This window comes from Planococcus salinus (genome assembly GCF_003719725.1).
GTDB lineage: Bacteria > Bacillota > Bacilli > Bacillales_A > Planococcaceae > Planococcus > Planococcus salinus.
Map to the genome: position 1 here is coordinate 461373 of NZ_RIAX01000001.1, position 57671 is coordinate 519043.

Annotated in this window: 61 protein-coding genes, 2 pseudogenes and 1 riboswitch (1 of these 64 only partly in view); of the genes and pseudogenes, 19 read left to right on the plus strand and 44 right to left on the minus strand. The window is 44.3% G+C overall.

The annotated features are described in order from the left end of the window. Nucleotides 1-123 precede the first annotated feature (123 nt). From EEX84_RS02285 to EEX84_RS02355, 14 genes are all read right to left on the minus strand, one after another. Nucleotides 124-537, minus strand: coding sequence for a hypothetical protein (locus EEX84_RS02285; protein ID WP_123163946.1), 414 nt, complete (start codon nt 535-537; stop codon nt 124-126). Nucleotides 538-799: 262 nt separating this feature from the next. After that, complete coding sequence (locus EEX84_RS02290; RefSeq protein WP_420812544.1) at nt 800-1396, minus strand: NADPH-dependent FMN reductase; 597 nt, start codon at nt 1394-1396, stop codon at nt 800-802. Nucleotides 1397-1410: 14 nt separating this feature from the next. Next, entirely contained in the window at nt 1411-2394 is a 984-nt protein-coding gene (locus tag EEX84_RS02295) for a ring-cleaving dioxygenase (RefSeq protein ID WP_123163948.1), read from the minus strand. A 66-nt stretch (nt 2395-2460) separates the two neighbouring features. Next, nucleotides 2461-2895, minus strand: coding sequence for a MarR family winged helix-turn-helix transcriptional regulator (locus tag EEX84_RS02300; RefSeq protein ID WP_123163949.1), 435 nt, complete (start codon nt 2893-2895; stop codon nt 2461-2463). Nucleotides 2896-3081: 186 nt separating this feature from the next. Next, nucleotides 3082-4275 (minus strand): chromate efflux transporter, encoded by a 1194-nt coding sequence (gene chrA / locus EEX84_RS02305; RefSeq protein WP_123163950.1) that lies wholly within the window; start codon nt 4273-4275, stop codon nt 3082-3084. A gap of 16 nt (nt 4276-4291) precedes the next feature. Beyond that, complete coding sequence (locus EEX84_RS02310; RefSeq protein ID WP_123163951.1) at nt 4292-4600, minus strand: PadR family transcriptional regulator; 309 nt, start codon at nt 4598-4600, stop codon at nt 4292-4294. Between the two features lie 257 nt (nt 4601-4857). After that, the gene (locus tag EEX84_RS02315; RefSeq protein ID WP_338048362.1) at nt 4858-5547 is read right to left on the minus strand and encodes a hypothetical protein; all 690 of its coding nucleotides are present in this window, start codon (nt 5545-5547) and stop codon (nt 4858-4860) included. Between the two features lie 775 nt (nt 5548-6322). Next, on the minus strand, nt 6323-7345 hold the full coding sequence (locus EEX84_RS02325; RefSeq protein ID WP_240033898.1) for an alpha/beta hydrolase: 1023 nt from the start codon (nt 7343-7345) through the stop codon (nt 6323-6325). 117 nt (nt 7346-7462) lie between these two features. Next, entirely contained in the window at nt 7463-8701 is a 1239-nt protein-coding gene (locus tag EEX84_RS02330) for a sensor histidine kinase (RefSeq protein ID WP_123163952.1), read from the minus strand. Further along, nucleotides 8698-9387, minus strand: coding sequence for a response regulator transcription factor (locus EEX84_RS02335; RefSeq protein WP_123163953.1), 690 nt, complete (start codon nt 9385-9387; stop codon nt 8698-8700). Before EEX84_RS02335 ends, EEX84_RS02330 begins: the two co-directional genes overlap by 4 nt. Nucleotides 9388-9676: 289 nt before the next feature. Next, nucleotides 9677-9883: a hypothetical protein gene (locus EEX84_RS02340; RefSeq protein ID WP_123163954.1), complete on the minus strand. Its 207-nt coding sequence runs from the start codon at nt 9881-9883 to the stop codon at nt 9677-9679. A 125-nt stretch (nt 9884-10008) separates the two neighbouring features. Then, complete coding sequence (locus EEX84_RS02345; protein ID WP_123163955.1) at nt 10009-11118, minus strand: RNA-guided endonuclease TnpB family protein; 1110 nt, start codon at nt 11116-11118, stop codon at nt 10009-10011. Nucleotides 11119-11496: 378 nt separating this feature from the next. Then, nucleotides 11497-11946, minus strand: a complete 450-nt coding sequence (locus tag EEX84_RS02350; protein WP_123163956.1) for a GNAT family N-acetyltransferase — start codon at nt 11944-11946, stop codon at nt 11497-11499. Between the two features lie 142 nt (nt 11947-12088). Continuing rightward, nucleotides 12089-12340, minus strand: coding sequence for a sigma factor-like helix-turn-helix DNA-binding protein (locus tag EEX84_RS02355; protein WP_123163957.1), 252 nt, complete (start codon nt 12338-12340; stop codon nt 12089-12091). 550 nt (nt 12341-12890) lie between these two features. On the opposite strand from EEX84_RS02355, the pseudogene EEX84_RS02365 reads away from it, so the two are divergent. The 4 genes and pseudogenes from EEX84_RS02365 (at nt 12891) to EEX84_RS02380 (ending at nt 16126) form a co-directional block, all read left to right on the plus strand. Beyond that, nucleotides 12891-14012, plus strand: a pseudogene (locus EEX84_RS02365) (serpin family protein). 219 nt (nt 14013-14231) lie between these two features. Continuing rightward, on the plus strand, nt 14232-15494 hold the full coding sequence (locus EEX84_RS02370) for a serpin family protein (protein WP_123163960.1): 1263 nt from the start codon (nt 14232-14234) through the stop codon (nt 15492-15494). A gap of 149 nt (nt 15495-15643) precedes the next feature. Next, a complete protein-coding gene (gene relB, locus EEX84_RS02375) occupies nt 15644-15856 on the plus strand; it encodes a type II toxin-antitoxin system RelB family antitoxin (RefSeq protein ID WP_123163961.1) in 213 nt (70 codons plus the stop codon). 6 nt (nt 15857-15862) lie between these two features. Continuing rightward, the gene (locus tag EEX84_RS02380) at nt 15863-16126 is read left to right on the plus strand and encodes a type II toxin-antitoxin system RelE family toxin (protein WP_123163962.1); all 264 of its coding nucleotides are present in this window, start codon (nt 15863-15865) and stop codon (nt 16124-16126) included. A gap of 258 nt (nt 16127-16384) precedes the next feature. Here EEX84_RS02380 and EEX84_RS16470 read toward each other — a convergent pair whose 3' ends face one another. From EEX84_RS16470 to EEX84_RS02410, 7 genes are all read right to left on the minus strand, one after another. Beyond that, nucleotides 16385-16555: a hypothetical protein gene (locus EEX84_RS16470; RefSeq protein WP_158599061.1), complete on the minus strand. Its 171-nt coding sequence runs from the start codon at nt 16553-16555 to the stop codon at nt 16385-16387. A gap of 516 nt (nt 16556-17071) precedes the next feature. Further along, nucleotides 17072-17569, minus strand: coding sequence for a kinase (locus EEX84_RS02385; RefSeq protein ID WP_192892908.1), 498 nt, complete (start codon nt 17567-17569; stop codon nt 17072-17074). Between the two features lie 143 nt (nt 17570-17712). Then, nucleotides 17713-18216, minus strand: coding sequence for a DNA topology modulation protein (locus tag EEX84_RS02390; RefSeq protein ID WP_123163964.1), 504 nt, complete (start codon nt 18214-18216; stop codon nt 17713-17715). 118 nt (nt 18217-18334) lie between these two features. Beyond that, complete coding sequence (locus tag EEX84_RS02395; RefSeq protein WP_123164045.1) at nt 18335-19198, minus strand: aminoglycoside phosphotransferase family protein; 864 nt, start codon at nt 19196-19198, stop codon at nt 18335-18337. A gap of 212 nt (nt 19199-19410) precedes the next feature. After that, entirely contained in the window at nt 19411-19977 is a 567-nt protein-coding gene (locus EEX84_RS02400; protein ID WP_123163965.1) for a hypothetical protein, read from the minus strand. A 514-nt stretch (nt 19978-20491) separates the two neighbouring features. Then, entirely contained in the window at nt 20492-20800 is a 309-nt protein-coding gene (locus EEX84_RS02405) for a hypothetical protein (RefSeq protein WP_123163966.1), read from the minus strand. A gap of 165 nt (nt 20801-20965) precedes the next feature. Beyond that, nucleotides 20966-22024, minus strand: a complete 1059-nt coding sequence (locus EEX84_RS02410; protein WP_123163967.1) for a tetratricopeptide repeat protein — start codon at nt 22022-22024, stop codon at nt 20966-20968. A gap of 440 nt (nt 22025-22464) precedes the next feature. On the opposite strand from EEX84_RS02410, the gene EEX84_RS02415 reads away from it, so the two are divergent. The 4 genes from EEX84_RS02415 (at nt 22465) to EEX84_RS16570 (ending at nt 25065) form a co-directional block, all read left to right on the plus strand. Beyond that, entirely contained in the window at nt 22465-23412 is a 948-nt protein-coding gene (locus EEX84_RS02415; RefSeq protein WP_123163968.1) for a hypothetical protein, read from the plus strand. Nucleotides 23413-23436: 24 nt separating this feature from the next. Further along, nucleotides 23437-23757 (plus strand): DUF3784 domain-containing protein, encoded by a 321-nt coding sequence (locus tag EEX84_RS02420; RefSeq protein ID WP_123163969.1) that lies wholly within the window; start codon nt 23437-23439, stop codon nt 23755-23757. Between the two features lie 117 nt (nt 23758-23874). Beyond that, the gene (locus EEX84_RS02425; RefSeq protein ID WP_123163970.1) at nt 23875-24309 is read left to right on the plus strand and encodes an immunoglobulin-like domain-containing protein; all 435 of its coding nucleotides are present in this window, start codon (nt 23875-23877) and stop codon (nt 24307-24309) included. Nucleotides 24310-24591: 282 nt separating this feature from the next. Then, nucleotides 24592-25065 carry a hypothetical protein gene (locus EEX84_RS16570; RefSeq protein WP_192892899.1) on the plus strand — a complete coding sequence of 158 codons (474 nt, stop codon included), beginning with the start codon at nt 24592-24594 and terminating at the stop codon, nt 25063-25065. 45 nt (nt 25066-25110) lie between these two features. Here the strand turns inward: EEX84_RS16570 and EEX84_RS02435 are convergent, their stop codons facing one another. The 6 genes from EEX84_RS02435 to EEX84_RS02460 all read right to left on the minus strand — a co-directional run bounded on the left by EEX84_RS02435 (nt 25111) and on the right by EEX84_RS02460 (nt 29797). Further along, complete coding sequence (locus tag EEX84_RS02435; protein ID WP_123163971.1) at nt 25111-25551, minus strand: immunoglobulin-like domain-containing protein; 441 nt, start codon at nt 25549-25551, stop codon at nt 25111-25113. Nucleotides 25552-25585: 34 nt separating this feature from the next. Continuing rightward, nucleotides 25586-25954: a DUF3221 domain-containing protein gene (locus EEX84_RS02440; RefSeq protein WP_123163972.1), complete on the minus strand. Its 369-nt coding sequence runs from the start codon at nt 25952-25954 to the stop codon at nt 25586-25588. Between the two features lie 30 nt (nt 25955-25984). After that, on the minus strand, nt 25985-26386 hold the full coding sequence (locus EEX84_RS02445) for a DUF3221 domain-containing protein (protein ID WP_123163973.1): 402 nt from the start codon (nt 26384-26386) through the stop codon (nt 25985-25987). A gap of 202 nt (nt 26387-26588) precedes the next feature. Beyond that, a complete protein-coding gene (locus tag EEX84_RS02450) occupies nt 26589-26819 on the minus strand; it encodes a DUF456 domain-containing protein (protein ID WP_123163974.1) in 231 nt (76 codons plus the stop codon). 16 nt (nt 26820-26835) lie between these two features. Next, complete coding sequence (locus EEX84_RS02455) at nt 26836-27948, minus strand: DUF1835 domain-containing protein (RefSeq protein WP_123163975.1); 1113 nt, start codon at nt 27946-27948, stop codon at nt 26836-26838. A 367-nt stretch (nt 27949-28315) separates the two neighbouring features. Beyond that, entirely contained in the window at nt 28316-29797 is a 1482-nt protein-coding gene (locus tag EEX84_RS02460; protein ID WP_123163976.1) for a BCCT family transporter, read from the minus strand. A gap of 180 nt (nt 29798-29977) precedes the next feature. Between EEX84_RS02460 and EEX84_RS02465 the strand changes: the two genes are divergently transcribed. From EEX84_RS02465 to EEX84_RS02485, 5 genes are all read left to right on the plus strand, one after another. Continuing rightward, nucleotides 29978-30913 carry an acetamidase/formamidase family protein gene (locus EEX84_RS02465; protein WP_123163977.1) on the plus strand — a complete coding sequence of 312 codons (936 nt, stop codon included), beginning with the start codon at nt 29978-29980 and terminating at the stop codon, nt 30911-30913. 167 nt (nt 30914-31080) lie between these two features. Beyond that, entirely contained in the window at nt 31081-32832 is a 1752-nt protein-coding gene (locus EEX84_RS02470; protein WP_123163978.1) for a SulP family inorganic anion transporter, read from the plus strand. After that, nucleotides 32829-33167: an ArsR/SmtB family transcription factor gene (locus EEX84_RS02475; protein ID WP_123163979.1), complete on the plus strand. Its 339-nt coding sequence runs from the start codon at nt 32829-32831 to the stop codon at nt 33165-33167. The genes EEX84_RS02470 and EEX84_RS02475 overlap by 4 nt, the downstream gene beginning before the upstream one ends. A 173-nt stretch (nt 33168-33340) precedes the next feature. Further along, nucleotides 33341-34108, plus strand: a complete 768-nt coding sequence (locus EEX84_RS02480) for an arylamine N-acetyltransferase family protein (RefSeq protein WP_123163980.1) — start codon at nt 33341-33343, stop codon at nt 34106-34108. Further along, on the plus strand, nt 34074-34421 hold the full coding sequence (locus tag EEX84_RS02485) for a hypothetical protein (protein ID WP_123163981.1): 348 nt from the start codon (nt 34074-34076) through the stop codon (nt 34419-34421). Before EEX84_RS02480 ends, EEX84_RS02485 begins: the two co-directional genes overlap by 35 nt. A 281-nt stretch (nt 34422-34702) precedes the next feature. Here EEX84_RS02485 and EEX84_RS02490 read toward each other — a convergent pair whose 3' ends face one another. Beyond that, the gene (locus EEX84_RS02490) at nt 34703-36070 is read right to left on the minus strand and encodes a PQQ-dependent sugar dehydrogenase (RefSeq protein ID WP_123163982.1); all 1368 of its coding nucleotides are present in this window, start codon (nt 36068-36070) and stop codon (nt 34703-34705) included. A gap of 762 nt (nt 36071-36832) precedes the next feature. Between EEX84_RS02490 and EEX84_RS02495 the strand changes: the two are divergent. Beyond that, nucleotides 36833-37045 (plus strand): annotated as a pseudogene (locus EEX84_RS02495) (RNA polymerase sigma factor); the annotation flags it as partial. Between the two features lie 172 nt (nt 37046-37217). On the opposite strand, the gene EEX84_RS02500 reads toward EEX84_RS02495, so the two are convergent. The 4 genes from EEX84_RS02500 to nhaC form a co-directional block, all read right to left on the minus strand. After that, nucleotides 37218-37556 carry a hypothetical protein gene (locus tag EEX84_RS02500; protein ID WP_123163984.1) on the minus strand — a complete coding sequence of 113 codons (339 nt, stop codon included), beginning with the start codon at nt 37554-37556 and terminating at the stop codon, nt 37218-37220. Between the two features lie 281 nt (nt 37557-37837). Beyond that, on the minus strand, nt 37838-37999 hold the full coding sequence (locus EEX84_RS16475; RefSeq protein ID WP_158599062.1) for a hypothetical protein: 162 nt from the start codon (nt 37997-37999) through the stop codon (nt 37838-37840). Between the two features lie 610 nt (nt 38000-38609). Then, complete coding sequence (locus EEX84_RS02505) at nt 38610-39176, minus strand: C40 family peptidase (protein WP_123163985.1); 567 nt, start codon at nt 39174-39176, stop codon at nt 38610-38612. Between the two features lie 316 nt (nt 39177-39492). Continuing rightward, nucleotides 39493-40878 carry a Na+/H+ antiporter NhaC gene (gene nhaC / locus EEX84_RS02510; RefSeq protein WP_123163986.1) on the minus strand — a complete coding sequence of 462 codons (1386 nt, stop codon included), beginning with the start codon at nt 40876-40878 and terminating at the stop codon, nt 39493-39495. A 330-nt stretch (nt 40879-41208) separates the two neighbouring features. Here nhaC and EEX84_RS02515 point away from each other — a divergent pair, with 330 nt between their 5' ends. Continuing rightward, nucleotides 41209-41757 (plus strand): DUF6640 family protein, encoded by a 549-nt coding sequence (locus EEX84_RS02515; protein ID WP_123163987.1) that lies wholly within the window; start codon nt 41209-41211, stop codon nt 41755-41757. Nucleotides 41758-42044: 287 nt separating this feature from the next. After that, nucleotides 42045-43865 (plus strand): gamma-glutamyltransferase, encoded by a 1821-nt coding sequence (ggt, locus tag EEX84_RS02520; RefSeq protein ID WP_123163988.1) that lies wholly within the window; start codon nt 42045-42047, stop codon nt 43863-43865. 357 nt (nt 43866-44222) lie between these two features. On the opposite strand, the gene EEX84_RS02525 is transcribed toward ggt, so the two are convergent. From EEX84_RS02525 to EEX84_RS02550, 6 genes are all read right to left on the minus strand, one after another. Beyond that, nucleotides 44223-45272, minus strand: a complete 1050-nt coding sequence (locus EEX84_RS02525; RefSeq protein ID WP_123163989.1) for an acyl-CoA dehydrogenase family protein — start codon at nt 45270-45272, stop codon at nt 44223-44225. Between the two features lie 15 nt (nt 45273-45287). Then, nucleotides 45288-46031, minus strand: coding sequence for an ABC transporter ATP-binding protein (locus EEX84_RS02530; protein WP_123163990.1), 744 nt, complete (start codon nt 46029-46031; stop codon nt 45288-45290). Then, nucleotides 46012-46794: an ABC transporter permease gene (locus EEX84_RS02535; RefSeq protein ID WP_123163991.1), complete on the minus strand. Its 783-nt coding sequence runs from the start codon at nt 46792-46794 to the stop codon at nt 46012-46014. The genes EEX84_RS02530 and EEX84_RS02535 overlap by 20 nt, the downstream gene beginning before the upstream one ends. Continuing rightward, nucleotides 46791-47084 carry a thiamine-binding protein gene (locus EEX84_RS02540; RefSeq protein WP_123163992.1) on the minus strand — a complete coding sequence of 98 codons (294 nt, stop codon included), beginning with the start codon at nt 47082-47084 and terminating at the stop codon, nt 46791-46793. Before EEX84_RS02540 ends, EEX84_RS02535 begins: the two co-directional genes overlap by 4 nt. Continuing rightward, complete coding sequence (locus tag EEX84_RS02545) at nt 47084-48097, minus strand: ABC transporter substrate-binding protein (RefSeq protein WP_123163993.1); 1014 nt, start codon at nt 48095-48097, stop codon at nt 47084-47086. Before EEX84_RS02545 ends, EEX84_RS02540 begins: the two co-directional genes overlap by 1 nt. Nucleotides 48098-48224: 127 nt before the next feature. Next, nucleotides 48225-48334, minus strand: a riboswitch (TPP riboswitch). Nucleotides 48335-48438: 104 nt separating this feature from the next. Beyond that, the gene (locus tag EEX84_RS02550; protein ID WP_123164046.1) at nt 48439-49569 is read right to left on the minus strand and encodes an IscS subfamily cysteine desulfurase; all 1131 of its coding nucleotides are present in this window, start codon (nt 49567-49569) and stop codon (nt 48439-48441) included. Nucleotides 49570-49672: 103 nt separating this feature from the next. Between EEX84_RS02550 and nadB the strand changes: the two genes are divergently transcribed. From nadB to nadA, 3 genes are read left to right on the plus strand one after another with little or no spacing between them, the layout of a single operon-like run. Next, a complete protein-coding gene (gene nadB / locus EEX84_RS02555; protein WP_123163994.1) occupies nt 49673-51211 on the plus strand; it encodes an L-aspartate oxidase in 1539 nt (512 codons plus the stop codon). Beyond that, nucleotides 51208-52062 carry a carboxylating nicotinate-nucleotide diphosphorylase gene (nadC, locus tag EEX84_RS02560; protein WP_123163995.1) on the plus strand — a complete coding sequence of 285 codons (855 nt, stop codon included), beginning with the start codon at nt 51208-51210 and terminating at the stop codon, nt 52060-52062. Before nadB ends, nadC begins: the two co-directional genes overlap by 4 nt. After that, nucleotides 52059-53153: a quinolinate synthase NadA gene (gene nadA, locus EEX84_RS02565; RefSeq protein ID WP_123163996.1), complete on the plus strand. Its 1095-nt coding sequence runs from the start codon at nt 52059-52061 to the stop codon at nt 53151-53153. The genes nadC and nadA overlap by 4 nt, the downstream gene beginning before the upstream one ends. Nucleotides 53154-53248: 95 nt before the next feature. Here the strand turns inward: nadA and EEX84_RS02570 are convergent, their stop codons facing one another. From EEX84_RS02570 to EEX84_RS02595, 6 genes are all read right to left on the minus strand, one after another. After that, complete coding sequence (locus EEX84_RS02570) at nt 53249-53452, minus strand: hypothetical protein (protein ID WP_123163997.1); 204 nt, start codon at nt 53450-53452, stop codon at nt 53249-53251. A gap of 248 nt (nt 53453-53700) precedes the next feature. Continuing rightward, nucleotides 53701-54303, minus strand: a complete 603-nt coding sequence (locus EEX84_RS02575; RefSeq protein ID WP_123163998.1) for a TetR/AcrR family transcriptional regulator — start codon at nt 54301-54303, stop codon at nt 53701-53703. 277 nt (nt 54304-54580) lie between these two features. Next, nucleotides 54581-54871 (minus strand): thiamine-binding protein, encoded by a 291-nt coding sequence (locus EEX84_RS02580; RefSeq protein WP_123163999.1) that lies wholly within the window; start codon nt 54869-54871, stop codon nt 54581-54583. A gap of 159 nt (nt 54872-55030) precedes the next feature. Further along, nucleotides 55031-55882, minus strand: coding sequence for a DUF2382 domain-containing protein (locus EEX84_RS02585; RefSeq protein ID WP_123164000.1), 852 nt, complete (start codon nt 55880-55882; stop codon nt 55031-55033). Nucleotides 55883-56040: 158 nt separating this feature from the next. Further along, a complete protein-coding gene (locus EEX84_RS02590; protein WP_123164001.1) occupies nt 56041-56685 on the minus strand; it encodes a vWA domain-containing protein in 645 nt (214 codons plus the stop codon). 104 nt (nt 56686-56789) lie between these two features. After that, nucleotides 56790-57671 carry the 3' portion of a macro domain-containing protein gene (locus EEX84_RS02595; protein ID WP_123164002.1) on the minus strand. The gene runs 117 nt beyond the window's last position, so the window shows 882 of its 999 coding nt (coding positions 118-999); the start codon falls outside the window, past its right edge; it ends in the stop codon at nt 56790-56792.

The window sequence follows — 57671 nt, forward strand, 5'->3', positions numbered from 1 at the left end:
AATTTCTTAGTGCATTTTGTTTAAGTCGTCCTTTATTAAATAAGATATTTTAATAATTGATATTTTATTATCTAACTGCTTGTGATCGAGATATATAATCATCTATTCTTGAACAATGAAACTCTATTTCTCAAGTATGCTTTTCAAATCGTTCGTTTGTTCCTTTGGTAAGGCAAAAAAATCTTGACCTCTTTCTACCAAAACCGCACTTTCTTCATTTGATAGAAAGGCACTGCCATCATCTTGATACCATACATACCGCCAAATTTCAGAAACACTTTCTTCAGGTCTGTTCAGTGTAAAGACAACGTCTGGTTCTCTTGTTAAATCTTTCGGCTTTTCTACTTTCTTTTCTGTTTCGATGACTCTTCGTAAAGCTGTTATAGCTTCAGAATCTGTAATATCAGTATGGAACTCTGCGCCAGTGGTCCCCTCGTCATTAAAAGGGGTGCCGACGCGAATTACTTCATCTGAAGCACACCCCGCCATCGCTATTGAGATAATGAAGGTTGTAATTAATAAAATAGGCTTTCTCAAATGAGTCCCCTTCCTTCCTGTGGTTTTAAACTTAATCTGTCTAAAGAAAGAATTTTCTGACTAAAATAAGTTTAACATAATTTCCCTTACCTTGATTTCCTAAGAAAAAAATTGAGGTTCTTTATAACTGTTCGCAAAAGTAAATCTTTACGAACACCTTATATACAGCTGTAAAAACAAAAAGAACGTCCGTAAAAGTGCCGAAGCACTTTACGAACGTTCTTTTTTCCCTGTACTTTCCGAACAATTTCCGACCTTCTTCTTAGTTGCGGATGGTTTTCATCGCTTGTGACCAAGGAATGACCTGGTCCAGCATTTGGTTCACCGAATCCGCCTGGACAGGAGCCGCTTTCAGTTCCGCTCCGTTTTCAAAGTCTGTGAACAATGACAATGCCGGATGCACGCGAACATCGGCAATCGACAATTCGCCTAAAATGCCACGCAAATGCTCTGCGGCACGCGCGCCGCCGACCGAACCGTAGGATACGATGCCGGCCGCTTTGTTGTTCCATTCCTCGCGCAGGTAATCCAACGCATTCTTAAGTGATCCGGTAATTGAGTGATTGTATTCCTGTGCAACGAAGACAAATCCATCCTGTTTCGCTACTGCTTCGGACCATGCTGCTGCGCCTGTTGCATCTCCACCATTCTCTCCCAATAGCGGCAATTTGTAATCAGCGATATCAATGATGGTATAATTCGCATCTCCGCGCTTGTCTGCCAATTCTTTTACCCAGTTCCCCACCTGCGGGCTTAAGCGTCCTTCACGAGTTGATCCTAGAATAATTCCAATGTTCAATTTTGTCATTGTCGATTCCTCCTGCTGTTTTGATCCAAATAGTTTTGTCAGTATACTCATTGTGTTTGATCTCCTTACAAATATTCTTTTTCGATTGTGCGTGTACTGCGCACCGTATCGATCGGCCGCACCATTTTTTCAATCTGCTCACGCTTTGGTTCCAAAAACGGCGGCAGGGATAATTTTTCGCCAACGGTTTCGTAAGGCTCATCACCCATGAAGCCGGGTCCGTCTGTGGCCCATTCGAACAAGATTCCCTGTGCGACCCGTGCGTAAAGCGATTCAAAGAAGAAACGGTCGACATAGCCCGATGTGCTGAAGCCGAATTGCGTCATCCGGTCAGTCCACTCGTCCAATACGCTTCTGTCCGCTACACGGAAAGCAGCGTGGTGAACCGTTCCGAATCCTTGGCGTCCCTGCGGAAGCAATTTATTGTGCTCCACAATCACTTGCGCCCCGTTTCCGCCTTCTCCCACTTCAAACAGATGAAAAGAACCGTCTTTTGCGATTTCGCGCATGAGCATCGCCTTTTCCAACACTTCCTTGAAATAGTCGAACTCGGCAATCCGGATATGGATGGGACCCAAGCCCGTGATGGCAAATTCCAATGGCACCGGGCCGTTCTGCCAAGGCGTGCCGGAAGCTACCCCTTCATTGAATTCATCGGAAACCAGCATGTACTGCTGATCGTCAAAGTCGACGAACGACAGGGTTTTCTTGCCGAACACTTCCTGGATCCCTTTGTGTTTCACTTCGTATTTATCAAAGCGCTTGATCCAGTAGTCCAGTGCGGCATCTGTCGGCACACGGAAAGCCGTTTTGTAGATTTCATTCGTGCCGTGCGTCCCTTTCGGAATGCCGGGAAAATCGAAAAACGTCATATCGGTACCGGCTGATCCTTTGTCATCTGCGAAGAATAAATGATACGTCTGGATATCATCCTGGTTCACCGTTTTCTTCACTAGCCGCATGCCCAGCACATACGTGAAAAATTCATAGTTTTTCTCAGCACTGCTCGTAATGGCAGTGACGTGGTGGATTCCTTTTATTTCATTCATAGTTCCCGCTCCTTTAATTACCATATTTTGTTCTATCTTGATTTCAAGATAATGGAGTAAAAAAATTTACACTTCCTGTGCCTGATAGCCGATTTTTTTCAGGCTATCAATCATAGCTTTTGTTTCGGCTTCGTTTAACCCTCCGAATACACGGTTGATGGTTTCTTCGTGTTCCGGGAAAATACGCGCCATTAACGTTCTGCCTTCATCCGTTAATTCAGCGTAAGTCACGCGCCGGTCTTCCGGACAATCCACACGAACGACGAGCTTCTTCTTCTCAAGTTTATCAATGACATACGTGATGCTGCTGCTGTTGATCAGAACTTTTTTTCCGATTATTTGAATCGGCTGTCTTCCCTGGTGGTAAAGCAGTTCCAATGCCGAAAATTCCGTCGGGTTCAGCCCATGTGCAGCGGCGTCTTTTTTGATGACGGCGTGTATGGCATCAGCCGCTTTCACGAGAACCATTACAGCTTTCAGGTTTTGATTCGACAATTCCAAGACAATCACCTCTTTATCTCGAATTGATTTATATTTAATTCGAGATAATAATATCATGTAAATAATATGGCGTCAACTCCCTGCTTTTCATCAGCTCAAAAGTCGCCCCAAGTTATTTGCTTTTCACAAGAAAAAAAATGAAAAAACTGCCGCCAAGACGTTTCCGGCAGCAGTTTCTCTGATGTTTCACAATAAAGTCAGCAGCGAGCCTCCGACAGCACCCGTAATGACGATCACCCATGGCGGCAATTTCCAGTAAACCAGCATGCTGAACAGGATGGCAGCCAATGCAAAATCCATCGGCGCCTGAATCGAACTGGTCCAGATCGGTGTATAAAACGCTGAAATGAGAATCCCCAAAACCGCCGCATTCACACCCATCACGGCTCCTTTGATTTTTTGGTTCGTCCGCAAACTGTCCCAAAAAGGCAAAGCGCCGAGAATCAGCAAAAACGCAGGCAAGAAAATGGCGAATGTCGCAAACAGTCCTCCCTGCCAGCCGTTCATGACAGCTCCCAAATAAGCCGCAAACGTAAACAGCGGTCCGGGAACGGCTTGCGTGGCGCCGTATCCCGCGAGAAACGCTTCTTCAGTCAGCCAGCCGGTCGGCACAAATTCCTGCTCCAGTAATGGGAGCACCACATGGCCCCCACCGAATACCAGTGAGCCGGCGCGGTAAAAGCTGTCGAACATGGCCACCCAATATGAACCTGTGGCTTCCCGGAGAAACGGCAGCAAAAACAACAGACCGAAAAACAATGCCAGACAAATGCCCGCAAAACGCTTGGTGACCGGAAACAACAAACGGCCTTCAGTTGTTTCTGCGCTGTTCCTGTATAAGAGGTAACCAATTCCAGCTGCCACCAGAATAACTCCAACTTGCGTAAATGTAGATTGCCAATACAGTGTGCCCACCAAAGCAAGCAAGGTGATGGCTTTCCGATTCAAGTCCGGCGCCAGGTTTTTCGCCATTCCCATAATGGCGTGTGCCACGACTGCCACTGCGACAATTTTCAAACCGCGGATCCAGCCGGCATCTCCCACGTCAAAATTCTCAAGCAATAGCGCAAACAAAATCAGCGCAATGACAGATGGAAGCGTAAAGCCGATAAAGGAGACGATGCCTCCTAACACACCGGCCCGCATGGTGCCAATTCCGATGCCCACCTGGCTGCTTGCCGGACCGGGCAGAAATTGAGCGAGCGCCACCAGGTCAGCATAACTTTTTTCATCCATCCATTTTCTTCTCCGGATATATTCTTCGTGGAAATATCCCAGATGGGCAATCGGTCCGCCGAAAGAAGTCAGCCCCAGTCGAGTCGAGACCAGCAGGATTTCCAGCAGAGATTTAAAGCTTGTGTTTTGTTTTTGTTGAGTCATCGTTGTCTCCTTTTTATCAGTCTTTGATTTCTTTGAACAGTTCATATGCCTTCTTTTGTGCTTCGAGAAGAACATATTCCCCTTTTTCGGTAATGCTGTAGTATTTTCTGATCTTTCCTTCCACATTCCGCTCTTCCCTGATCAGCAACCCGTCAGATTCCATCGAATGCAGAATCGGATAAAGGGTTCCCGGGCCGATCGTGTAGCCATGTCTTTTCAATTCCTCGATCATCCAAGAACCAAAGATCGGCTGTTCTTTTGCATGGTGCAACACATGAATATGGATAAATCCCAAAAACAGTTTGCGGAGCACTTTATCCTCCATTTCCTCCCTCCCAACTTATTGAAATCCATCACTATTGGTTATTGATATTGTGTTCCGATAACAGGAAGATACCACATCATCGTTCCTGGGAGTAAAGGATTCTGCAAAATTTACAAAAGTTTAATAATCAAAACTTGCAGGATCTTTTTGTATGCAATTAAAAAAGAGAAGATGGCTATATAAGCCTCTCCTCTTCCATGTTCGTTCTATATTAATACCTTGTATTCCGTATGGGGTCATTTTAAAGTGACAGAAACTTAATTCACCTGTTTTTCCTTGGCTAACTCCTGCGCCACTCCAATGATCCAATCTTCCTGACCACCGACAGCACCCATCTCTGAAATTTTGGTCAGTATATCTCTAGCGTCTACACCATACTCTTTCCCGGCTCTTTCTGCAAAGAGCAGGAAACTGGAGTAAACGCCTGTATAGCCCAATGTCAGGGATAAACGATCGATTTGAATGGGCCGTTCCATCATCGGCTTCATCACATTTTCAGCTGCATCCATTGCTTTATACAGATCAAGGTTATGCGGAATATCCATCCTGTTCATCACGGCGATAAGTTGCTCAGTGGCCGTGTTGCCTGCACCAGCGCCCATACCGGCCAGGCTGGCATCAATTCGATCGGCGCCTTCTTCAATTGCCACAATGGAATTCGCCACACCCAGTGAAAGATTGTTGTGGCCATGGAAACCAATGATTGTTTGTGCACTCAGCTTCTCTTTGAATAAAGAAATTCTGTGCCTTGTATCGTCCATCGTCAATGCGCCTGCAGAATCCACCACATAGATGGTACCTGCGCCATAAGATTCCATCTGGCAAAAATGCAGGCCATATTTCGTGAATGATGGCAAAATAAGTAATCCACGCTGCTGGCACACTGTAATTCGCAACCGTCCGTATAATATCTCCAAAAGTATGGAAATCCAATTCCTGGCCACCATAAGCTTTGGGACGGAGTAACTTATGGAATTCGGATTCTTTCATCTTTTCAATCACAACATCAGGCAATTGGGCATCAAGATCTGCTTGAAGCGCATGTTCTTCGGCAAGTTCCCCGAGCTCTTTGGCTTTTTTCAAAAGCTCTTCTCTGTTCTGCGTTTTTTGAAGTACATTTAAACTTTTCATTGTTTAAAATCTCCCTTCATTTTGAAAGCGCTATCAAAATGTTTTCGAATATTTTGATAGGTTATGAAATGAGTATAGTTGCAGCTGGAATACTTAGATACCTACTAATTGTATGAAAATTCAATCTTTTTTAAACGATTTCTACTAATTGAATTGACTGAGCGCATCCATACATAGAATCGAATAATAAAAAGAAATGTAAGCATGCAAATAGACCAATCCTAATGATTGGTCCCTGTTGAATTCGCTACCCCTGAGTCATCGTGATTCAGGAAAAGCAATTGTTTTCATGCAGTAAGTTAAAAGCTGGCGAATCTATTCTTTCCAGTCATGGCGTTTCCACCAGAAGGAAATTAAAATTTAAAAACCCGCAACGCTTCCGGTAACGAAAATCAAAAATATTCTGCAGTACTATACAGAAGACCCTCTTGCGTGAATAGCCACTTGGTTCTTCTTTATGATGCCGACAACCAATGATATGTAAACTAAAGAGTAATTATAGCTACATAACTTCTATGGTTTATTATATTACAGAAGCCAACAACTGCTAATCAAGAAAAGACGGGCAGCAAAATTGCCACCCGCATGAGTTTATTTTAATATACGATCAAGAAAGTCAAATACCTCTTCAAGGTTTTCCACTGAGTTAAACGGTTCCCCGCCGTGGACAGCGCCTTCAAAAAGCGTAAGTTCCACTTTTTCTTCCCCTAAAACATCTTTTAATTTTTCGGCGAAATCAACCGATTGCTGCACCGGCACGTTTGGATCAGCCGTTCCATGCTGGATCAAAAAGGCTGGATCATTTTCGGTAATGTACGTCTCTGGATTCGCTTTTTTCACTTCCTCCACTTTCTCAGTAATGTTCCGGCCCAAATACTTGCTTTCCGGAGAGTCATCTGTGCTTCGCTCACCCAATTTCGGGGTAATTCCCGATTCGGCAAACTGTGCATCAATTTCCAGGAAGTCGATCTGACCGTACCAATCCACAACCGCTTGCACTTCAGAAGAGTGATGGATGTTTTCGGTATATTCACCGTTCAACGAATCATCATCTCCACTTGTTCCAGCCAATGCCGCTAAATGACCGCCTGCACTACCTCCCCAAACCGCTATTTTTTCAGCATCCAAGTTGTATTCTTCCGCATTTGCTTTCACATGGCGGATCGCCGCTTTTACATCACTGATCGCTGCAGGAAAAAGCGCTTCGTTCGACAGCCGGTAATTGACCGACACGACCGCATATCCACGATTGACTCCTTCGATCATAGGCGCGATATCGGCCCCTGTTTTATCTCCCTGCATAAACCCGCCACCATGGATCGCGACAATAACCGGGAAGGGCCCTTCTCCTTCATTCGGCAAATAAATATCGAGCTTTTGCGTTTCCCATGGACCGCCGTACTTTACATCCAAATGCTTATTGGCGATGAATGAGGTATCAATTGCCTCTGACTCAGCAGACTGCTGCTTCGTTTCTGCTGCCTGGGCTGTTTCAGTCGTTTCTATTGTATCGCCAGCTTCTGATGTTGCTTCTTCGATATCATCTGCTGAACAGCCTGCCAATAAGATGGACGCGAGAGACATAGACAAAATGGTTGATGTTGATTTTTTCATTTTGAATCACTCCTATTTTTTTTGTTTGTTCTTTACTATGAACTGATCATAGCAAAACAATGTGGCACAAAAATGGCAGAAAAACGATGCAAAACGCACGTTTTTCTGCCGGAAAGTTTATGCTCTTTTAAGAGTGATCGTAAATGTGGTTCCTGAATCTGTTTGGCTTTCAACACTGATATTCTCCCCAAGCTGTTCCATGATTTCAAACGCAATGGAAAGCCCAAGGCCGCTGCCGACACTTGTATGCGAAAGATCCTCTTTGTTGAAACGGCCGAAAATTTTCGGAAGAATCTCTTTGGAAATTCCAGGGCCATCATCGGATACTATAATTCCCGCTTTTCTCCCCGTCACTTTGGCATCAATCGTCACATTGCCTTGTACCGGCGTAAATTTAAACGCATTGTCCAATAAAATCGTCAGGACTTGGATGATCCGGTCTTTGTTTGAATAGGTGGCCGGAAGATTTTTCGCCTGGTCGGTAATATGAAATTGGAGATCCATCTCATCCGCCAAAATGGCAAAAGGCTCTGTCACTTCTTTGATGACTTCGTTTGTATCAACCTTCGTTTTTGTAAAAGCTGTTTTTTTATGCTGCAGCCTGGATAACTCCAGCAAATCAGCAATCAGCTTTTCAAGCCGGGCACTTTCCCTCAAAATGATGCTGTAGTATTGATCGATTTTCTGCGGATCCGTCACCACATGGTCAGACAAGGTTTCCGTCAAAGCTTTGATGGACGCAAGCGGTGATTTCAGCTCATGGCTGATATTGGCAACATAGTCTTTGCGCATTTGCTCAAGCTGGTTTTTTTCCTTGATGAATGTCCACAGAAAAACCAAGATGATGAGAGTTCCGACCGCCAATGTCACAAAGAAAACCAGATAAAAACCATTCAGTGCCGCCTGATAGGCACGGGCCTCTTTCAGCAGATAAATGCCGCCAGTCACTTTATTGTCTTGGATAAGCGGCTGGCCGATGATGATAGCTTGGGACGAATAACCCGGCACTTCCCTGATTTCCGCATCGGTTTTGCCGCTGATGATTTTTGGCAAATGCGAAGTTAGTTTTTCGTTTACTTTTGCGTCATCAGAAGACGACCGGGCAAGATCATCGGAATAGACATCGATTTCCTGCCCATGAACATCATAGGCTTTTATTAGAAAATCATTGGTTCTACTTATTTTTTCACCGTCCGCCACCTCTTCTCCGATCAGCGAGAGAGACGGTTGAAGTTCTTCAATTTTGGATTCGATAAAGTAATGTTTAATTGCAAAAGCCCCCAGCAACTGGCCGGATATAAAGATGGCCAAGATGACAAACGCAATCCACAGTTTGCTTGAAAATAACCGCTTCATACATTTACCTCAAATTTGTAGCCTACTCCGTATATGGACTTTATGGAAAAGTCAGGGGCGGATTTACTAATTTTTTGACGGATTCGTTTAATTATCGTATCGACGGTGCGGGTGTCACCGGTATAATCATATCCCCAAACTTTATACAGCAACTCTTCACGATTGACGACTTTTCCGGCATTTCTGATCAGAAACACCAAAAGCTCCAACTCTTTTGCGGTCAACTCGATTTCCTGACCATCGATGCGTGCCTCATATCCGTCCACATCAATGGAAAGGTTGCCGGCTTTCAAGTAATTGGAGATTTCTTTTTTCGGCTGTACCCTTTTCAAAATGGTTTTGATTCTTACCACGACCTCTCGGGGAGAAAAAGGCTTGGTGATGTAATCATCGGCCCCAATTTCCAGCCCGACAATCCGGTCCACTTCTTCACTTCTTGCACTGAGCATAAGAATCGGAATATCACTGGTTTTACGTATTTCCCTGCAGACTTCGGTGCCGAAAATTCCAGGCATCATGATATCAAGTACCACTAAGTCGAAGTGGTTTTCTTTTAGGAGCTGGAGTGCTAGCTCTCCATCGTAAGCAGATACACTATTCATGCCTTCAGATTGGAGATAAGCATCAATACTTTCGTGGACGGCAATATTATCATCACATATTAAAATGGTTACGTTATGGTCCATTTTGACATATCCCTTCAATTTCTAAAATTCAATTTCTTAGTTTAATGTACAAAAAGCCTTTTCGAATTCTATATTTTCATACATTGAATAATAAAGCAATTTGTATAGATTTTTCGACGCGTTTTCAGTGCATACGCAGGAAATTATTAAGATCGACTTTTATACGGTAAATTAAATTGCAAAAAAAAGATTTAACTAAACAACAGCCGCTACCCCTGAGTCATCGTAATTCAGGAAAAGCGGCTGTTTTCATACACTAAATTAAAATCCGTGAGATCTACTTTTCCAGTCATGGCGTTTCCACCAGAAGAAAATCACCTGGCTCATATAATTTCGCCGGATCTCCGCTGTCTTCCCAGACTGAAGTCTCTGTCCACTTCAAGCTTTCCGGTGGATTGTGAACGGCGTTCGGGCCGGACGTAATATTCACGCTGTGACCGGAACGGAGGATAAACTCATCAGGAAATTCGTAGACTTCGTCGCCATTGACGCTCACAAGTGTGAACTACCCACCACTTAAATCTTTCAGATTTTGAAGTGGGGGCTTCTCGACTTATCGCCACTTTTACCAGCTGACGAAAACGGACCGAGCTATCCCTCGTGTTCCACGAGTTCTTGTTTTCAGGATAACCCCAACAGCAAGCGGCCTTCGTTCTTGATGTTGATGGCGGCGTTCCAGTCCCTGTCGGAAACAAATCCACACACGCAAGAGAAGGTGCGTTCCGACAATGGCATGTCTCTTCTTTGACCACAACTCGAACAGGTCTTTGTCGAAGGGAACCATTTGTTGATTTTGACCAGTTTCTTCCCTTGTTCGCCTAATTTGTAGTGGAGGAAAGCCGAGAACATTCCCCATCCATTATCGGCCACGCTTTTTCCGTAGTTGAGTGCTTGCGACATGCCTTTCATGTCAAGGTCTTCGATCACGACTGCGTCATACTTTTGGGCCAACTGAAACGACTTCTTATGCAGAAAATCCTTCCGTTGGTTGGCGGTTTTCTCATGCAGTTTGGCGACTTTGATCCGCTGCTTTTCATAACGGGCAGAACCTTTCGTTTTGCGTGAAAGAACGTTCTGCTCCTTTGCCAGCTTCTGCTGTGTCTGCCGGTAGAAACGGGGGTAATTGGCTTTCTCACCCTGTTCGCTTTCGACATACAGACCATTCATCGCAAAGTCGAGCCCGACCATTTCCTTGATTTCTTTTGGTACGGGTTCGCAGTTATATTCAGTCAGGATGGAAATGTGATACTTTCCGGTGGCGGAGCGGGAAACGGTACACGACTTGATGGTGTGGTGCGAAGGAACTTCCCGATGCTGATTCAGCTTGACAAGTCCAAGTTTCGGCAATTTGATGTGGCGGTCCGAAAGCTGAATGTTTCCATTGACCCGATTTGTGGTGAAGGTCTGCTTCGCTTTTCGGCTTTTGAACTTCGGGAATTTCGCACGGCCCGCAAAGAAGTTCGTATACGCTTTTTGGAGGTTCAGTTGAGCGTTGGCGAGTGCCAGGCTGTCTACTTCTTTGAGCCATTCAAACTCCGTTTTGTATTTGGCGGGGGTCGGGAATTTCTGCTGTTTCAGCAACTCCTTGTTGTCCTTGAACTTCTCGTAGGTCTCCTTTCGTTCAGCAAGCATTTTGTTGTACACGAAACGGACGCACCCGAATGTTTTCAGCAGAAGCTGTTCCTGCTCGTTTGTCGGGTACAGACGGAATTTGTACGCTCTGTTCGCCATATCAAATCACCTCACTTTCTTTATTTAATTATATCCGGAAAGAGAACGAAAAACCATGTTGGCTACCACCAACCGAAATTCATCTCCCCCTTATCGCTGGGCTTCGCCCGTTACACGCTTGAAGAGGGAGACTTCTTTCGGAAAATGTTAAATTGGTCTCTTTATGTACATTTTCTTCTGAAACAACGATAGCTAGTCGGTAACCTTGCTGTTCGTATTCTTTAGCCGGAGATCAATGCGTTACAAAAATTTACAGTCCAGCCAAACAGAAGAACTGCTTTAAGATCTAAGCAATCAGCTGACAGCAAACGAACCACCGACATGCTCAAACTACTGACAAAAAATATTTTCAGAAATTCAACATCCTACATTTGAACCTCATATATCATTCGCCCAGTATTTTGAGTAATGAAGCATCTCTTCTTGCTCCATGCCCATCTGTTCATACAATTTCTGTGCTTTTTTATTGTCCTTCGCTGTTTCGAGTGTGAGATAACGGGCTTCTTTTTCTTTGCAATACTCATAGCACCGCTCTATTAGTCTTCTCCCGATGCCTTGCTGTCGAAAATTTTGATCGACATATAAATCATTCAGAATGTAAGCTCTTTGCAACGCGACTGATGAAAATGTTGGGTAGAGCTGCACAAATCCGGCCGGCTCCTCATTGATCAAAGCGATGAAAATAATCGACTCCTCTTTTGAGACCCGCTCTTCCAAAAACTCTTTTACAGCCTGTACATCTGTCGGCTGTTCAGTAAATTGTCTATACGCATCGAATAACGGAACGACTGAATGGATGGTAGCCATTGTGACTTGTTCAATATGCATGTCTTCGCCCTCTTTTCTTTTCATTTTTTGTTTTGCAACATTCAGCACGATAATAGATGTCATTCAAAAAGAGACCGAAATGAAAATAAGCTGTGATATTTTCCAATATCACAGCTTCCTGAATAAAATCCTTCCATTTACCTTATGAGACCACCCAGTCATTCCGCAAACCAATTGCGTAGGCAATCCGTTCAGCGACAGCCGCTTCCTTCAAGCCCATATGCCTGGCAATCTCTTCGTTCTCCATCCCCTGGAAAAATCTTCTTACGAGTATATCGCGGTCCAATATCTCTAAATCACACATCAAATACAAAAGTTCATTTCTATTATCCTTGGCAAACTTCTCCGGCGAATCTGGCAACAATTCTCCTGATTCTACATCATTCTTCTTCATTTCAGCCGCCTCCCATAATCTATAGCCGGTTCTCCATTCTTTATCCGACAATTGTTACATTAATTCCCATCGCATATACTTTTATTGTACTATAGATAACATTTTATAAAACCCATATTAATGGAATAAATAAGAAAAGTTTGAAAGTTCAAAGGGAAATTAACCTTGCGTTCAAATAATAACGAGTTGAGCAGGAAGAAAGAATTGGATTTACATCTCTTTTAAATTACATAAGTTAAATCAACATGCGGCAGAGAAATGGGAACAATCTCCTCTGCGGCTGGATTGCCTTTCTAAGGATTTTACGAACAATTCTTTCTGCCATGTCCTGCCCTATCATTAATAAACCTGTAACTTTTCCATCTCTTTTCCAGTCTGATGCAGTAAAGGAGGGCTACAGATGCAAAAAACCTTACAGTCATTCATTATCTTCGGACTGATGGCAGGAGTTGCGGGCTGCGGTACGACACAAGATGCAGCCAACTCCACCGGAACGGACAAAACAGAAACCCCCAGCATGGAAATTGGAAATGACATTGAGTACGGGGAGATGGATTATGAATTGATTGCGGACGCAAGCAACAAACTTGGCATGAAGATGCTGAAAGATTTATCCAGCGTGGAAGACGAAAATATCTTCGTGTCGCCAACAAGTTTATACATGGCGCTCGCGATGGTCTATAACGGAGCGGCCGGCGTGACGAAAGATGAAATTGCGGACGTGCTGGAAGCGGAAGGGCTTTCCCCTGAAGAAATGAACAAAGCAAATGCCTCACTCATCTCGATGCTGTCCAGTGATTCAGAGGACATTGAATTGAATATCGCCAATTCCATCTGGGTGAAAGACAATTATGAGTTTCTGGGGGATTTTACGAAAAGCAGCCAGGATTAATACAATGCGAAAATCGAAGCGATTGATGTAATGGATCCGGCTTCAGCGGATTTGATCAATGCTTGGGTCAGTGATGCAACCAATGGCAAAATTGAAGAAATGGCTTCCAAGCCGCTGCCCGGCAGTTTGGTGACCATGCTGCTGAATGCGATTTACTTTAATGGAAGCTGGCAGTTTCCTTTTTCCGAGGAATTAACAGAAGAACAGCCTTTCTACTTGTCTGACGGTTCAACAGCAGACGTGCCGCTCATGACATTACGCAGTGAGCTTTCTTACCTGGAAACAAAAAACTTTCAGGCAGTGTCGCTTCCGTATGGAGAAGGCGAAATGAACATGCATGTATTTCTGCCGGCTGAAGATTCTTCTCTCGACAAATTCAAAGCATCGATGAGTGAAGAAAAATGGGCCGCGTGGCTAACAGAATTCAAGGCGAAGGAAGGTACTGTGATGCTGCCGAAATTCGAATTGGAGTATGAAGTGAATTTAAATAATACTTTGCAGCGACTCGGCATGGAGACAGCCTTCAGCAGTGTTGACTTATCAAATATGTTTGAGGAAAGCAGCGGTTTGTTCATCAGTGAAGTGAAACAGAAAAGCTATATCGACGTGAACGAAAAAGGAACGGAAGCAGCAGCGGCCACTTCAATAATGGTCGAAGAATCTGGACCCGCAGAACCACCGTTTGAAATGAACGTAAACCGGCCGTTCTTCTTTGCGATTACCGATGAAGAAACCGGTGTGATTTTGTTCATGGGGTCGATTGAGAATCCGGTAAAATAGAACATCAAGTAGAGTGAACAAAACCCGTACGGTACGGGATCGGTTCACTCTTCTTTTTACCACTTTTTTAATTGTATATTAAGATTTATATATTAGGTCTGTGACTGTATTCATGTTTTTCTTTACTCAATAAAATCATTCACCCTAAAACGATTTCATCTATTTTGAAACTTTTCCACTTGTGCCCAGTCTAATGTGGTAAACGGGGAGGGCTGCCATATGAATCAAACATTGAAAATTTTGATGATGGCCGGACTGGTTTTTGGCCTGACTGCCTGTAATACGGCAACACAGCAGGCAAATCCTGAAACTGGCGGAGACGTGAAGAGTTTGGTGATTGCAGAAGATGTCGAGTATGGACAAGAGGATTACAAGAAAATCGTCAATGCGAATAATCAGCTGGGAATGGATCTGATAGCGCAAGTGCCGGCGGATGATTACGGCAATATGTTCGTATCTCCATTGAGCCTGTATATGGCACTGTCCATGCTGTACAACGGCGCAGCTGGCGACACAAAAGCGGAAATTGCGGATGTGCTTCATGCTACGATTTCACCCGATGAAATGAACAAAGCGAACGCATCGCTTTCGATGATGCTGGCCGGAAATTCCGACAGCGTTCAGCTCGCTATTTCAAATTCCATCTGGTTGAATCAGTCATACGACTTCCAACCGGAATTTGCCCAAAATACGCAGGATTACTTCAATGCCAAGACTGAAAAGATCGATGTGAGTGATCCTGAATCTGCCGACTTGATCAATGGCTGGGTGAAGGATTCAACAAACGGCATGATCGAGAAAATGGTGGAGAAACCGCTGCCCAAAAATCTGAAGACGATTCTATTGAATGCGGTTTATTTCAATGGTAAGTGGCACACACCGTTCGAGGAAAAAAACACCGAAGAGCAACCATTCCATCTGGCAGATGGGACAACTGTCGACATGCCGTTCATGAAGATGGAGCAACACTGGAGCTATATGGAGAATGACCAGTTCCAGGCAGTGGCTCTCCCTTATGGCGACTGGGAAGCCAGCATGTATGTATTTCTTCCGAAAGAACATTCTTCACTTGAAGAATTTAAAACTGCCTTGACGCCTGATAACTGGAACAACTGGCGCCGGTCCTTCAACACGGGAGAAGGATTGGTATCGCTGCCAAAATTTGAGATGGAATATGAGATACAGCTAAACGACGCGTTGATGGCGCTTGGCATGGAAACCGCATTCGGCGCTTCCGACTTGTCGAATATGTACGAGCAAGGCAGCGGCCAGATCAGTCACGTCAAGCAGAAAACGGCACTCAAAGTGGATGAAAAAGGTACGGAAGCGGCAGCCGTGACAGAAGTTGCAATCGCAGTATCCAGCGAACAGCCAGAACACTTCACTTTGGAAGTCAACCGACCGTTTTTCGTTGCCATCGAAGACACAGAAACAAGCACTATTCTCTTCCTGGGAGCTGTCTCGAATCCAGCAGTGGAATAAGGAAAAAATGATTTATATATATATCATTCCTGACTGCTTTCATTTGAACTGCTCCTACTTTGCTGTGTTCCAGCAAAAAATGTATTTAATTTTACAAAACCAAAATTATGTATTACAATGTATTACAAAGAATCTGAGGAGGTTTTTACATGGCGACTATATCATTACGGGTTGATGAGCGCGACAGCAAGCTGATTCGTGATTATGCTAAACTCAAAAAGACGTCTGTTTCCGATTTAATGAGAAATGCTATTATTGAAAAAATTGAGGATGAAATTGATTTAGAGAACTTTGACCGTGTACTCGATAGTATGGAGAAAACCCATTCTCTTGAAGACGTCAAAAAAGAATTGGGTTTATAAGCAAACATGTATACCGTTCGTTTTTCAGATGTGGCATTAAAGAAGTTGAAGAAGATGGATCGATACCAAGCGTCTTTATTGATCGGTTGGATCGAGAAGAACTTAGTGAACAGCTCAGATCCCCGTTCTCAAGGGAAACCGTTGGTCGCTAACCATAAAGGAAAGTGGCGTTACCGTGTTGGCGATTATCGGATCCTTGCGCTGATTGAGGACGAAGAGATTGTCATCACCGTTATTGATGTTGGCCACCGCAAAGACATTTACGATTAAAAAGAAGCCGCGTTTCTATTCAGGACCGCGGCTTCTTTTTATTCAGAATTACTTATAGGAAGAATCCATTCCTGTTTTCGCTGTACACCGATTTTTCTAACATCTTTTTACCTTGAAATTGTGATTTCTTTCGGATAGTTTTGTACTTAGCACTCTCCAAAATGATATTCACCTAAGTCTAGCAATATGTTAACTGAATAGCTATTTGAATCCTCTTGTAAAACGTCGGAACCAACGAGTTGCATGGTAAGATTCAAATCAATTCTCTTTCTCACGCTTGAGCTTTTCCTGTTCTTCGCGAAGTTGGCGCACTTCTTCTTTCAGTTTCCTTACTTCCTCTTTATCATCTTCTCTATGTCTCGTTGTCCCAAAAAATATTGCCATTCCAACTATAAGCAGGATAAATAAGACGTCAAATAAAAATACCAAAGTCTACCCCCTCCTCGAACTTTTGTCTGCTTGTTACAAGTACTTTGGGTATGCTCTCTGTCTGAGATGGCAATTTCGAGAAAAATTAACCGGATTAGTATGTTATGTACCAATCTCTTTTCCTTCTCAACTTCCAATGAAAATTAATTGAATTTATAATACTTTCATTTGCAGAAACCCTTTTGTGTCCCCCTTCACATATTACCGATTTTGGTATTCCACCAGAGAAGTCGTTCTCTTAGCCGACGACTCGATCTTTGTCCATTTCTTTACCCTTCGCTTTTAGAACAAAAAACCCTTCAAAAAGTTACTCCAATCATTCAGCAAAGAGACCAGATGGGGCAGTATCTGCGTAGTATTCGCCTCTTCTCTCCCTCTGTCTTCAATCAGCTTCTGATAATCTGAGGATATGTAAACTTAAATTTCTTCCTATGTAGGTGAATAAATCCGATTCAATAGTAAGTTCTAAAAGACAACTTCATGATTCTAGGAAAAATAAATAACAAACGGTCGAGATTACACTTCTACTTGAGTACAAATCAAGTCGAGTATATCTTTTTGAGTCATCTCTTCAGTTAGCATCTTTTCGCATTCTACGCCAAGCTGATCGTTGGGGCTCCACCAGGAACGCAACGACTCTTCCCCAAATTCCTCTGCTTGAGGGCGCGAATTATGGCGTTCGACTGTACTCTTAAAAGATAAATCAAAATAATAGATATAGGCATTTCCCTCATAAAAACGAATCAAGCCTTCCAGCATCTCTTTATAACGCTGTTTTACAAAAATTCCTTCCAAAATGACAAAATTACATTTTCCTTTGCCGTATTCGGTAATTTGCCTGATTAACTCTTGCGAAATGTTTCCTTCTCGATCACGAACCATCAACATTTCTCGTCGGACCATGTCTTGCGAAACCAAAAGAGTCCCTTCTCCAAAATGATGTTGCAGCCTTTTCGCTATGGTTGTTTTGCCACTCCCCGAATTTCCACGCAAGATAATGAGTGTTGTTTCTATTTGACCCACCCCTTTCCAAAGAGTTAATTGCTTACTTATCCAGCTATCCTAGTTCTTTTATTGTCGCTTCTTCATATCTTTCCTTCCTACTAAAAGCTAACAGTTAAATTTTATTTAAATTCTTGCACTTTTTCAGTCTAGACTTAGATAGTGTCTAAAAAATGCTGAGCTTCTTTCGGCGACTTTAAAATAATGATTGCTTTATCTTTTGGCAGTTTCTCTAGTCTCTGCAGAACGATAGGTCTTATTGTTTTAGGGTAATTCCAGATCCATTTAATAAAATTTAAATCGAACCTTTCTTCTACACCTTCTGCCATATCAGGTCTTTTTCTGTTACGGTATTGTACCATCCGTTTCAATGCCCGATATGTACAAAGGGTACGATTAAAATCTAGGAATATTACAGTGTCTGCCGCATTTAATCGAATATCCATGGTTCCGTTATAATTCCCGTCAATAATCCATTCTGCTTTCTTTACTAACTGGTGTTGAACTTTTCTTTGTTCTTCTTTCGAAGTTGGTTGCCAGTTCGGTTTCCAAAAAAGGGCATCCAAGTGATATACCTCTATATTCAACTTCGAACCCATCTCACGAGCAAGAGTTGACTTACCAGATCCTCCTGAGCCAATCAAAGCAATCCTTTTCATGGAATCCCCCATCCTTAAGCATGGTTTTTATAGTTATTGCCACTTTTTAATTTTTACATGCTTTTAATCAGCGTGCAGTCAGATGGCAGAAAACGATACCGATGATTCAAAAGCCGTTTTACCCTAAGATTTTTTTCAAGATAGTTAAATTCTCGTTGAGAAATGAGGCGTTTTTTTCAGCACCACGACGCTTGCACCAGCCAATACTATTGAAGGCATCAGTAAATTGATAAAATGGCAACACAGCGTCCATGTCGATTAAGGGTCTGATACTTTTATAGCCATCTTGATAGGACTGGTATAAATTCGTATCAAAGCATAGAAAATCACGATACAGTTTGGTGAAATCAACTTCTGTTGAACCAAATTGCACACTTTCAAAGTCGATTATGCCCGAAACGTTATCCTTATCCACAATGATATTGGCCGGACGAAAATCCATATGGAGAAAGCTTGGACCATCTGGAGAAGGAAGCCGTTGTTTCATTTCATTAAATTTCGCTATGCTTCGATCATACAAATGTGCGTCTATAATCTCTCTTACATCTTCAGCAAAATTGTAAAATTGGGTTTCAACAAAATTTAACCAGTTAGAAAATTCATTCTCTATACTCTTTGACTCGTTCTTAGCTGTTGGCTGAATGTTGTGCAGCGTAGCATGTAATACTCCGACTTGAAAGGCTACTGCTGATGAAGCTTGTAGTGTTAACGGCTTTCCTTTTAATTCAGATAGCAAAAATGCGCCTGGACATTCCTCATTACCAGACCAGTGAGCTAACATTTCCGGAATTGAAACTTTCCCCTTTAAGATTTCATACGCTTCCAATTCTCGCTGGTATTTCTCTTTTGTATAAGGGATTTTCACATAGACATTCTTACCATTAAGTAATTTACATTTATACACGTTTGAACTATAGGAATCTTCGACCTCATTTATTGCTAGTGTTTGTACTCCCAACTGCTCGAGAACTTCATCCAACATGAAACTCTCCGCCTTTCCCTTCAATTTGTTTCCTTTTCTAAAAGTAGTTCTGCTACTCATACCTGATTGTATTTGTCGGTTTAAATTTTGTGAATCACCTTACCGCGAAGGATATATGGAATTACAGATTTATCCTCTTTTAAACCTTCAGCTTCAGTCGGTATACTTGACAGTTTTTTGCGGGAGACTTTTAGTACGCTCGCTCACCGATACTACTGTATAGCCCCTTCAGCTGAAATTACTTCTTCATAATAGTCATGCAATAAACCATCAACGTCATAAGCCGGATTCAGATCATTTTCCAACGTTACTCCTTGGGCTACTATCATATGTAGTTTTCCTATTCTGGTTTCGAACTCCCTAAAGAAATTCAAAAGTTCTTCATGATCGCCTAATCGGATTTGTTCTCCTGTATATAATTCTTCTGAATTGGCAGTTCTAAGAACTTCTTCCCTGTATACTTCGAATTGGAACTTAAACTCGGGTACATCAGACATTCTCTTAAAGTTCAAATAGCCATTCAGTTCCCTCGTTTTCCCATTCAAACTTTCCAAGCTTTGGGCAATATCTTCTAACGTGTCTTGCTCCACTCTTTTCTCTTCAATAATTTGGAAGAGATCCTCCTGTAGAGCAGCCGTCTCCTCCTCCAAAACAGCAACACTGATTTTGGCGTAAGGTTCTGTAAAATTATTTAGTTCTTTCAATTTAAAATTTATAAATGATCCAATTACTAAACAGATCAATATAATAGATACGATGATGCTCTTCTTATATTTCAATACGTTCCCTCCTCCATAGTTGTCTTAAATAAAAATCGAATGTAATTCAATTCCTCTGCTTTTACATTCGAATTGTAAAAATAATTGTTAAGATGCTTCTCTTTATCCTAAGCACTTTATTATTCAGAATGGAGATTATTGGATACCTTAGAGGGATTGAAACATGAAAGAAGTAAATCAATGTCACTGATCCAGCCACTGTTACTTGATTAAATACCCGAAAGAAGTTTTATCCTGGGAAAACTAGTAAAACCACAAAGAAGACATTCACAAAATTAATTAGATTTTAAACATTCTTTACACTCCATAAAAATATGCTGATAATTTTATATTATTAAAATTACCAGAAATGTTGAATAATGTAATTTTAACATAGTGCTGAATTATTTTTCCCTAATTAAATGGAAAAAATAGAACCTCCAATTAGATGGAAGTTCTGTTTTTTGATTATTGTCTACTTTACCTACCAGCCAATTTAATAATACCTGCTAATCGAAAGGAATGTTCTCTAAATTTAAATAGGCTCGATCTTTTCGAGAAAGTGGTGTCCTGCAAAATTTTGTGGGACACTAAAAGTAACTTTTACTTTTTCTCCTTTTTCTAGCTCTTTGATTTCTCCCCAAATCATAGAAGTAGTATCAAATTTAATAATTTCGCCTTCTAATTTTATTTCAACCATAAAGGACTCACTTTCAATTATTCCAACGAATTCGCCTAATTCGGTATACACTTTTACCTCTCCAACATCGTTTGTGGGTTGGTCACAGCCATATAAAACGAGTGTAAATAGAAGTAACATTAAAACTAACCTCATTATTTTCATTGTTTGCCCCCTGAATATTTTTACTGTAACAAATTAGACGAAAACTTTCTTTGTTTGTTACAAAGGGCCTCCTTAATTCTTTATTAAATCCTTATCCTCAACCCCTATAAATCTCCAGCATTCCCGCTCCGTCAAGTTTAGCTTTCTTGTACTATTGAAAAAGACTTACCAACATCTGTATGAAAGATTCCATCCAATTTCCTCAAGAAAATCTTCCAGTGGAGGAAGCCTTTTCTTCGGTTGCCGGTTCGGCAGAAGAACCTCTTTCCGGAACTCCTTGAATAGCGATGGATCCATTTCCGGGAATTTCAGTTCCAGCCCAATTTTACTCCTTACATCAATCGCATCCAAGGAATCAATAATATATGCCGTCATGACTGGAAACTCCTGCTGAATAGAGGGGAGATTTGCATAAAAAGCACTGATAAAGTTATGGAGTTCAAAGTAAGATTTGTTCGGATCAAAGGCCCCATCAAACTTCCGCTCATGCTGCGGCGTGAACGAATGGGCACTTCCAGTCTCCCATATCCCGACCATCATCGCGAAAGCAGCCACTGCCGCCCGCCGGGTTTCATCGTCCGGATCCGTGAAGTGCAGATCATAGCGGTCAAACTCGAATACCCACGCGCCGTGAAAATACGTCGGCTCAAAAACTTTCAGTACATCTTCCACTTTCTCCACAATGGTCTTTTCATCTTCTGCAGTTTTAATTTCAGTACAGTTAGATGGAGCAGGATTTTTCTTGTTCTGAGGAAACTCCAGTCTGTTTCCGTGGTAATTGATTGCTTGACGGTTCAGCCAAATGTCTGGGTTCATCGTGGAATCGAAAAGAGCCTCTTTCATCCAACGCATCGCCTCTCCCGGGTTTCCCAAGTCGTATATGGTGAACGCATAGAATGCTTTCAGCAGACCGGCCTGCTCATACCGATTCATCCCTTTCTTCAATACTTCCCTGGATTCTGTAAGCCGTCCTTGCAGCCGGTGCAACGAGCCGATTTGAGCATAGGCATTTATCGCTTCCTTATGGGGCAGTCCAAGTTCAAGCGCTCGCTCGTAATAACGAATTGCTTCTTCATCAGCTAAAATATCGCAGCCCCACGCGCACTCATAATGCAGCATCGCATGTTTCGGATACTGCTTGACAAGCTCTGCGAGAAGACGGTTCGATTCCACCACTTCGCCTTCGCGGCGCAACTTCAATGCCGCTTTCAGCTCTTCCTCCATTTTGATCAACCCCTTCGTTGCAGCGGAGAACTTTTGTATGTACACTTATTCGATGCCCTTATAATCGGTAAAAACACGTCTCGTTGTCCTCGTACAACAAGGATATAGGATTCCGAAAAGTTGAACAAGAAAGGTATCCGTAACACTACTAAGGTTACCGTATGTTAGCTCGAAGGTAAAAAATCATAGGAATAAGTAAATTCTTCTTTTCACTTCTTTTATAGAATTTCTATGAGCGATCCTTGAGTGGTTTACGAATATATAACCTGAAACATCTCTTTAACGAAAACGTTCTAATTCTTATGGATAACGAGCTTCTTAAAAAAGCCTGAATACCATCAATCTAGTGATACCTTATGGATGAAAGAACATATTTCATTTCGATACTACAGGAGAAACAATAAGTTCATTCCTTCCGGAACAAAAAGGAGCTGGAAATGATGACAAGACACGAAACGATCACACTTGAACCACAGGCGGTTTTGCAGGATGAACTGACCGGCTATGCACTTCGGAACGCATCACTCGGTCCGGGTGACGAGATCTGCCTGCTGCTGGCAACTTCGGATCCCGAACTGATTGATGGAATGTTTCCGCAAAGCAAAACCGCAGAATTCATCGATTACAAAGTCGTTCTGCTCGCTAACGGGGAAAAGACGGTCATTCCCATCCGTCAGCAACCTTGGAATTATCGCTATATCCAACCTCTGGGCAATGATCAGCTCCTTCTTGTGTGTGCGAGAGCCACGAAATATGAAAATGGAGAAGCAGACGAAAACGCGAGAATCTTCGATACAAAAGGAAATTTCGTCCGCTCATTTTGCCTGGGAGACGGAATTGAACAGCTTTCTGCAACAGCAAACAAAAAGATTTGGACCGGGTATTTTGATGAAGGCGTGTTCGGTGGTCGCGGATGGGATGACCCCATTGGTAAACACGGACTGATCAATTGGAATGAATTCGGGGAAATCATCGACACATACGAACAGCCAGACAAGCATTTTGTCATGGACTGCCTGGGACTGAATGTACCTTCAGATGAAGAAGTATGGTTTAGTTGCGGGGTATGGGATTCCCAGATAGGAATCAGAAAAAACGGGAAAACGACTTATTACATGAATGAAGAAGTCCCCCTCTACCTTTCCGCTTTTGCCATGGATGATGATTCCCTGCTGTCCGATGATACAAGCCACCACAATGGAGTTTTTCATTTAGCTAAGCGGACAGGTGCAGCGTATCATAAAGTGAAAGAACTCAGTTTCACGAATACTGAGGGGAACAAAATAATCCCAATCCGTGTCAGTGGACGCGGATCTAAACTCTTGCTGCAGTGTGAAAAGGAAAGTTACTTGTTCGATTTGGCAGAGAAGAAATCGGTTTTTGAGTAAAGTTTACGAAAGGAGTTTTTCTTGTTGTTGGGATTTCTAAGTTTTGTACTAATCGTTCTTTCTGTTTTATTTTTTCTAATGGGATATGCCTATTTAACCGACAAAGCTGAAAGACTGATGATGTGGAGTTTTACAGGAAAAGTTGACAAGGTGACTGACAAAGAAGGATACAAAAAACAGCAGGGAAAGAATTCGATTCTAATGGGAATAATTTTCTTTCTGGTTCCAGTTTCTTTGTTACTCGTGAACAATTTTGAAACAAACCCAAAACTACTTTATCTATGGCTTTTTGTGTTAGCTGGTGTGACTATTACAAATGCCGTTCAGATTAGAAAGTATTTTTAGACTGGTTATTATGTAAATATCTTGAGTCATATTTTTACGAAAAATTACGGTGTAACTTTCAATCCGCAAAACATGCTAACACCTAAGGAATATAAGAAATATACAGGAGGTCATTCTTTGAAGAAAAATTATTTATTTTACTTCTATATAGTTGCTTTCATTCTTTTCTTAGTAGCTTGTCAAAGTTCCAGTCTTACCGAAAAAGCCCGTGATCAGGAAATCCCCATTTCACATGGTGGCATTACTGCCGAAACAGAAAAGGAACAATATTCAACTTCGGCTGAAAGAATTACTCTATTGATTCATAACGAAAGCGAAGAAGATCTAACTAGTGGAATCCGTCTTCATATACAAAAAAAAGTAGATGACATTTGGTATGAAGTTCCTTACCGTGAAGGTCCGGTTACGGAACAAGGAATCATTCATTCTGCTGGACAGACTTCTGCGCTAAGTTGTCCAACTAGTGAGTTAAAGCATGACCTGGCTCCAGGCGAATATCGGGCGGTCTTCGGACCAGTCGCTGCACCGTTTGAAGTAGTAAAGAAAAATTGAATGGTTCGTTTCTTTTATAAAAACAGGTAGTTTGAAATTTAATAACAACTCTATGTTTTACAATTAATGTAACTTATTTCTTTCAAAAACGTCCTAATGTAAAACAGAGTGGTATTGTAAATGCGTCATTTCGATTATGAGTGCTTGATTTGCCAATTGCCACGTAATCCTCTCATATTCTTTTTTCTAATGTCAGAAGTTCATTATCACAAATTTGCTTATCTCTTTACCCAGTGAACCATCTTATAACAAATAAATTTTTTAGAAGAAAAGGGTGATCCAATGAAAACCTTTAAAGCAGTTATGTTCGGTATTTTCTATGGAGGAATCTTTTCAGCTCTTTCAGCCTTATTGTTAACTGGAGGTGCAAAAACTGCAGCTGGAGGTGGAAGTTCTTTTTTAGGTGAAAGCTGGCTTTTCATCGCAATTCTCTTACCTTTTATTTTAACGTTCGCTCTATTGGGTTCCTACTTTTCTAAAATCCATAAAATCTCCAAGAAAAAAGTATGGATCATCAGTTTTGTTTCTGCATTCTTAATCAGCTTATATACAGGAACTATTGGCACACTGATAGGAGAATATATAGTAAGAGGCGGTATGGAAACAATTCTTGTAGGCCAGACTTTCCTTGCTGGAACTGTATATACGTTTGTATTGCTTCCGGTTACAGTACCTCTGCTTTGGCTGCTGATTACAGGTTTCGTGCAAGTGCTGCACCAATATCATTTAAGCAATATAGAGCATTTTGAAAAATAGAATACTAATTTACAAAGAATATCATAGCTGCAATTAAGCTATATTTCATTCTATTACTTCAAAATTGGCAGCCATGCCGGCAAAAGTTGCACGATACGCCCCTTGGGACAAATCATACTTCAGCTCATCAGTGAATAAAGTAATGGTGCTCGTATTATTTGGTGGATGGGATCTACCGACGGCTTCAATAGGTCCTGATTCTTTAAGAGGAAACTTATACCACTGCCCCTCCGCTTTTTTCTCCACCTCAAATAGCGTACCACCCAACGTTTCTTCGGAGTTATTAGTTATGACAAGCACGATTCTATCAGTCGATGTGGTATACGCATCTTTTTCGGTTCTAATCTCGATTCCGTCCTTTGATGACGGCAATTCCTGGACTTCCGCTTCTTCTTTTAAAACTTCCTGCTCGTTAAATAACATGAATGCTGCTGTTAAGCCGGCCAGAAATAACACAGCTATGCTGATGACGACCTTTTTATTCATTCCATCCCTCCTAATTCAAATACAGGCAGTAAAGTTAGCCGTCAATTTTTAATATCAGATTAGTGGAATCGATTCTGCCGGGACCCGTCTGTATTCCAGCAGAATCATAATATACCCTCACTTTTTCACCTGTTTCAAAGTCTGTTCCTGTTACACGATTAAAGAAAGGCACATCCACGAAAACCCCTTGAGAATTGGAAGCTCTCTCTTCCATCATGTCATTGATTTCGTTTTGTGTTTCGCCTTCGATTTCTTCTGGTGTAAGCATGAACACCCATACTTCGTTGTCATTCGCCAGATGAACATAACCTTCTTCCGAGTATTGATTCGACATCCAGAATCCGGTTCCAATCACCAGTAATGCTAAAATAGCAACAATAAATAATCCCGCTCTTTTTTTCATGAAACGCCTCGGCTCCTCTTCCGTTTTGATTTATTCTTCCTTATGGTTCATTTCCACTTTTTCCGCTGGCACCGTGAGTATGCCAGGTTCTTGATGCGGCTTTGCCCGATCCCACCAGGCTATTACTGCCTCTCCTTTCCCCAGATCCGGAAAATCGATGTCTTCATCCGTAAGCCAAATGGCGTTGTCATATGAATCTCCCGACAAAATTTCTCGAGAAGTCTTTTCCAGCGCTTCTTGTTGAGTGATGCCCTCGACAAGGAGAAACTTTTCATTTCCGCCTTCTTTGCCCTTGTCAATCACATAACCCTCCACTTCTTCCCACGTAGTTGGTATCGTATCTTCTCCGGTTTCTGCAGTATTTTGCGTTGTTGTTTCTCCACAAGCACTCGTGAAGAGAAGCAAAGTAATTGTGAGAGTAATTTTTTTCATAAGGCTCTCCTTTCTGCTTTTTTTCCTGTTATTACCTATTAGTCGATTTTGAATCCGAAATGTTACAAGCAAAGTCTTTGTAATGCTTGTTCGATTTCTTCCCAACTGAAAAATCCATCTTTTTGTAAGATGGATTTTTCCAGAAACATATATATGTATGGACAGAAAAATTATGTGGTATGATTTTTTAGAAGCTGTCCGATTATTCTTTCTGGTTTTTCTCCAGTTCCTTTATAGTTTCTTTAAGACTCACGATTTCATCATTAAATTTAAACTCCATTTTTTGCATTCTGCTTTCAAGCTTGATGGCTTTGTTTTCGGCTGCATTGGCGACTCCAAAGATTAACCCTAAAGCAACACCGAAGAAAACACCTAGGGGTCCTAAAAAAATCAATCCCAAAATCCCTCCTACCGCTACGTAAAGCACAGTCATTTTCTCACCTCTCCAATCATCGAAGTTTCACTGAATAATGGCGCATGGATTTGGGAATCCCTTTTAATTCGAATACTCCACTATAAACCAAATGACGAATCCGGTATTCCAGGTACAAATAGTTGATAAACTCATCTGTTTGCGTCACGATCTCTCCGATCAATTTTCCTGTTAAAACAAAATCTTTGGTTTCTTGCTTCTGATGCAGCTTTTCTAAAGTTTCGATGATCATGGAATCGAAATAATCTTCTGCAACGGTCCGAATCTGACCGTCGATCCATACACGTAATACTTCTTTCGTTTTGGAAAGTTCTTCCCATTCGCTTTGGTATTGCCTCCGTAATTCTTGCGTAAGCGGTCTGTCTTTTTTGCTGTTTTCAAAGAACTGCTGTAGTTTTTCTGCATCCAATTGCCCTGTATGGAAAATGGCCGGCTCGTCTTCGGCAGCAAAATATTTTTCATAAAGTTTTGTTGTGTTTAGAAGAAAAATCTCATTTGTCTTTTGCCCCAGCATATAAAGAAAGAAACGGAGACCTGTCTGTTCTTCGGCGTTGTCTCCACCCCAGATATAAATAGGTACCTGATTTTCTATATCTTCAATTTCACGCAGCGCATTCGTAAATTTCCCTTTATATTCATCGTCTTCCTGCTCAAAGTTAATATTCTCCAACAGCCATTCTTCGCGGAAACTTTGACCTGTTTTTTCTTCTAGCTTCCATAAAGGTCCAATTGAAAAAGCATCCGGAAAGCCAATGACAGTCTTTGGCCGTTCAAGTCCAATTCTCAACGAGCCTGCGACCGATTCTGAAACAACAAGATGAACTGCACCCACTTGCTTCTCCGGCTTCTTTAAATGACGGTTTTTTTGTATATGTTCGTTTATTTCCTCTGCTATTTCAGCCATATCTTCTTGGTTCAAAAAGAAACTCGTTCCTTCAATCGGCTGTTTTTCCTTGCGGTTGAACGTTTCAAACGTCTCCCCTTGTTCAATTTCAAACGCCTCCCACTTGCTGGGGTCCATCAGGTCCGAAACCGATACATATGTGTGAGTTTCATTGCGATAAACCAGAACGGTGGTGGGTTCCAGTAAAAAATAAATAAATGGATCGTTGATTTTTGTTTTAACCAAAACGCCCCTCCTTTTTCCTTTATTTTACCATATACACTTTTCAACCAATAAAATTTATCGGTAAATCACTTTCTTCTGAATTAAGTGGTAAGCATGAAATAAAACCGTATATCCTTGTAAATCGTCTTTTTTATGATCAAAACTTAACGTCAAAAAGCATATATAAACGAGAAAAGCCCTCCTAATGACGGAGGACTTTTAAGTGTAAATTATATAAGTTGAACTAATCATTTTAATCTGATGATATTCCGCAAAGCAGCTGCGCTTGCCGCGGGCGAGCGGCGAGTAAAAGGATAATTCTTTAGTTTAACTTATACAGTATGAATGTTTCACTGATTTTTATTTTATAAACGGTTTTTCTCGTCTCCTATTCCTCATTATGCAAACCTTTTAACAAAGACGCGACCATCAGTAAGATGACAAGTGAAAACGGCAAAGCTGCGATGATGGCCACAGATCGGAGCGCTTCCAACCCTCCGCTGAGCAAAAGAACCGCCGCTGTGCCTGAAATCAAGCCGCCCCATACCAAACGGACAAACTTGCCTGGTGACAGCGTCCCTTTCGAAGACAACACACTTAATACGTAACTGGCTGAATCTGCAGAAGTGATAAAGAATATGGTGATCAGCAATAACCCCAATATGCTCAAAATCATGCCTGCCGGCAGGTTCTGCAGCATCAGAAACAAGGCCAATTCTTCATTTCCTTCTGTCTGGCCGGCAATATCGGCCACACCGTTCATCTGCATATCCAGGGCAGTGCCGCCGAAAACAACGAACCAAACCGCTCCGAGAACAGCAGGGACAATCAGCACGCCAAAGATGAATTCCTGTATCGTGCGGCCGCGCGATACACGTGCAACAAACATGCCGACATACGGCGCCCAGGCAATTCCCCAAGCCCAGAAAAAGATCGTCCATTCACCGTACCACTGCCCGTCGCTGTGAGGTGCAAGCGACAAACTCAAATCCAAATAATTATTTAAATAACTGCCCAATGCCGTCGTAAAACTTTCCAGTAAAAACGCTGTTGGTCCCAATGAAAGAACAGCAATCAGCAACACAGTCGCAATCACCAAATTGCCGATGCTCAAATAGCGGATTCCTTTATTGACACCCGATAAAGCCGACGTCATGAACAATACGGTAATGATGGCAATGATGATCAACTGACTGATATTGTTATTCGGCACATCGAACACTTCAGATACACCGCCACTGACCTGCATCGCGCTTAACCCGAATGTGGTGGCTACACCGATGGCAGTCGCAATGATGGCGATGATATTCAGGAACTTGCCGATCCCCCCTTCGACCCTGTCGCCAAGCAACGGGTAAAACGCATGGCTGATCAAACCCGGTCTCTCTTTCCGAAACTTGAAAAAAGCGATGGTCAAACCGACGACGGCATACACACCCCACGGCTGCAGGCTCCAATGGAATACACTGTACATTAACGCAGCGCGTGCCGCTTCTTCTGTTTCGGCTTCATAGCCCGGCGGTGGATTGATATAATGGAGAATCGGTTCAGCAGTTCCCCAGAACACCAGCCCGACGCCCATTCCAGCCGCAAAAATCAAACCCAGCCAAGTAAAAAACGTATACTGCGGCTGTTCGTCTTTCTTCCCCAGTTTTATTTTTCTGTACGGCCCGATTCCGAGAAATAAGCAAACAAAAACCAAAGCTGTCGTCACCAGCATATAAAACCAGCTGAAGTTGCCTGTCACCCAGGATAATCCGGTGCTGGATACTTCCTGCAAAAATGCAGGCGCCAGCGCCCCGACCGCGACAAGCGCGACCACAATCGCGACGGACACCCCAAAGACGATTCCCGGCTTTTCATTTTTCATGCAACCAACCTCTCTTTACATAAAGAGTCCTTTTTCCACCATTCCACTTGTCGCTCTGTGTAAACGCTATTTCGGCAATCTCCCAAAACAGTTTCTCCGAAAGTAAAATCCATATCACGAATGTTCAGTTTTCGATATAATGGTAAAGGTCGTATTTTTAAGTCGAAAGGGGCAACAGCAGTGATACATAAAATTGAATTGGATTCCAAAAATCTTCATTCATCGTTCAACCGTGAATACCAGCCGATCCTAACGGTGAATTCCGGTGATTCCATCCAGTTGAAAACGCTGGATATCCAGTGGGGCTATTCAGCCTCGGAAAATGAAGAGCGGACGATTTTTGAATCGCGTGAACAAGAAGAAAAGCTCGGGCACCCGCTCGTGGGGCCGATTGCCATCGAAGGTGCGAAACCGGGGATGGTCCTTGAAATCAGAACAAACGAACTGGTTCCGGCATGGTACGGACGGAACTGGGCTGCCGGCACGCAAAGCTGGCAAAACGAAAAACTTGGGTTGGTCGACAGTGAACGGGTTCAACTGGACTGGAAATTGGATCCGTTGAAGATGACGGGCAGCTGCCAAATCGGAGAACAGGAATTCCGCGTCGGCCTGTCTCCTTTTCTTGGCTTGATGGGCGTCGCGCCGGCAGAGCCGGGCACACATCGTACAGCTCCTCCCCGTTACTGCGGCGGCAATATCGACTGCAAAGAATTGGTCAGAGGCAGCAGCTTGTTTTTGCCGGTGGCAGTCGAAGGCGCCATGTTTTCACTCGGTGATGGCCACGCGCTCCAAGGAGACGGGGAGAATTCCGGGACAGCCATCGAATGCCCGATGGATCTGGTGGATGTCACATTGATCCTGCACGAAGACAAGACCTTGACAATGCCGCAGGCCAACACTCCTGCCGGCTGGATTACATTCGGCTTCGACGAAGATCTGAACGAAGCCGCGGCGGTTGCGCTGGACGAAATGGTGCAGCTGATGCAGCAGTTTTACGGCGTCACGAAGGCCGAAGCGACTGCTTTATCAAGCGTCGCCGTCGATCTACACGTCACTCAAGTCGTCAATGGCGTCAAAGGCGTCCATGCCATTTTGCCGCATGGCGTGTTACGGTAAAAATCCGCAAAACCACTCTGAATTATTTCAGAGTGGTTTTTTCATGTTCCGCTAATTCGAACCTCTTAATATCTAAACGTATACGACTGGCCCCCTTGCTTATTCCAACAAATCATAGTATATTCAAATAATCAGATATACAAATAATAAGATAAAGAAGGGGTATAATGAACATGAAATTTTCGGGCCGCTTTACAGGCTACAGCTGGGAAGGTTTTCAAAAAGACTTGCTGTCCGGATTGGTCGTTGGAGTTATTGCCATTCCGCTTGGCATGGCGTTCGCCATCGCTTCCGGCGTCAAACCGGAATACGGCATTTACACGACGATCATTGCGGGAATCCTGATCGCCTTATTCGGCGGTTCGCGTTACCAGATCGGCGGTCCTACAGGAGCTTTTATCCCGATTCTATTCGGCATCGTCTTAACGTATGGATATGAAAACCTGTTGGTGGCCGGCTTTATGGCTGGCATCATTCTGTTGTTGATGGGTCTGTTCAAACTGGGTTCATTGATCAAATTCATCCCAAAACCTGTCACAATCGGTTTTACCTCAGGAATTGCTGTCATCATTTTCAGTGGCCAGATCGGAAATTTCCTTGGTTTGACGGGCATTGAACGGCATGAAGAATTTGTCCTGAATATGCGTGAACTATGGCTGAACTTACCTTCTTTCAACCTGTTCAGTGTAATAACAGCTCTCATTTGCCTATTAACAATTTTACTTACACCACGGATTTTGCCGAAAGTTCCCGGTCCTCTGGTCGGACTCATTGTTTCCACTGTGGCTGCGGTCATCTTGTTCCCTGGACAAGTGGCAACAGTAGGATCGGCTTACGGAGAAATTCCAAACACCTTGCCCGGTTTCCAATTTCCTGAAATTACATTCGATAAAATTCAGCTGTTGCTTGGACCGGCACTGGTCATCGCCATTCTCGGGAGTATTGAATCGTTGCTGTCTGCAGTGGTGGCAGACGGGATGACAAAATCGAAACACGACAGCAACCGGGAACTGATGGGACAGGGAATCGCCAATGTGATTACGCCGATGTTCGGTGGAATCCCCGCCACCGGCGCCATCGCGCGGACGGCAACTAATATTAAAAATGGCGCCGTCTCCCCTTTTTCCGGCATCATCCATGGACTTGCGGTATTATTAATCTTGTTAATGTTTGCGCCTTTGGCATCCAGCATTCCGCTTGCCAGTATGGCACCGATTCTGATGGTTGTTGCATGGAACATGAGTGAGCGGCATGTATTCGTCCATGTCCTGAAAACCAAATCGACCGATTCATTTGTCCTGCTGGTGACTTTCCTGCTGACGGTATTTCTGGATTTGACAACAGCTGTGGGCGTCGGCTTATTGTTGGCAATTGTATTATTCGTCAAACGGATGAGCGAAGCCGCAGAAGTTTCCCAGGTCCTTCCGAATCCCCAGTCGGCCAATAAACGGGTGGAAGCCGCTATGGTGACCGAAGAGCGTGATTGCCCGCAAATCAGTATTTTCACAATCGATGGCCCTTTGTTTTTCGGTGCTGCACAGACATTTGAGCAGCGAATCATGAAAACCATCGATTACCGCCCGGAAGTCCTGCTGCTGCGGATGGGACAGGTCCCTTTTATGGACACAACCGGTGAAGCCCACCTGGCAAGCATCGTCGAAGACTTTTCAAAGCACGGCATTGTGCTGATTTCAGGAATCAAGAAGCAGCCGATGGAGTTGCTCGAAAAAACGGGCTTGCTTTCCAAAATCGGAACTGCCCATTTTTTCAATCATACAGGCGAAGCGATCGATTTCGCCCTGCAGTATATCAACCGCCAAAAATGTCTCGGATGCCAGCATTTCGCGTTCAGCGAATGTACCGCATTATCAGCTGGAACAGACAAACCAAACTATGCGGAAGAAAGGGTTTTATTATGAATCTGGAAATGCAACAGTTTAAAGCCGAATTTTTCAAAGCGCTGGCACACCCGCTCCGGATCCGGATTCTGGAGATTCTGGCGGAAGGCGACCATAGTGTCAACGAGATTCAGGAACAGGCTGGAACGGAAGGATCAGCCGTGTCCCAGCAATTAAGTGTGCTGCGCTCAAAAAACATTGTAACCGGCAACAAAGAAGGCAACCGCGTCATTTATTCGTTGCGCGATCCAAAAATCGTCGAGTTATTGGACATCGCCAAAGATATCTTCCATAACCATTTGATCGATACCATCTCCATGTTCGATTCGGTGAATGGCCGTAAAACAAACGATTGAAACACGAAAAAACACCGCTTTCTCTGCGGTGTTTTTATAATGAAAAACCATTCCATTCTCCCTCCTTTCACCACACTGGTTTACAGCCACGGGTTCACAGGGTAATTCATCAATAGACCACAACGGTTTTTCGAAGAAGTACCCACAGCCTCTGAAAGGAATGAACAAATAAAATGGATATTGAAAAATACTTGAAACGATTCCACGCATATCCGGTAAAAGAACGTTTTCTGCAGGATCTCGCCAGACTGCAGTCTTTGCATATGCAGCATATACCGTTCGAAAATTTGGACGTGATCCGCAACGTCCCCATCTATCTAAATCTGGAAAGCATTTATGACAAAATCGTCAATCAGCACCGCGGCGGTTATTGCTATGAACTGAATGGCCTGTTTCATTGGCTGTTGCAGGAACTCGGTTTTGATGCCAGGCTGATTTCCGCCACTGTCCAAAAACCGGACGGCACGTGGACAAAAGCCGATACGCACACCGCCATTCTCGTCAATTTGGACACCCCTTACCTGGTGGATGCCGGCTTCGGCGATTCAACCATCAGTCCGATTCCGCTCGGCGGTGAACGGTTCACCGATCACAGCGGGACATATAAAGTCGAACAGCACGATGAGACGTTTTATGACTTGATCCGTGAAAACGACGGCGAAGAAAAAATCCTTTACCGCTTCAGCACGGAAGAAAAACGACTGGAAGATTTCCATGAAGGCTGTGTGTTCAACCAGGTGTCGAAGGATTCCCCTTTTACGCATGACGACCTCGTCACCCGCGCGACACCGGACGGACGGATTACCTTATCCGGCTTGCAGTTGACGCGTTCGGAAAATGGGCGGAAGGAAAAAACGGATTTGACGCCCGAAGAAAAAGCGAAGGTGTTGCTGGAGGAGTTTGGGATTGACCTCAACGTACTGGAGAAGCAACGGAGCTGATCAAAGAGCTGGCCTTGCAGGCTTTGACCAACTCTTGGCTTGCGCTTTATTTTGCATGGAATTTGAGAAAACCAGTAACCTTAATACAGAGGTTACTGGTTTTAAAGTTCATATTTCAATTAAAAAGGCTACCGATAATCCCCTCATATCTGAATTAAATAAGCACTTAAATTCGTCTATAAACACTTTGCCTTCTTATTCATATAGAAAAATTTTAAACTTTGTAGTTTTAGAAATAATCGGTAAAAAAGAAAGCCATCTTGAAACTAATGCGTACTTTGAGATTAATCACATCTATGGTTGTGGTCATTGAAGAGGATGATTTGAATTTATGATATGAAGAAGCAGGGCCTCCTTCTACTCCAACAGAACCAGTAGAACCATCAGAACCTTCTCTTCAGCCAATAGAACCAAAACCTATCCAATCTGCACAGGCAGCAAAAAAGAAGCAGGCACTCATGGATTTCCATGAATGCCTGCTTCTTTAATATTGTCAAGCACCTTAAGTTAATGGCACTGACATAAGGTTGGGTGCTTTTAGAGAATAACAAATTATTCAGCGTCGTCTTCTTCTGTACCTCCAATTGCGTCACCTTATTCTGCTGCAGTAATCTTATAAATCAGACCACCATCAGTAGTTGCAATAAGCGCGCCATCCTCAGTTACAAGAATGTCACGGAAACGTTGGGTTTCTTCAGTTAATAGGCGTTCTTCTCCAACGATGGTGTCATCTTCAATAACGACACGTACAATATAATTCGGTGCTAAACCACCGATGAACAAGTTGTTCTCCCATTCAGGAATTGCGTCGTTATCATAGAATGACATACCACTTGGCGCACTTGTTGGATCCCAATAATATCTTGGTTCAACAAAGCCTTGCGCTTCGTGTTCTGAAATACCCTCATTGATTAATTCACCAGTGTACTCGATACCATAAGAAACAATTGGCCATCCATAGTTATTGCCTGGTTCAATAATATTTAGTTCATCCCCAGCTTGCGGACCGAATTCAACAATCCATAAGTCTCCTGTTTCAGGGTGGAAGTCTATACCTTGAATATTACGGTGACCGTAGCTGTAAATTCCATCCAGTGCGTCTTCATCTTCGATAAATGGATTCGACTCTACTGGTTCTCCATCTTGTGTAATGTGGATTACTTTACCTAAGTAAGCATCCAAGTCTTGGGCACGTTCGCGGATTGGATCATCTGAACGCTCACCAGTTGTTAAGAATAAGTTGCCATCATCATCAAAGATAATACGTCCACCATAGTGTAAGTCACCATCATATGCTGGTTCTGCTTGGAAGATTACTTCAAAATTTTCAAGTGAGGCTTCATCTTCTGATAAAGCACCTTTACCGACAGCAGTTACAGTACCACCTTCGACGTCTTGAGAAAACGTCAAAAATACTAATCTTGATTCGTCAAAATCAGGTGCAACGGCTACATCAAGTAAGCCCCCCTGACCTGAGTTATTTACTTCTGGTGTACCTTCGATTGGCTCTGAAACAGAGAACTCATTAAGGTTTACAATAAGAAGTTCTGCTGTATCTCTTTGCGTAACAAGCAAGCGGTTTGGTTCAAACTCTACCATACCCCAAGACACGCCAAGACCGTCAACAATAACTTCCTCATTAAGTTCTGTTTCAGTCACTACTGCAGGTGCTCTTGTTTGTTCCGGAAATGCTGGTTCAAACTCAGTAACTTTTGGTTCAGTTTCTGCAGATTCTCCACCTGCACTTTCCTCGGCGCCTTCGTCAGTATCTTCTTCTGTCTCAGCGCCCTCTTCAGTACCTTCTTCTGTTTCCGCACCCTCGTCAGCACTTTCTTCTGTTGCAGTATTCGACTCATCCGTTGATCCTTCGTCTGAAGTCTCATCATTGCCACACGCTGCCAAAGCCAATACAAAAATCAGCATTGTAAAGAACATTAATTTTGACCACGAAACTTTTGTCATTGTTTTTCCTCCCCATTTCTAAAATTTGAAACTGAATATATTAAAGTTCAGTCCCTTGAAGCCCAGTATCAAAAATTGGTTAAGACTTTCATGTCTTAACTAAAAAAATAAAATTCCTTTGAAAATAATGTTATCACAATTATCTGAAAATACAAAATAATTTACTGTTTTTCATGATTAATGGAAATTACACTGTCATGTATAATGACCTGTATGTTTTATATGGATACTAAGAAATCAATAAACACCCTATTTCCGTATAATTTTATATTTGATACTTTCAGATAACTTTGAGATTTAGCGATGTTAGTTTCTATATCTCTTATAAAATGTAAAATGTAAAAGGAAGTTACTCGTTTTGGGCGGAACACTCTTTTTTTCATTAATCATCTGAAAATTAATCGCTTACTGGATAGTTCTTGCTTATGCACAACGCTAATAGTTCTTCCCCTTTTACTTTCATCAGGCAAATTGCCTGGTAAAAAGGTACATAATTCTAGGTTAATTTAAATTCAGTTTATTCAATTCGCTAGGCAGATTCTTGCAGACAAAAAGCAGACACACATGTTTCGAAATATCTCTACTCATCTTTTATATACAGCTTTTATTGCCTTGAATTTCACGTGCCGTTCTCATTATTTCAATCGATGAGGCTAGATAATCCAAAAATACATATTTGAAGTCTCAATTGTCTGTGATTATGACCTCATCTTACAGAAAGGAAATTTTTTCAAAAAAGCTAAAGCTAAATCCGTCATTTTCATGTCTAATAGAAGAATAGAAAAAAGGGGGAATTGTTTGCGGAATTTAGTGAAGAAAGCTCAAAAAGGTGATGATCATGTGTTTTACGCTTTATTTCAACAATATAAACAGGATATTTACCGATTGGCTTTTGTCTATCTTAAAAATCAAAATGATGCCCTTGATGTAGTGCAAGAAACGGCCTATCGTTCATTCAAACCCATAAAGACTCTATTGTAGCTTCCGATAACCTCATGATATGTAAACCAGTATAAGCCCATTCTTTGTTTCTAAGACATTCTAAAAATTTCCGGATTAATTTAGGACATAAAGAACAGTCCCAGATAAGACTATCTGAAACTGTCCTTTAATTAACAATACATTGAGTTTTATCGGAAATAAATTTTCAAACTAACAATTTGTTCTGTTTGTTTTCTTCAGAAATAATCACAAGCCTAGCAATAATAAGGATCACAAGGAAAATAAAACAGCTCAAAATAGCATCTCCACTTGCTATTGTGTTTGATGCTATCCACTGAATTCCAATAAACAGATTTACTAAATACGAGAGCAAAAATCCACCTAAGGCAATAGAAGTTATGTAGTTTCCAACCAATAACCTCTTACAATCTTTTACTTTGTTCTCATTTCGTATAATGACTGTTTGTTTCACTTGTTTGATAAAAGCATAGATAAATCCAATAGCAAACAATGCAGCAACCGCATAACCTAGCAAATCATCCAAAACTTCACTCTCCTTTATATATAATTAGATATGTCGATGTTCTACTCTGTTACTTTCTATTTTAACACATACTTCCAAAAACTCTGGTATTTATCTAATTGTCTTCAGAAATTTTATTCGTTTACTTCCACTAATATGGATAGTATAAAACCGTTCGTAAAAGTACACTTATTCAAACAAAAAGAAGAGAAAAGCTCAACTAGCTTCTCCCCTTCTGGTAAGTGGTGATATGTTAACTTAGATACCTATTTTATAAGATAATATCTTGCCCGTACCAAGATCTATAATTTGTTGTAATCAATTGTTTCCAGTAAGTCCACTGTGAGTTCTTTCCTTCTATCTTCAATTCTTTTTACCTTACGAAGTGTTATAACCGAAAGAAAAATTAGCAATATAAATAGATAAACATTTCCTTGATTATCTTTTTGAATAATTCTCGCCATGATATGGTCTCCTTCTTTTTTTACTTGTTATATTCTTTTGTTCCTAATTTTAACATTTCAGCGAATTAAAAAGATAATTTAAAGTTCTATGGTTAAGGAACTAAAAATCGTTCTTAAAAGCACACGTTTATGAACGGCTCGAAAAGATCTGAAAACAACTAAAAAAAGCGGTCGTATACCTCTCATAATACTCTACAAACGTTCGGGAATTTTTATGCACTTTTACGAAAGGTTTGCAGATATGCTCAATAGAAACAATATTTTAGAAATCACTTCTGGAACATCGCAAATTTGGCTGCATACGCGTCAGTAGCAAAAAACAAGATAAAGGTCGTCAATTGGAAGCCATGCGAAAAATGGTCGTCAGTGAACGGGGCATTTATCGGGAGGAGCCGAAAACATTGCCCGACTCAATTGCCACGAAGCTGCTGATGTCGTGTCCGAGCAACTGAAAACGCGATATCCTGTCGCGCCAGTTGTATGGTCCACATCCTTTAGACCCAAAAGCGGTCGGCTGAAACGAAATGAGAATAAGCTTTTAAATGTCTCCACCACTAAACAGCCATATCCTTTCAAACGGATATGGCTGCTTTCAGGAAGAACGATCTCATTACAATACCTCCATTACATACTCTTCTTTTTTAACAAGAACAGCTTGTTCCAAAAATGGATAAGCATTCATCGCGCCACTGTAGACAAAGTCCAACTCCTTCGCCCGGCAGATATCCATCGGCATCACCAGATTCGCCGGCTTGTCCGATATCTTAATGCCGCCCTGCAGAAGCGTCTCCGTGACGAATTGGGAACAGAAAAAAGCATTTTTTCTTTCAGATTTCCGGTTCATCATCACACCAAATAACCCTGTGAAATTGTACTTGAACTGATCCTGGCTTTGTTCCATCATGCGGATGAATTTCATCATTTTGGCATAGCCTTCCGTCGTTACTTCGCAGCGATAAACTGCGCATTGCGCCCGTTGGAATAACCGGTTGTGCGGGTCTTCTTTTACAAATCCTCCGATAAACGCATTGTCGACGTCTTTTCTGCCAAAACTGTACATGTCACTCAGTTGACGGTCGAATGACAGCGACACGTGGCTGTAGGAATGCTGTGTATACGTTTGGATTACACGGGACAATGCCGTTTTGGTATCTGTAAATACGATATATACTTCCATGTTCTTTGCTCCTCCCGAACTGCCTCTTTGAAGCTCCCTGTTAACTGATCTGTTTTCAGTTTACGGTTATCTCAACTCTGGGGCATCAGACGCTGGACTGTTTTCTATCAAGACTTGAGTCTTAGACGGCCGACCCGTATGTGCGCGTCACTCTTTTTTAGTCTCTTAATTATAGAAATAAAACCAGTAAATAGCTCTAAATATTTTCTTAATTTTTCCTTAAGATATAACGATATGTATTTATTAACCTTTTTCTTTAGCGCAACTAATAAAAGCAGCCAGTTTTGATAACTGACTGCTTTAAGCTGAAAATTTTTTATTTCGCGTGCTTGTAACTTAAGGTCTTTCCACTGAAACCAAACAAAATCGTGATAATTGGCGACAACAGGCAGAAGAACGCAAACGGCAAATATTCCAATGTGGAAACGCCCAGTACTGTCGTAATGAAAATTCCGCAGACGCTCCACGGTACGAGCGGATTGACAACCGTCCCAGCGTCTTCCATGACGCGGCTCAAGTTCTTTCCGGCAAGCCCCACTTTGTCATATTGCGGCTTAAAAGCTTGGCCGGTCAGCAAAATCGAGAGATATTGCTCACCGATCAAAACATTAATCCCGATTGCTGTGAATGCAGAAGCTGCGATGACGGATGAAACTTTCTTTAACAGGCTTTCAATTTTTGCCAGCAGACATTGCACAATGCCCAAAGTGAACAGCAATCCGCCCATGCTGAGTGCCAACAGTACCAAAGCGATGGTGAACATCATGCTTTCCATGCCACCGCGTGACAATAAGGCATCGATATCCTCGATTCCGGTAGACGACGCAAAACCGCTGAACAAAATTGTGAAGATTTCCCGAATGCCATAGCTCTGATGGAATAAGGAAATTCCTACGGCGGTGATCGAGCTGACGGCCAGTGTCAGTAAAGCAGGCACTTTGGACAACGTCAACAAAATCAGTATGACTAACGGAATCACTGAATACCAGTGAATCAGCCCCGTCTCCAGAAGGCCTTCCCTGAAAAGCGCAACATCTTCAAAGCCGGTCTCTGTGGCAGCCGGTGAAAGGAAACCGAAAATGATCAATGTCGCCGCAAATGCCGGAATGGTCGTCCAGCTCATGTTCCGGATATGTTCGAATAAGTCGACACCAACAATGGAAGAAGCCAGATTGGTGGTATCCGACAAAGGCGACATTTTGTCACCGAAAAAAGCGCCGGAAACGATGGCCCCTGCTGCAACTGCCAGCGATAAATCGAGCACAGTCGCCATGCCGATAAAAGCGACGCCGGCAGTCGCCACGGTAGTCAATGAACTGCCGACTGAGATGCCGATGATGGCTGTAACGACAAATACAATGGCAAAGAAAAAAGTGGAGGAAATCAAGGTGAACCCTCCGTAAATCAGCGTCGGAATGGTTCCGCTCATCATCCAGCTGCTGATCAATATGCCGATGAAGAAAAACAGGAAAACCGCACTCATGCCGGCTCCCGCTCCGTCAACCAAGCCTTTCTCAAGGTCACGGTACGGCACTTTTTTCCATAGGCCGTATGCGAATAAAATCAACAGCGAAATCAAAATCGGCAAATGCGGAACAGATTCGAATCGGATGATACTGACACTGATGATTGATATGATCAATATGACCAGTGCCATCGCTTCTGCGAAAGCGGGAGAAATAACCGCTTTTATTTGATACATGTAACCTCCTCCTTCTTCTGTGAAAATAAAAAACTCCGTCCCTTGGAAAGGAACGAAGGTCTCTTCGTGCTGCCCATACGGCCGACAATCCAGTGCACAATCATTTCATCTGTCATTCAACTATGTACCGATGGAATCCCCAGCGCGCTTATAACAGCATATCGACGTAATAAAAATCCACGGATTCGACTTAAAGTTTACCATGCCCGCTAAACCTGTCAAGCCTGTCTGTTGCAGACCGTTGATGCCGAAAAAGAATTGGCGTACACTAATTCAAACAACGCTGTCACCAGTACTCAGATGACGTGACACAGGAGGAGGAAAAGACAAATGGACAACGCCAAAGAACGGTTTGCATCAACTGATTCCACAGCATTCGATAATCCTTCCAGACCAGCGCCTCAACAAACATCAATCTCGACAGGAAAAGTTATCCTCGGCACAGTGGCCGCATTGACTGCCGTAGGAGGTTTTTTAGCTGATTGGAATAAAACCCATTTATTCAATCCCAACTGGCCGCCGCATGCGAAATTCCACGATGCCTGGACCATTACGCTCGGTTCACTTCTCGGAGGCGCAGGCATGTATTTTCTGTTCAGGGAAAGTTCAGACCGCAGGCAGGATCTCAAGTTGAGCACTCTGCTACCCGGCTTCTTTTGGGCTGCTCAAAGCATCAGCTATGCCTATCCCGGCGCCAAAGGGCTGCAGGCGGAATTCCCCGACCTCGTCCCTCGCGCCGGCAACATTTGGATCGACGAAAAATTCGCCAGCGCGGCCATGCTGGCTCTCTTGGGATATGGCTATTTTCTTGAGCAGCCAACAACCCTTTGCAGCTCAACGAAAATGCCGCAGAAAAAATACACCGAAACTCAACAGTAAATATACTTCAACCTCAACAAGACTGGCTGACGGACTTCAAGCCAGTCTTTTTTGTATGCTCTTTTTTCAATGCTTCCGCTCCAAGTTTCTCTATCCCATATTTCTGTAAATCTTATTCATTTATTCGAATCATAAGTAGCTTTTATGAATTAAACCGAAAGAATCTTAAAAATGGAAACCGGAAGTTCAAATGATTCATTTAACTGAAAATTCTAACTATTATGTTGATATTTTGATTTTCTTCCTATATTTTAAAGGAGTGTCATAAATTATAAAGGAGGAATTCAATGAAGAATCGTGGAAGAACGGCCGCATTTCTGTTTCTCGTTGTGTTTTTGGTCATTGGCTCATTTGCTGGTCCGGTGAGCGCAAAAAATTACGGCTTGGATTACGACGCTTTCAGCGAAGTGGCCACAGCGCATGGTGGAATGGTGACTACCGCTCACCCACTGGCATCTGAAATCGGTGCCGATGTCCTGGAACATGGCGGCAACGCGATTGATGCGGCCATCGCCATCCAATTTGCTTTGAACGTTGCAGAACCGATGATGTCCGGCATCGGAGGCGGTGGGTTTATGATGGTTCATGACGGCGAGACAGGCGAAACGCAAATCGTCAACAGCCGGGAGCGGGCTCCGGCCGGCGCCACACCGGATATGTTCCTTGATGAAAACGGTGAACCGATCCCATTCGATGAACGTTCGACCGGCGGAACAGCTGTCGGCGTTCCAGGTACATTGAAAGGATTGGAAGAAGCACATTACCGCTGGGGCAGCCAGCCTTTCGAGAAGCTGATCAGCCCAGCCATCAAACTTGCGCATAAAGGTTTCCCGATCGACTCCGTTCTTGCGGAAGCGATTGAAGACAATGCGGAGAAACTTCAGCGAAGCGCTGCGGGCGATGTCTTTCTTCCGGACGGTGCGCCACTTGAAGAAGGCGATGTCCTCGTACAGCCGGAGCTGGCACAAACATTGAAGATGATTCGTGCACACGGTACGGATGTATTCTATGAAGGGGAGATCGCTGATGCACTCGCTGCTACGGTGCAGGAATTCGGCGGCTCCATGACTGCTCAGGATTTGGATGATTATGATCTTTCCGTAGACGAACCGGTTTGGGGTGAATTCCAGGGCTATGACATCGCCTCCATGCCTCCTCCGAGTTCCGGTGGTGTCTTCCTGCTGCAGATGCTCGGTATTCTGGATGGCTTCGACCTGTCTCAATACGACGTGAAGTCATGGGAGAAATACCATCTTCTTGCAGAATCCATGCATCTTGCCTATGCGGACCGCGCGGTTTATGCCGGAGATCCTGACTTTGTCGACCTGCCGGTTGCTGGTCTCCTGCATCCCGACTATATTGCGGAACGACGGGCATTGATTGACCTGGATTCGGTCAACGAAAACCCGGAAGCTGGAGATCCGTGGCAATACGAAGACACTACACCGGATTATCAGGCGGTTGAACAGCCGGCTGGCGCTGCGCCTGGTGAAACGACCCATTTCTCCGTCGCTGACCGGTGGGGCAACTTTGTATCCTATACCACAACCATTGAACAAGTATTCGGAACAGGCATCATGGTGCCGGGTTACGGCTTTATGCTGAACAATGAATTGACTGATTTTGACGCAGTTCCGGGCGGAGCCAATGAAGTGCAACCTTATAAACGCCCGCTCAGTTCCATGACACCGACCATTGTTTTTGATGAAGTGGGACCAATCTTGACAGTGGGCTCCCCAGGAGGTCCGACCATCATCACATCCGTGTTACAGACCATTCTCCATGCCATCGAATATGATATGGAGTTGAAAGAGGCTGTCGAAGAGCCGCGCATTTATACCAACAACCTGGAATCATACAGCTATGAAGAAGGCATTCCGGCTGAGGTCCTGACTATTTTAAATGAGATGGGTCATTCCTTCGGTGAAGAATCGACAGTCATCGGCAATGTCCAAAGCATTCAGGTCGACCCTGTGAACGGTGAACTCAAAGGTGTCGCTGACTCCAGCCGAAATGGAGCCGCAATCGGCGTTGATTGGCATGGTGATAAAGGACATGGACATGGAAAAGGGAAAGGTAAGTGGAAAGAAAAAGGACATAAAAAATAATAAACAAAAAAAGCTGTCCTAAAGTGGCTGATGTCCATTCCGGCGGACGGGTTCCGCGGGCACGGCTTCTGCCGCTTCACTCACTTCGTTCGCTCCAGTGGCTCCAGCTCGTGCTGGTCCCGCTGGAAGCGAATCGTGCAAATGACATTTGCACGATTTGTTTGCGACGAAGATAGCGAAGCGATGCAGGAGCACATGTTTGCCCTTCGCCGCCTGCATTCCCATCAATTAATTTTAATAATTAATGAAAGCCGGTGAAGAAAGAGCATTGCTTTTTCTTCACCGGCTTTAAATTTATCATTTATTGGACAGGCGCTTTTTTGAGCTATTTGAGCTTTTGTCAACACAGGCATACAGTCATTTCATTGTAAGAAATGCATGCTGGCTTGCTGTGTGAAGATCCCGCCAGATGCGGTTGATTGCCGACGTTTCCATGACCGCCGACATGCCGAGATGCCGGATCAGTGAATCGGCTGCATCGACTGCTGTGCTCGCCGCTGTTTTACCGGCTGTGATATATTCCTCCAAAACAAATTCAGTTACTTCTTTCCCAGCCGTATGGTCGCGCCATAAACCGTCCCCTTTTTGGTGAAAATCCTCCACTGCTTCCGCCATACGACGTTCCTGCTGTTTTATAAGTTTTAGAACAGATTGGTAACGGTCTGATTCGCCAACCGACCAATTTTCTTTATTCGCTTCCATCAATGATTGAGCTTCTTCGAAAAAATGTTCGCCGATTCCGATGCAGACTGCGGCGAAGGAAGCTACCGAAAACGGGATGAATGGAAAAGTATGTACAGGACCGCCGCAGTCATTCTGCGGTTCGGCTAAATGGAACGTCCGGTCTTCCGGCACAAACGCTTTTTCAATTTTGATGGTATGGCTTCCGGTGCCTTTCAGTCCAAAAGCGTTCCAGTCGCAAATCACTTCCACTTGTTCCGGCAAAAAGGCAAAACTGCGCACGCTTTGATCATTTCCGACAAAGGCGTTGGCGGTGAAAAAAGTTGCGTAAGGAGCACCGCTGCAATATTTCCACTCACCCGTAACTTGATATCCCCCTTCCACTTTCTCGGCAATTCCGCTCGGATAGCCGCTCCCTGCCAGTACGGCTTCTGGTGGCTGAAACAGTCGCTGCGCCCATTGTTTTTGGATATACGGGGCAAACATCCCACCGCCTGATCCGATGGTGACGAGCCAGCCGAAACTGCCGTCTATCCGGGAAGCCTGCTGAAATACACCCAGCGCTTCCGGCAAAGACAGCATGCGCCCGCCCCACTCCTTTGGAACAAATAATTTGAACAGCTTTTCTTCATGCATGATCTCCAACAGCTCACGGGAAACGGTTCCCTCTTTTTCGGTTCGCATCGATTGGTCTCTGATTATCTGTATCTGGTCCTGCTTGAACATTTAAATGCTCCTTTGTCATTCCGTCGTCTTCATCTTCAATACATTGTAGATTTCTTTCTTGCACTGCAAAAATTCTTCGGTCAGCGTGATGTCTTCTTCCCTTGGACGCGGGAAATTTACATGGAATTCGCCTTCAATGGTTGCCGGTTTTTCCGACAGCACCAGAATCCGGTCTGCCAAAAACAGCGCTTCTTCGATATTGTGTGTCACAAAAAGGATGGATCGCTTGTTTTCCTGCCAAATATCCAAAAGCCACCGCTGCATTTCAGAGCGTGTAAATTCATCAAGTGCCGAAAACGGCTCATCGAGGCAGATCAGCGGCTGCGGACTTAATAAGCTGCGGATAAAAGCGGCGCGTTGTTTCATTCCTCCGGACAGCTGATGGGGATAGGCTTTCTCGTATCCTTTCAATCCTGCTTTGTCCATCATTTCCAAAGCCGCTTGCCGTTCTTTTTTTCCTGCCAGCTCGGCGCCAAGCAGGACATTGTCCAACGTAGTCCGCCACGGCAGCAAAGAAGGGCTCTGCGGCATATAACTGATCGACCCTTTGCGGCTGTTGATGTTCTTCCCATCGAGCTGTATTTCCCCGCTGTCAGGTGCGTAAAGTCCTCCGATCAAATGAAACAAGGTGCTTTTTCCACTGCCGGACGGGCCCAGAATCGCCACGAATTCATCTTCATCTATATGAAAAGATAAATTTTTCAGCACTTCATTGCCACCAAAACTTTTGGACAAGTGATCAACCGAGAGTTTTGCCATTTTCATCCCCTCCTTCACTTGATTTCCATCTGACGACCCGTTTTTCAATCAGAACGATGACCGCAAAGAACAGCAGGCTCAACCCCATGATCAGGAAGATCGAAACAAATACCTGCGCGGTCCGAAACGAGGAGGAAGCGAGTGTCATATAAACGCCGATGCCTTCCTGCGCCCCCAGCCATTCGGAAATCACTGCGCCCATGACGCTGTAGGTGGCAGCGATTTTTAAACCGGAAAAGACCGAAGGCATGGCGTGCGGCCATTCCAGCTTCCAGAAAATCTGCCGTTTTGTCGCTCCGGCCATTTTCATATAATGCATCAAATCCCCGCTCGTCTGCCGGAAACCATCCAGTACGGCGATGGTGATTGGAAAAAAGCAGACGAGGATGATGATGATCAGTTTCGGGACCAGGCCGAAACCGAACCAAATCACCAATAACGGGGCCAGGACGATGATGGGGACATTCTGCGACAAAATCAGCAGCGGGTAAAAAGTTTCCCGCAATTTGGGCACAAGATGCAGGCAGACGGCGACTCCTAAGCCGATCAACGAACCGATCAGGAAACCGAACACCGATAAGCGGATCGTCGCAAATAGATGGCTTCGATAATCCGGCCAACTATGCCACCCTTCCACGATGATCTGTACAGGTGTCGGCAGCAGCCAGTCGGGAATGGCCAACAGACGGCTTGTCACTTGCCAGACAATCAATAAAAGGATGAAGACCAAAAGCGGTCTCCATCCTTTCCGGAACACGTTCATGACCGGTATTTCTCCGTCAAGGCGTCCATGGAAGCTCCTGCTGGCTGATAAAGTACTTTGATCTGGGAGATGACATTCCGGCTGCCGCGGTCAATCATCGCTTTGTTCATTTTCTCAACGATGGCGAAAAGTTCCGTCAAGTCCCCTTCCATCGTCGTTTCCAATGCATGGACCTGATACTTCACGCCGGACTGTTCGATGATCGCGATGGCTTGATCAACATATGGAATGACATCTTCCCCGTCTTTTGTTTTCGGGATGATTTGAATGCTGAGCAATGCGTTTCCCATCAATCGTTCCCCTCCTCTGGTAAAAATTCGTTTGTATATGCCTCGTTCACTTCCAGCTCTTCTTCCAATAAGCCGTTTTCATACATCCAGTCAGCATAACCGGCCCATGTTTCTTCCGATTGTTCACCCCAGCGGGCCGCATCGTCCTGGTATTTTGGAGACAGCCATTGCTGGCTTGCTTTTACCAGTTCCGGGTCCAGATCCGGAACGGCGTCACTCAGGATGTCTGCCGCTTGATCCGGCTGGTCGATGGCAAACTGGTACCCTTGTGCCACAGCTTCCGTAAATGCTTCTACTGTTTCCGGATTTTGTTCAATCATCTCTTCATTGGTCGTCAGCACCGGTGTGTAATAATCCAGTTGGTCTGAGTAATCCGTCAAATACTGCATATTCAATTGTTCTCCCCGCAGCTCAGCTTCCACACCGGTCCAGCCATAGTAAATCCAGGCAAAATCGACGTCACGCTCCACCGCTGTGAAAAAATCGGTGTTGCCGATATTCAGGATCTCGACTTGTTCAACATCGGCGTTTTCCTGTTCCATGATGGAAGAAAGAACCGCTTTTTCGACCGGTGCGCCCCAGCCGCCATAGACTTTTCCTTCATAATCTTTCGGTGAAGTGATGCCTTTTTCAGCCGGTGACGCAAAGCCCGATGTATTGTGCTGAATGATCGCAGCGATGGAGACAATCGGAATGCCCTGTACTCTCGCTTCGGTCAGGCTTTCCTGTGCACCGATGCCGAATTCCGCCTGATTTGATGCCACCAGCTGATCCGCTCCGGCTTCCCCGGGCATGATAATTTCGACATCCAATCCCTGCTCTTCAAAATAGCCATTGGCCTGCGCCACATACAATCCCGTGTGATTGGTGTTCGGTGTCCAGTCCAACACCATCGTCACCGCTTCCAATTCCTCTGTTTCCTGTGTACCTTCATTGTCAGCACTGCTTCCCTCTTCGCTTGAGCAGGCTGCCAACAATAGTACGGCTGCCGGTAAAATCGTCCATTTTTTCATGCTGTTCTCCCCCTTTGATTTGCTCATAAAATGAAACACGATGGAGCTAAGCAAGAGACATATCAAATTTTGGGTACAAAAAGCGCCCAAGGCTATAGAAACCTTGGGCGCATATCTTTACAAACCATACCGATTTGAATATGTTCCCTCCGCTGGTCTTAACCAGTTCAGGTTCCAAGGGTCAATATCTCACGGATACTCTCTCAACCGGCAACACCGGTTCCCCCACATGTTAATTTATGAAATTTTACATTTTCTTTCCCCACTATCTTTGCATACCTCGCCGGATTGTTCAAGTGATGATTCGATCGTTGCTCTTCGAAGACAGTCACCACGTTGGTTCACGTGACAGAGGAAAACTGATTTAATGATTCTTTCACTACATCCAGAAACGAATCCACTTCGCTTTCCGTTGTGCCTGCATGAAAAGACACACGGACGAACTTTCTGGCGACGTCGCTTTCCAACCCGATGGCACTCATCGCAGACATCGCTTCCCCGGATCCGATTTTGCAGGCGGTTCCGGTCGAGATGGCGATGTTTTGCCGATTGCACGCAAGCATCATCCATTGACCTTCCACGTGCGGCAGCACCAGACCCTGAATAAATGGTGACTTCGTGTCAGGATCGCCCATTAATAACATCCCTTCCGGCAACTGAGCGATCAGGTATTGCTGCAGAGCACGTGCTTTATCGAATGCTTGTGGTTGTTCGGCCAATGCATATTTCGCTGCGATGGTGGCGGCGACAATTCCCGGCACATCCACTGTCCCTGCACGGAATCCCTGTTGATGCGTCGTACCTTCATAAACCGATTCCCAGTGGACTGAAGGGTCGATGCTGACAATTCCGACGCCTTTGGGACCTCCGATTTTATGAGCCGAGCATACCGCAGAAGCCACTCCCAGTTCTCCCACATTCACCGCCATCTTCCCGAATCCCTGGACAACGTCTGAATGGACCGGAATATTCCATTGCCCGGCGATGCGGACACATTCTTCAACCGGCTGCACTGCGCCCACTTCGGAATTGACGAGTTGCATAACGACCAGCGCCGTTTCATTGTCAACGGCCTGTTGGAACTGTTCAAGGTCGATAACGCCGAAACGGTCCACCGGCACATAGTCAATCCGGTATCCTTCTTTCTCCAGTTCATGCAGCGTCACCAGCACCGAGGCATGTTCGAGTTTGGTCGTCACAATCTTTCTGCATGCAGCAGGCCGTCCTCTGAGCAGTGACCGGATGGCCAATTGATTGCCTTCTGAGGCATTTCCCGTAAAATAAATGCCTTCTTTGCGCACGCCAAGCATCTGACCCCATAATTTTCGGCACGACGTCACATATTGGGCCGCTTCCGAACCCGCATCATGGAGACTGTGTGTATTGCCGTATGCCGTGCCGGCAGTCTGGACGTAAGCTTCCAGCGCTTCTGTTCGCATCGGGGTCGTCGCGGCTGAATCCAAGTAAATCATCATCTGTTCACCAAATTCCTTCCCTCATCAATTTAGGTCTTGTAATCACTGTATCTTTATGTCATTAATAGTGTCAAGACACATGTAAAGAAGGTGTAAGGTTTTGTTTGATGTATGCATTATTGGCGGGGGTGTTGCAGGCCTGATGCTGGCACATTCCCTGCCTGATCATTATAAAGTTGCCATTTTGACGAAGCATGACGCGATGACCAACAATACCGCTTTTGCGCAGGGCGGGATTGCGGCGAGTCTGGGTGCCGGCGACAGCCCGTCCGCGCACGCCGAAGATACCATGGTTGCCACCGCCCAGCACGCCGATGCAGAACGTGTCGAGCTGATGGTCCGGGAAGGGCTGGAAACTGTCGAGCTGTTGCTCGCCCAAGGCTTGCCGTATGACGCAGATGACCGTGGTTTTCCTGAACTCGGGCAAGAAGGTGCCCACCGCTTCCGCCGGATTTTGCATGCCGGAGGCGACCAGACCGGCAAAATGCTGATGCGGTTTTTATTGGAACAGGTTAAAGATAAAGCAGTCCAGCTTCCGTTTCATCAAGCGCTGGAATTGATCGTCGAAGACGGCCGTTGCCAGGGCGTGCTTGTCGGTGATGCTGAAGGCAGGCGCTCGACTGTTCACGCAGCTCATATTGTGCTGGCTACCGGCGGCATCGGACAGTTATACAGCCAGACGTCCAATTCAGCCATTGCGACAGGCGATGGCTTATCGCTGGCTTATCACGCAGGAGCGGTGTTGGAAGATTTGGAGTTTGTCCAGTTCCATCCGACGGTACTCCACCTCAACGGACGGTCCTGCGGTTTGGTTTCCGAAGCGGTGCGGGGCGAAGGGGCTTTGCTCGTCAACCGTCATGGCAAGCGGATCATGGAACATGTCCACCCGCTCCTTGAACTGGCACCGCGCGATATCGTCGCCCGCACCATTGAATGGCAGTACCAGCAGTTCGGCACTGTTTACCTGGATGCCAGACCTATCGATGACTTCCCAAAAAAATTCCCGTCCATTTATTTGAATTGCCGGAAATACGGATTCGACCCTACATATGAATTGCTTCCCGTCCGTCCCGGTGCCCATTTCCATATGGGCGGCATTCAAACCGGTGATTCAGGCGAAACCTCGGTTCCGGGTCTTTACGCTCTTGGGGAAACGGCATCCACCGGCGTGCACGGCGCCAACCGCCTGGCCAGCAACTCCCTGTTGGAAGGGCTGGCTTTTGCAAAACGGCTGGCAGATCGACTGCAGCAGTTGCCCGCTTTCGTCAGAAAACGTCCATTCGGTAAAAACAGCAGAACACGGGAGTTCGTTCTCCCTGAAAATCTGCCGTTGAACATGACGGAAAAAGTCGGGATTCTCCGGGACAAAAAAGAACTGGAGAAGTTCCTTGACGCCCACCCTTTGCGGCAATTTTCGCTGCGGGATTACAGCAACAGTGACATACAGGACATCCATCGCTATACTGCGAGCAGCCTGATTGCGACGGCCGCTTTTTTGCGCGATGAAAGCCGCGGCGGCCATTACCGGATGGATGCTCCTGAAACTTCCGCAAAATGGACAGGAAAAGTGCTTCAATTGTCCAAGCACGGCGTGAAAATTGCAGATCGGAAAATCGAACAAAAGGAGACAGTCGGATGAATCGATTAAAAGTGGAAGAAGCGCTGAAAGCCTTCTTATTGGAAGATATTGGAGACCGCGATGTCTCTTCGGTGTTATTTGATGAATCGCATACAGCAGAGGCCTGCATCCGTTTGAAAGAAGACGGCGTGGTGTCCGGGATCAACTGTTTTAAATGGGGATATGCGTTGCTTGATCCTGCTGTACAAGTTGAATTGTTGACACAGGACGGCAACTTTGTGAAAGCCGGTGAGGCGATTGTCCGGATTACCGGGCCGGTCGCTTCGCTGCTGTCAGGCGAAAGGGTCCTGTTGAATCTGGTCCAGCGCATGAGCGCCATCGCCACCTTGACGGCCAATTGCGTCCATACCCTCGGCTCTTCCCATACACGGATTGTGGATACACGGAAAACGACACCCGGTTTGCGTCTGTTTGAAAAGTACGCCGTCCGGGTCGGCGGTGGCTTCAACCACCGCAACGGTTTGTATGATGCGGTCATGTTAAAAGACAATCACATCGCCGCGGCCGGATCCATCACGAAAGCTGTCCAGAAAGTCCGCTCTTCCCTTGGACATATGGTCATGGTCGAAGTGGAGGTGGAAACAGAAGAACAATTGAAAGAAGCCATTGAAGCCCAGCCGAATGTCATCATGTTCGACAACCAGACACCGGAGACGATGAAAAGGTGGGTGGAGCTCGTTCCCGACTCCATCCTGACCGAAGCTTCAGGTGGAATTACACTGGCCAATTTAGAATCATACCGCCATACCGGCGTCGATATCATCTCTCTCGGCGCATTGACACATAGCGTGTCCAATCTGGACATCAGCATGAATCTTTCCATCTCACAAAAGGAGGCCATCCATTCATGACATCTTTACTTGAAGAACTGCAGCTGGCTGACGCAATGCCAGCCCATTATTTAAACGTCCCAACGGAAGAATTGAATAAGCGCGCCACACATGCACGTGCTGTTTTAGGAAATCGCTTGTTCATCTTGGGACATCATTACCAAAAAGACGAAGTCATCCAATACGCCGATGTAACGGGAGACTCGCTGCAATTATCACAAATCGCCGGACAACAGACGGCGGATTATATCCTATTTTGCGGTGTCCACTTTATGGCAGAAACGGCGGACATTTTAACAACGCCGCAGCAAGCCGTCATTTTACCGGACATGAGAGCCGGCTGCTCGATGGCTGATATGGCCAATATCGACCAAACCGAGCGGTCCTGGAGCGAATTGCAGCAGCTGTTCGGTGACACGATTGTTCCGCTCACCTACGTCAACTCGACCGCTGCCATCAAAGCATTTGTCGGCAGAAATGGAGGCGCAACAGTCACATCCTCCAACGCCACAGAAATGGTGAAGTGGGCGCTTGGCAAAAAACAGCGCATGCTTTTTTTACCGGATCAGCATCTGGGCCGCAACACAGTTGCAGAACTCGGCATACCATTGGAGAATATGGCCATCTGGAACCCGATCAAACAACAGCTGGAGCGGCAATGCGAAATCGACGACGTACAAGTGATTTTGTGGAAAGGCCATTGTTCCGTCCATATGAACTTTCTGCCGAAGCATGTGGAAACGCTTCGTACGAAAGAGCCTGACCGCAACATCCTGGTCCATCCGGAATGTACATATGAAGTGGTCAGTGCCGCCGATTATGCTGGTTCGACAAAATACATCATCGACATGATTGAAGCGTCCGAACCGGGTTCAAAATGGGCAATCGGGACGGAGATGAACCTGGTGAACCGGCTGATTGCCGACTTCCCGGACCGTGACATCGTCTCGCTTAACCCCTTCATGTGTCCGTGCCTGACCATGAACCGCATCGATTTGCCTCATTTAACCTGGGCATTGGAAGAATTGGTCGAAGGCCGCGTGATCAACCGCATTGTAGTGGATGCCAAAACAGCGAACGAAGCCAAACTGGCACTGAAACAAATGATGTAGAGACTTACAATGAAATACAGATATACAAAAAGCCGCTCCCTTGAGATAAAGGAGCGGCTTTTTTGAATGATATGAAATTGTGATGGAAACTCTATTCAATTTGGTGTGCTCAATGCTTTTTCATACAGCCAGGTTTTCAGATTGCCGATGGAAGGAAAGCTGACTGCTTCACCGGTCTTTTTGTTTTCCGCCCTTACGATCACATCGAATTCGTCCGGAATAAAAGACCATCCATCTTTCATAAGAGCCTGTGTCATTTTCATCACCATGCTTGACCCTTTAAACGGTTTCATACTCATTGGTCTCAACTCCCTGTCTTTATGATTTTTATTATAATACCGAATCTGTTTCCATGCATAAATTTCAGCTTACAGCTTTATTCCTTTTTTCGTTATCTTGTAAACCAGCTTATTAACTTTTTGCTCCCTCCTTTAGCTCGGGATAAAAACCAATAAGTATACATAATATAATTATAATTAAAAATATGTTTATGCATCTTTATACAATTATGTTATATAACTTTTGTACAACCTACTTCTCTTACACATTACTGCATTTCTCTAAATTGCTCCTGGCAAATAGAGAGCAAGTGATAAAAAAGAAGTTTTTTGGATTTTGCCGTTTCCTTCTTCTCGAAATTCCGCATGGAGTTTATGGCCATCCCTTCGATCAAAGCATATAGCCTTTCAGTTTCAAAATTCAAATCGGCATCTTTTTTCAATAAATTCGACCACATGAGATTGGACATTACGTTTCTTACCGCTGCATAGACAGCGTCTTTATCTTTGTCGAAATGTTTTTTGTTCAACGGGTGGCTGGTAAAGGCCATCCTTACTTCGATTTCACTCCTACCTCCTTCTCCGTCAGGCAATAAAGACAGCAGGATTTCCATAACTTTTTCTTTCGGAGAAAGATCCCGCTGAAAAACTTTACCGACATTTTCCGATATTTTTTCCTGAATCAATGAATAAGCGTATTCCATTAAATTGTCTTGTGTGGGAAAATAATAACGTAACGCTCCCACTGAAATATCCGCCTCCTCTGCGATCGTCCTGACAGTGGCCCCTTCCAATCCATTCTGTAAAATTACACTCCATGCGGCTTCGGCAATTTCCTGTTTTTTTCTGACATGGTCAATTTTTTTCGGCATAATTAAACTCTATCAGAATAATAGTAATTTTCAAACTATTTAATACAGGTGTATCAATAAAATTCATCGCAAGACTTCTTTCCAATACAAATGTATTGTCAAAACGTTGATAACTTTCAGATATTGTGGATAACACTCTTTTACTGTGGGTTACTTCACAGTTATCAACTTTTTGCTGCTTTATACGCTGTAAACTAATTGCAGTAGACATTAAAAAAGGCGTTTTATCAGATTCCTGATAAAACGCCTTTTTTCTATTGACTTTACTTTAACCCAATCACTGGTACTTTTCTGTCATGGAATCCATCGATGTGCCGCCCGGTCGATGAAGGATCTTCACTTGTGAGACTACGCTTTCGATGCCAGACTCGATCAGTTTTTCATTCATCTGCTCCACGATCGACAGTAACTCGGACAACTCCCCTTCCATCGTCGTTTCCAGAGGATGAACCTGATAGTTGACACCGGATTGTTTGATGACTTCTATGGCTTTGTCGACATACGAATCATAATCTGCCCCGCCGTCTGTATGAGGAATGATTTGCACACTGAGCAATGTTTTTGCCATTATCCATACTCCTCCTTCAGATTTAAAATAGATCTTATTTCAACCCGTGGCTATTGCTCTTTCTATCCCTATACCCAGTCGACAGCTGCACAAACAGTTTACCGTTCACGAAAAATGCGCCTTATGGAAGACGAACTTCCAGAAGGCGCATCATGCAGGTCAAAATCCTCTTCTGTCATCTTGATCGGTTAAATTGCCCCGGCGTTCAGTATCTGTTGTTTCATCAACGTCCACTTCTTCGCGCCGGACCGTTTCATTGACGCGTTCCGTATCTTTTACTTTTCGTTTTCCAACGACTATTTCTTCGCTTACGACGTCTTTTTTCGAAACATCCACACGTTCTTCCGTAACGGGAATATGAAGCTGGCCGTCTTCTTCATACGCATCTCTTGAAGTGAGTCCGCTGTCTCGACTGTCGTCAGCTGTCGTTTCGGTCGAATCAGCAGCCGGACGCCGCTCTACATACACTTCTTCCCGCTCGACTGGCACTTCCACGACCTTCTCTTCTTCCACTACATTCTTGCCGACATTGACTTCTCCGGTCTGTACGCGTTCTTTGTCGACATTCAGCCGCTCTTCGTGCAGACGCAGGCTGTCTTCCTGATCTGTTCCCCGCCGCCGTGTTTCGTCGGTATTTGTTCCTGCTGTTGTAGTGCGCGTATCGTGAGACGAAGCAAAATTACGGTCTACGTACAAAAGAATCCGTCCGTCTTCCACATCCCGGCTGTAATCGGTTGATCGCGTAGAATCTTCACTGATATTCGTATACGATTTTCTGTCGGCATCTTCTTTTGAGAAAACGGATTTGAATTTGTCTTTCCAGTCTCCTTTGTCACCTGTACTGAAATTTACAGCTGTTTTGTCTTTCAGCGTATCCACATGATCATGGCCTTTTGCAATGACATACATATCCTCTTCCCGGTAGCCTTGCTCTTTCAGTTCAAGGATTTTTTTATATACTTGAGCCTGCAACTCGAATGATCCGATCAGTTTAGCATCATTATAAGCCATTTGAAAAACCTCCTTGTATACTGGTTTCTTATTTTGACTGTACAGTCTTTTAGTACCCGCTCGCTTTTCCCTTAAACTCCTTGCCCCGTCCCGTCCTTCATCAAATAAAAACTGCCACCTTTCTTTAAAAGGTGACAGTTTTCAAACAGGCTTTATTTTTACTTGCGCTTTTCAAAGTCAGCTTCAATTTTCACTTTCCAGCTGCGATCCAACGCTTCGCCCTTACGGAATGAACGAACGGTTTCATTCAGTACATTGAAGTTCAATTCAGTGCCGGTTGCATCGGCATGGTAATCGACGGCAAAATCTTCGCCGATACCGAAACGCCGCGCTGTTTGCGCCGCGTCGATATTGGCTCCCAGAAAGATGAACTCCCAATCAAACCGGTTTTTTTGATGGCTGATCATCGACTGGATTTTCTGCTGGCTGTATTCGCAGCTGGCGTTTTCCATACCATCCGTGGTGATGACAACCAATACTTTCCCGGCTCTTGTTTCTTCACTGGCCCTTTTTTGGCGATGGCCAACTTTTTGGATCGTTGAACCGATGGCATCCAGCAACGCGGTGGCCCCGCCCACTTCGTAGTTTCTGTCAGTGAGGGCAGACACTTCCTGTATTGGGAGCCAGTCATGCAGCAGTTCGTATTGATGGTTAAACAATACCGTGGTTACCACCGCATTTCCGGGCTCTTTTTTCTGCTTGTCGAGAAGGGCGTTGAATCCGCCGATCGTGTCCGCCTCCAGTCCTGCCATGGAGCCGCTTTTATCAAGGATAAAAACCAATTCCGTCGTCTTTGTTTCCATTTTACAGTCCTCCTTTAATCGATTGCCGGAACTGTTCCGGTTTTTCTCTTCAATTAAAGGATACCTTTTTCCAAGCGTCCTCAGGTCGCTTCGGAAGCGACAAATCAGGCGCCCAGAAGCGTTTGGTCAAAGGCGAAAAGGGCTTCGTTGATTTCATGAATCCGGTAATTCCCTTGAGTGATGAAGTATTCGATGATGACATCGAATTTATTGCTGCGGGACAGGGTATAGCCGGCCACAGCGAGCAATTCCTTTGTCTCCTCCAGGTCCAATTCCAGGGCGACGGCAAAAGCGACGACAGTTTTTTTGAGCGGCGTGTAATCCGGTGAATTGCGGATTTTCGAAAACAGGCGACGGTCGATATTGGCTTTTTTATAGGTTTCAACATCTGTCATCCCTTTTTCATCAATAAAACGAAAAAGCCGTTGTGAAAACGTTTCTTCGATTTGATTCAGGACGTCTTCCAGCCGTTGTTGCTCCACCTGGCGCATCGACGACTGCTCATACACCGGCTCTTCTTCGATGTCTTCCAGCAACTCTCTTCTGTAGCGGGAAAACCGCTGTTGCTGTTGCTCGACATAATGTTCATCAATAAATTCACGGATCGATTTGTATAATTTTCCGCTGGCATCGAATGCAGCTTTATCAAATACAACGATATATGCCATCAAGTCATGCTGCATCAGAAACGCATGGATTTCCCCGATGGCAATCTGGAGTGCCTGTTCTTTTGGATAACCATAGATACCGGAAGAAATTACCGGAAAAGCAATCGACTCGCATCCATGAGAAATGGCCAGCGTCAAAGAGTTCCGGTAGCAGGAACGCAGCAGCTTTTCTTCGCCATGCCCGCCACCTTTCCAGATGGGTCCGACTGTATGGATGATATGGTCCGCCCGCAGATCGAATGCTGGAGTCCGGACAGCACCGCCTGTGGGACAATGCCCGATTTCATCACAGGCTGCCTGCAGCTGATCGGCACCGGC

Coding starts and splice junctions, on each gene's coding strand:
- EEX84_RS02290 (WP_420812544.1), bottom strand. CDS start 1,396: ATGAGTATACTGACAAAACTATTTGGATCAAAACAGCAGGAGGAATCG.
- EEX84_RS02295 (WP_123163948.1), bottom strand. CDS start 2,394: ATGAATGAAATAAAAGGAATCCACCACGTCACTGCCATTACGAGCAGT.
- chrA (WP_123163950.1), bottom strand. CDS start 4,275: ATGACTCAACAAAAACAAAACACAAGCTTTAAATCTCTGCTGGAAATC.
- EEX84_RS02310 (WP_123163951.1), bottom strand. CDS start 4,600: ATGGAGGATAAAGTGCTCCGCAAACTGTTTTTGGGATTTATCCATATT.
- EEX84_RS02315 (WP_338048362.1), bottom strand. CDS start 5,547: ATGGTGGCCAGGAATTGGATTTCCATACTTTTGGAGATATTATACGGA.
- EEX84_RS02325 (WP_240033898.1), bottom strand. CDS start 7,345: ATGAAAAAATCAACATCAACCATTTTGTCTATGTCTCTCGCGTCCATC.
- EEX84_RS02330 (WP_123163952.1), bottom strand. CDS start 8,701: ATGAAGCGGTTATTTTCAAGCAAACTGTGGATTGCGTTTGTCATCTTG.
- EEX84_RS02335 (WP_123163953.1), bottom strand. CDS start 9,387: ATGGACCATAACGTAACCATTTTAATATGTGATGATAATATTGCCGTC.
- EEX84_RS02345 (WP_123163955.1), bottom strand. CDS start 11,118: ATGGCGAACAGAGCGTACAAATTCCGTCTGTACCCGACAAACGAGCAG.
- EEX84_RS02350 (WP_123163956.1), bottom strand. CDS start 11,946: ATGCATATTGAACAAGTCACAATGGCTACCATCCATTCAGTCGTTCCG.
- EEX84_RS02355 (WP_123163957.1), bottom strand. CDS start 12,340: ATGAAGAAGAATGATGTAGAATCAGGAGAATTGTTGCCAGATTCGCCG.
- EEX84_RS02370 (WP_123163960.1), top strand. CDS start 14,232: ATGAATCAAACATTGAAAATTTTGATGATGGCCGGACTGGTTTTTGGC.
- relB (WP_123163961.1), top strand. CDS start 15,644: ATGGCGACTATATCATTACGGGTTGATGAGCGCGACAGCAAGCTGATT.
- EEX84_RS02380 (WP_123163962.1), top strand. CDS start 15,863: ATGTATACCGTTCGTTTTTCAGATGTGGCATTAAAGAAGTTGAAGAAG.
- EEX84_RS02390 (WP_123163964.1), bottom strand. CDS start 18,216: ATGAAAAGGATTGCTTTGATTGGCTCAGGAGGATCTGGTAAGTCAACT.
- EEX84_RS02395 (WP_123164045.1), bottom strand. CDS start 19,198: ATGTTGGATGAAGTTCTCGAGCAGTTGGGAGTACAAACACTAGCAATA.
- EEX84_RS02405 (WP_123163966.1), bottom strand. CDS start 20,800: ATGAAAATAATGAGGTTAGTTTTAATGTTACTTCTATTTACACTCGTT.
- EEX84_RS02410 (WP_123163967.1), bottom strand. CDS start 22,024: ATGGAGGAAGAGCTGAAAGCGGCATTGAAGTTGCGCCGCGAAGGCGAA.
- EEX84_RS02415 (WP_123163968.1), top strand. CDS start 22,465: ATGACAAGACACGAAACGATCACACTTGAACCACAGGCGGTTTTGCAG.
- EEX84_RS16570 (WP_192892899.1), top strand. CDS start 24,592: ATGAAAACCTTTAAAGCAGTTATGTTCGGTATTTTCTATGGAGGAATC.
- EEX84_RS02435 (WP_123163971.1), bottom strand. CDS start 25,551: ATGAATAAAAAGGTCGTCATCAGCATAGCTGTGTTATTTCTGGCCGGC.
- EEX84_RS02440 (WP_123163972.1), bottom strand. CDS start 25,954: ATGAAAAAAAGAGCGGGATTATTTATTGTTGCTATTTTAGCATTACTG.
- EEX84_RS02445 (WP_123163973.1), bottom strand. CDS start 26,386: ATGAAAAAAATTACTCTCACAATTACTTTGCTTCTCTTCACGAGTGCT.
- EEX84_RS02450 (WP_123163974.1), bottom strand. CDS start 26,819: ATGACTGTGCTTTACGTAGCGGTAGGAGGGATTTTGGGATTGATTTTT.
- EEX84_RS02460 (WP_123163976.1), bottom strand. CDS start 29,797: ATGAAAAATGAAAAGCCGGGAATCGTCTTTGGGGTGTCCGTCGCGATT.
- EEX84_RS02470 (WP_123163978.1), top strand. CDS start 31,081: ATGAACATGAAATTTTCGGGCCGCTTTACAGGCTACAGCTGGGAAGGT.
- EEX84_RS02475 (WP_123163979.1), top strand. CDS start 32,829: ATGAATCTGGAAATGCAACAGTTTAAAGCCGAATTTTTCAAAGCGCTG.
- EEX84_RS02480 (WP_123163980.1), top strand. CDS start 33,341: ATGGATATTGAAAAATACTTGAAACGATTCCACGCATATCCGGTAAAA.
- EEX84_RS02490 (WP_123163982.1), bottom strand. CDS start 36,070: ATGACAAAAGTTTCGTGGTCAAAATTAATGTTCTTTACAATGCTGATT.
- EEX84_RS16475 (WP_158599062.1), bottom strand. CDS start 37,999: ATGGCGAGAATTATTCAAAAAGATAATCAAGGAAATGTTTATCTATTT.
- EEX84_RS02505 (WP_123163985.1), bottom strand. CDS start 39,176: ATGGAAGTATATATCGTATTTACAGATACCAAAACGGCATTGTCCCGT.
- nhaC (WP_123163986.1), bottom strand. CDS start 40,878: ATGTATCAAATAAAAGCGGTTATTTCTCCCGCTTTCGCAGAAGCGATG.
- EEX84_RS02515 (WP_123163987.1), top strand. CDS start 41,209: ATGGACAACGCCAAAGAACGGTTTGCATCAACTGATTCCACAGCATTC.
- ggt (WP_123163988.1), top strand. CDS start 42,045: ATGAAGAATCGTGGAAGAACGGCCGCATTTCTGTTTCTCGTTGTGTTT.
- EEX84_RS02525 (WP_123163989.1), bottom strand. CDS start 45,272: ATGTTCAAGCAGGACCAGATACAGATAATCAGAGACCAATCGATGCGA.
- EEX84_RS02530 (WP_123163990.1), bottom strand. CDS start 46,031: ATGGCAAAACTCTCGGTTGATCACTTGTCCAAAAGTTTTGGTGGCAAT.
- EEX84_RS02535 (WP_123163991.1), bottom strand. CDS start 46,794: ATGAACGTGTTCCGGAAAGGATGGAGACCGCTTTTGGTCTTCATCCTT.
- EEX84_RS02540 (WP_123163992.1), bottom strand. CDS start 47,084: ATGGGAAACGCATTGCTCAGCATTCAAATCATCCCGAAAACAAAAGAC.
- EEX84_RS02545 (WP_123163993.1), bottom strand. CDS start 48,097: ATGAAAAAATGGACGATTTTACCGGCAGCCGTACTATTGTTGGCAGCC.
- EEX84_RS02550 (WP_123164046.1), bottom strand. CDS start 49,569: ATGATTTACTTGGATTCAGCCGCGACGACCCCGATGCGAACAGAAGCG.
- nadC (WP_123163995.1), top strand. CDS start 51,208: ATGAATCGATTAAAAGTGGAAGAAGCGCTGAAAGCCTTCTTATTGGAA.
- nadA (WP_123163996.1), top strand. CDS start 52,059: ATGACATCTTTACTTGAAGAACTGCAGCTGGCTGACGCAATGCCAGCC.
- EEX84_RS02570 (WP_123163997.1), bottom strand. CDS start 53,452: ATGAGTATGAAACCGTTTAAAGGGTCAAGCATGGTGATGAAAATGACA.
- EEX84_RS02575 (WP_123163998.1), bottom strand. CDS start 54,303: ATGCCGAAAAAAATTGACCATGTCAGAAAAAAACAGGAAATTGCCGAA.
- EEX84_RS02580 (WP_123163999.1), bottom strand. CDS start 54,871: ATGGCAAAAACATTGCTCAGTGTGCAAATCATTCCTCATACAGACGGC.
- EEX84_RS02585 (WP_123164000.1), bottom strand. CDS start 55,882: ATGGCTTATAATGATGCTAAACTGATCGGATCATTCGAGTTGCAGGCT.
- EEX84_RS02590 (WP_123164001.1), bottom strand. CDS start 56,685: ATGGAAACAAAGACGACGGAATTGGTTTTTATCCTTGATAAAAGCGGC.